Source organism: Bradyrhizobium sp. UFLA05-108, from assembly GCF_059803455.1.
Window position 1 is genome coordinate 1 of the sequence record NZ_JBANAZ010000072.1, and the last position, 47423, is coordinate 47423.

The 47423-nt window shown below is 64.7% G+C and carries 45 protein-coding genes; 27 read left to right on the forward strand and 18 right to left on the reverse strand.

Annotated features, from left to right (window positions below):
• Window positions 1-302: 302 nt before the first annotated feature.
• Entirely contained in the window at window positions 303-3143 is a 2841-nt protein-coding gene (gene secA, locus SO140_RS36735; RefSeq protein WP_449382639.1) for a preprotein translocase subunit SecA, read from the reverse strand.
• Window positions 3144-3497: 354 nt separating this feature from the next.
• Between secA and SO140_RS36740 the strand changes: the two genes are divergently transcribed.
• From SO140_RS36740 to SO140_RS36750, 3 genes are all read left to right on the forward strand, one after another.
• Entirely contained in the window at window positions 3498-4421 is a 924-nt protein-coding gene (locus tag SO140_RS36740; protein WP_449382640.1) for a peptidylprolyl isomerase, read from the forward strand.
• Window positions 4422-4521: 100 nt separating this feature from the next.
• On the forward strand, window positions 4522-5763 hold the full coding sequence (argJ, locus tag SO140_RS36745; protein WP_449382641.1) for a bifunctional glutamate N-acetyltransferase/amino-acid acetyltransferase ArgJ: 1242 nt from the start codon (window positions 4522-4524) through the stop codon (window positions 5761-5763).
• Between the two features lie 8 nt (window positions 5764-5771).
• A complete protein-coding gene (locus SO140_RS36750; protein ID WP_449382642.1) occupies window positions 5772-6182 on the forward strand; it encodes a (deoxy)nucleoside triphosphate pyrophosphohydrolase in 411 nt (136 codons plus the stop codon).
• A 126-nt stretch (window positions 6183-6308) separates the two neighbouring features.
• Here the strand turns inward: SO140_RS36750 and SO140_RS36755 are convergent, their stop codons facing one another.
• Complete coding sequence (locus SO140_RS36755; RefSeq protein ID WP_449382677.1) at window positions 6309-7157, reverse strand: methyltransferase domain-containing protein; 849 nt, start codon at window positions 7155-7157, stop codon at window positions 6309-6311.
• Window positions 7158-7379: 222 nt separating this feature from the next.
• On the opposite strand from SO140_RS36755, the gene SO140_RS36760 reads away from it, so the two are divergent.
• From SO140_RS36760 to SO140_RS36780, 5 genes are read left to right on the forward strand one after another with little or no spacing between them, the layout of a single operon-like run.
• On the forward strand, window positions 7380-8189 hold the full coding sequence (locus SO140_RS36760) for a ComF family protein (RefSeq protein ID WP_449382643.1): 810 nt from the start codon (window positions 7380-7382) through the stop codon (window positions 8187-8189).
• Window positions 8190-8224: 35 nt separating this feature from the next.
• The gene (gene grxC / locus SO140_RS36765) at window positions 8225-8500 is read left to right on the forward strand and encodes a glutaredoxin 3 (RefSeq protein WP_449382644.1); all 276 of its coding nucleotides are present in this window, start codon (window positions 8225-8227) and stop codon (window positions 8498-8500) included.
• Window positions 8497-9393, forward strand: a complete 897-nt coding sequence (locus SO140_RS36770) for a carbon-nitrogen hydrolase family protein (protein WP_449382645.1) — start codon at window positions 8497-8499, stop codon at window positions 9391-9393. Before grxC ends, SO140_RS36770 begins: the two co-directional genes overlap by 4 nt.
• Window positions 9390-9869 carry a DUF1178 family protein gene (locus tag SO140_RS36775; RefSeq protein WP_449382646.1) on the forward strand — a complete coding sequence of 160 codons (480 nt, stop codon included), beginning with the start codon at window positions 9390-9392 and terminating at the stop codon, window positions 9867-9869. The genes SO140_RS36770 and SO140_RS36775 overlap by 4 nt, the downstream gene beginning before the upstream one ends.
• 11 nt (window positions 9870-9880) lie before the next feature.
• Window positions 9881-10213 (forward strand): hypothetical protein, encoded by a 333-nt coding sequence (locus SO140_RS36780; protein ID WP_449382647.1) that lies wholly within the window; start codon window positions 9881-9883, stop codon window positions 10211-10213.
• Between the two features lie 6 nt (window positions 10214-10219).
• On the opposite strand, the gene SO140_RS36785 is transcribed toward SO140_RS36780, so the two are convergent.
• The 3 genes from SO140_RS36785 to SO140_RS36795 all read right to left on the reverse strand — a co-directional run bounded on the left by SO140_RS36785 (window position 10220) and on the right by SO140_RS36795 (window position 12657).
• Window positions 10220-11119 carry an EamA family transporter gene (locus SO140_RS36785; protein WP_449382648.1) on the reverse strand — a complete coding sequence of 300 codons (900 nt, stop codon included), beginning with the start codon at window positions 11117-11119 and terminating at the stop codon, window positions 10220-10222.
• 282 nt (window positions 11120-11401) lie between these two features.
• Entirely contained in the window at window positions 11402-12175 is a 774-nt protein-coding gene (gene ubiG, locus SO140_RS36790) for a bifunctional 2-polyprenyl-6-hydroxyphenol methylase/3-demethylubiquinol 3-O-methyltransferase UbiG (RefSeq protein ID WP_449382649.1), read from the reverse strand.
• Between the two features lie 14 nt (window positions 12176-12189).
• Window positions 12190-12657, reverse strand: coding sequence for a PH domain-containing protein (locus tag SO140_RS36795; protein WP_449382650.1), 468 nt, complete (start codon window positions 12655-12657; stop codon window positions 12190-12192).
• Between the two features lie 148 nt (window positions 12658-12805).
• Between SO140_RS36795 and SO140_RS36800 the strand changes: the two genes are divergently transcribed.
• From SO140_RS36800 to prfA, 3 genes are all read left to right on the forward strand, one after another.
• Window positions 12806-14062 (forward strand): aspartate kinase, encoded by a 1257-nt coding sequence (locus tag SO140_RS36800; RefSeq protein ID WP_449382651.1) that lies wholly within the window; start codon window positions 12806-12808, stop codon window positions 14060-14062.
• A 286-nt stretch (window positions 14063-14348) separates the two neighbouring features.
• Window positions 14349-16616, forward strand: coding sequence for a phosphoenolpyruvate--protein phosphotransferase (gene ptsP, locus SO140_RS36805; RefSeq protein WP_449382652.1), 2268 nt, complete (start codon window positions 14349-14351; stop codon window positions 16614-16616).
• 56 nt (window positions 16617-16672) lie between these two features.
• Window positions 16673-17758: a peptide chain release factor 1 gene (gene prfA, locus SO140_RS36810; RefSeq protein WP_498543810.1), complete on the forward strand. Its 1086-nt coding sequence runs from the start codon at window positions 16673-16675 to the stop codon at window positions 17756-17758.
• Between the two features lie 96 nt (window positions 17759-17854).
• On the opposite strand, the gene SO140_RS36815 is transcribed toward prfA, so the two are convergent.
• Window positions 17855-18313, reverse strand: coding sequence for a MarR family winged helix-turn-helix transcriptional regulator (locus tag SO140_RS36815; protein ID WP_449382654.1), 459 nt, complete (start codon window positions 18311-18313; stop codon window positions 17855-17857).
• 117 nt (window positions 18314-18430) lie between these two features.
• Window positions 18431-18943, reverse strand: a complete 513-nt coding sequence (locus SO140_RS36820; protein ID WP_449382655.1) for a hypothetical protein — start codon at window positions 18941-18943, stop codon at window positions 18431-18433.
• Between the two features lie 333 nt (window positions 18944-19276).
• Between SO140_RS36820 and SO140_RS36825 the strand changes: the two genes are divergently transcribed.
• The 4 genes from SO140_RS36825 to SO140_RS36840 all read left to right on the forward strand — a co-directional run bounded on the left by SO140_RS36825 (window position 19277) and on the right by SO140_RS36840 (window position 24185).
• Window positions 19277-20623 (forward strand): substrate-binding protein, encoded by a 1347-nt coding sequence (locus tag SO140_RS36825; protein WP_449382656.1) that lies wholly within the window; start codon window positions 19277-19279, stop codon window positions 20621-20623.
• 105 nt (window positions 20624-20728) lie between these two features.
• A complete protein-coding gene (locus SO140_RS36830) occupies window positions 20729-21604 on the forward strand; it encodes a branched-chain amino acid ABC transporter permease (RefSeq protein WP_449382657.1) in 876 nt (291 codons plus the stop codon).
• An 11-nt stretch (window positions 21605-21615) separates the two neighbouring features.
• On the forward strand, window positions 21616-23490 hold the full coding sequence (locus SO140_RS36835; protein ID WP_449382658.1) for a branched-chain amino acid ABC transporter ATP-binding protein/permease: 1875 nt from the start codon (window positions 21616-21618) through the stop codon (window positions 23488-23490).
• Window positions 23487-24185 carry an ABC transporter ATP-binding protein gene (locus SO140_RS36840; protein ID WP_449382659.1) on the forward strand — a complete coding sequence of 233 codons (699 nt, stop codon included), beginning with the start codon at window positions 23487-23489 and terminating at the stop codon, window positions 24183-24185. Before SO140_RS36835 ends, SO140_RS36840 begins: the two co-directional genes overlap by 4 nt.
• A 14-nt stretch (window positions 24186-24199) precedes the next feature.
• On the opposite strand, the gene SO140_RS36845 is transcribed toward SO140_RS36840, so the two are convergent.
• Window positions 24200-24625 carry an HIT domain-containing protein gene (locus tag SO140_RS36845; RefSeq protein ID WP_449382660.1) on the reverse strand — a complete coding sequence of 142 codons (426 nt, stop codon included), beginning with the start codon at window positions 24623-24625 and terminating at the stop codon, window positions 24200-24202.
• A 99-nt stretch (window positions 24626-24724) separates the two neighbouring features.
• Between SO140_RS36845 and prmC the strand changes: the two genes are divergently transcribed.
• Together prmC and SO140_RS36855 are read left to right on the forward strand one after the other, a co-directional pair.
• Window positions 24725-25609: a peptide chain release factor N(5)-glutamine methyltransferase gene (gene prmC, locus SO140_RS36850; RefSeq protein ID WP_449382661.1), complete on the forward strand. Its 885-nt coding sequence runs from the start codon at window positions 24725-24727 to the stop codon at window positions 25607-25609.
• Window positions 25610-26092: 483 nt separating this feature from the next.
• Window positions 26093-26854 (forward strand): DUF4167 domain-containing protein, encoded by a 762-nt coding sequence (locus SO140_RS36855; protein WP_449382662.1) that lies wholly within the window; start codon window positions 26093-26095, stop codon window positions 26852-26854.
• Window positions 26855-26921: 67 nt separating this feature from the next.
• Here the strand turns inward: SO140_RS36855 and SO140_RS36860 are convergent, their stop codons facing one another.
• The gene (locus SO140_RS36860) at window positions 26922-27665 is read right to left on the reverse strand and encodes a class I SAM-dependent methyltransferase (RefSeq protein WP_449382663.1); all 744 of its coding nucleotides are present in this window, start codon (window positions 27663-27665) and stop codon (window positions 26922-26924) included.
• Window positions 27666-27773: 108 nt separating this feature from the next.
• On the opposite strand from SO140_RS36860, the gene gloB reads away from it, so the two are divergent.
• The 3 genes from gloB (at window position 27774) to SO140_RS36875 (ending at window position 29734) form a co-directional block, all read left to right on the forward strand.
• Entirely contained in the window at window positions 27774-28541 is a 768-nt protein-coding gene (gene gloB / locus SO140_RS36865; RefSeq protein ID WP_449382664.1) for a hydroxyacylglutathione hydrolase, read from the forward strand.
• Window positions 28542-28551: 10 nt separating this feature from the next.
• Complete coding sequence (locus tag SO140_RS36870) at window positions 28552-28974, forward strand: cupin domain-containing protein (protein WP_449382665.1); 423 nt, start codon at window positions 28552-28554, stop codon at window positions 28972-28974.
• Window positions 28975-29047: 73 nt separating this feature from the next.
• Window positions 29048-29734 carry a flavin reductase family protein gene (locus SO140_RS36875; RefSeq protein ID WP_449382666.1) on the forward strand — a complete coding sequence of 229 codons (687 nt, stop codon included), beginning with the start codon at window positions 29048-29050 and terminating at the stop codon, window positions 29732-29734.
• Here the strand turns inward: SO140_RS36875 and yddG are convergent.
• From yddG to SO140_RS36890, 3 genes are all read right to left on the reverse strand, one after another.
• Entirely contained in the window at window positions 29721-30602 is an 882-nt protein-coding gene (gene yddG, locus SO140_RS36880; RefSeq protein ID WP_449382667.1) for an aromatic amino acid exporter YddG, read from the reverse strand. The genes SO140_RS36875 and yddG overlap by 14 nt on opposite strands.
• A 131-nt stretch (window positions 30603-30733) precedes the next feature.
• Window positions 30734-31459: an acetoacetyl-CoA reductase gene (gene phbB / locus SO140_RS36885; protein WP_027524036.1), complete on the reverse strand. Its 726-nt coding sequence runs from the start codon at window positions 31457-31459 to the stop codon at window positions 30734-30736.
• A 215-nt stretch (window positions 31460-31674) separates the two neighbouring features.
• Complete coding sequence (locus SO140_RS36890) at window positions 31675-32853, reverse strand: acetyl-CoA C-acetyltransferase (protein ID WP_449382668.1); 1179 nt, start codon at window positions 32851-32853, stop codon at window positions 31675-31677.
• 316 nt (window positions 32854-33169) lie between these two features.
• On the opposite strand from SO140_RS36890, the gene phaR reads away from it, so the two are divergent.
• A complete protein-coding gene (gene phaR, locus SO140_RS36895) occupies window positions 33170-33760 on the forward strand; it encodes a polyhydroxyalkanoate synthesis repressor PhaR (RefSeq protein WP_027524034.1) in 591 nt (196 codons plus the stop codon).
• Between the two features lie 495 nt (window positions 33761-34255).
• A complete protein-coding gene (locus SO140_RS36900; RefSeq protein ID WP_449382669.1) occupies window positions 34256-37123 on the forward strand; it encodes a PAS-domain containing protein in 2868 nt (955 codons plus the stop codon).
• Window positions 37124-37263: 140 nt separating this feature from the next.
• Here SO140_RS36900 and SO140_RS36905 read toward each other — a convergent pair whose 3' ends face one another.
• Window positions 37264-38958 carry an EAL domain-containing protein gene (locus SO140_RS36905; RefSeq protein WP_449382670.1) on the reverse strand — a complete coding sequence of 565 codons (1695 nt, stop codon included), beginning with the start codon at window positions 38956-38958 and terminating at the stop codon, window positions 37264-37266.
• A gap of 232 nt (window positions 38959-39190) precedes the next feature.
• Here SO140_RS36905 and SO140_RS36910 point away from each other — a divergent pair, with 232 nt between their 5' ends.
• The gene (locus tag SO140_RS36910) at window positions 39191-39454 is read left to right on the forward strand and encodes a hypothetical protein (protein WP_449382678.1); all 264 of its coding nucleotides are present in this window, start codon (window positions 39191-39193) and stop codon (window positions 39452-39454) included.
• Between the two features lie 198 nt (window positions 39455-39652).
• On the opposite strand, the gene SO140_RS36915 is transcribed toward SO140_RS36910, so the two are convergent.
• The 3 genes from SO140_RS36915 to mtgA all read right to left on the reverse strand — a co-directional run bounded on the left by SO140_RS36915 (window position 39653) and on the right by mtgA (window position 41465).
• The gene (locus tag SO140_RS36915) at window positions 39653-40300 is read right to left on the reverse strand and encodes a hypothetical protein (protein ID WP_449382671.1); all 648 of its coding nucleotides are present in this window, start codon (window positions 40298-40300) and stop codon (window positions 39653-39655) included.
• 141 nt (window positions 40301-40441) lie between these two features.
• The gene (gene rpmF, locus SO140_RS36920) at window positions 40442-40624 is read right to left on the reverse strand and encodes a 50S ribosomal protein L32 (protein ID WP_024509484.1); all 183 of its coding nucleotides are present in this window, start codon (window positions 40622-40624) and stop codon (window positions 40442-40444) included.
• Between the two features lie 163 nt (window positions 40625-40787).
• Window positions 40788-41465 (reverse strand): monofunctional biosynthetic peptidoglycan transglycosylase, encoded by a 678-nt coding sequence (gene mtgA / locus SO140_RS36925; protein ID WP_449382679.1) that lies wholly within the window; start codon window positions 41463-41465, stop codon window positions 40788-40790.
• A 161-nt stretch (window positions 41466-41626) separates the two neighbouring features.
• Here mtgA and SO140_RS36930 point away from each other — a divergent pair, with 161 nt between their 5' ends.
• Together SO140_RS36930 and SO140_RS36935 are read left to right on the forward strand one after the other, a co-directional pair.
• Window positions 41627-42550, forward strand: coding sequence for a polyprenyl synthetase family protein (locus SO140_RS36930; protein ID WP_449382672.1), 924 nt, complete (start codon window positions 41627-41629; stop codon window positions 42548-42550).
• 7 nt (window positions 42551-42557) lie between these two features.
• Complete coding sequence (locus SO140_RS36935; protein WP_449382673.1) at window positions 42558-43247, forward strand: DUF1345 domain-containing protein; 690 nt, start codon at window positions 42558-42560, stop codon at window positions 43245-43247.
• Window positions 43248-43267: 20 nt separating this feature from the next.
• Here SO140_RS36935 and SO140_RS36940 read toward each other — a convergent pair whose 3' ends face one another.
• On the reverse strand, window positions 43268-45049 hold the full coding sequence (locus tag SO140_RS36940) for a caspase family protein (protein WP_449382674.1): 1782 nt from the start codon (window positions 45047-45049) through the stop codon (window positions 43268-43270).
• A 198-nt stretch (window positions 45050-45247) separates the two neighbouring features.
• A complete protein-coding gene (locus tag SO140_RS36945) occupies window positions 45248-45673 on the reverse strand; it encodes a GFA family protein (RefSeq protein WP_449382675.1) in 426 nt (141 codons plus the stop codon).
• Window positions 45674-45822: 149 nt separating this feature from the next.
• On the opposite strand from SO140_RS36945, the gene SO140_RS36950 reads away from it, so the two are divergent.
• Together SO140_RS36950 and bla are read left to right on the forward strand one after the other, a co-directional pair.
• Window positions 45823-46197 (forward strand): nuclear transport factor 2 family protein, encoded by a 375-nt coding sequence (locus tag SO140_RS36950; protein WP_449382676.1) that lies wholly within the window; start codon window positions 45823-45825, stop codon window positions 46195-46197.
• A gap of 609 nt (window positions 46198-46806) precedes the next feature.
• A partial coding sequence (gene bla / locus SO140_RS36955) for a class A beta-lactamase (RefSeq protein WP_498543811.1) occupies window positions 46807-47423 on the forward strand: 617 nt, incomplete at its 3' end.

Sequence of the window (47423 nt, forward strand, 5' to 3'; positions counted from 1 at the left end):
CTTCGAACAAGGAGATGATCTGAAATGATCTAACAACCACTCATCCTTGACCAAGCCCATACAAGTATTCCAGAGGCGGTAGTGATTCTATCGAGAGGTCGCGGCGTACTGGATTCCCCGCCTTCGCGGGGAATGACAGCGGAGATTGATGCGCGATGGACGCTCCCAAGCGCTCGTCATTGCGAGCGCAGCGAAGCAACCCAGAATCCCTCTGCGGAAAGACTCAGGATTGCTTCGCTGTGCTCGCAATGACGGTGGAGTGTGAAGCGAGAGCGTCGCGCCTCACTCACTCCGTCATCACATCAAGCATACCTTCCGTGACAGTGCTTGAACTTCTTCCCACTGCCGCAGGGGCAATCTTCGTTGCGGCCGACCTTGCCCCAGCTTGCCGGGTTCTTCGGATCGCGCTGCACGGCGTTGGCCTGCGGGGCCAGCGTCACGTTGGCGAAGGCCATCTCGTCCTCGCCGGTATCAGGATTGAGCTTGTGCGCTTCCATTGTGGGCAGGATAGGCGCTTCCTGCTCCGGCGGAATGATCTCGACGCGCATGAGCTGCGCGGTGACGGCCTCGCGCAGATGCGCACTCATCTCCTGGAAGAGATTGAAGGCCTCGGTCTTGTACTCCTGCAACGGATCGCGCTGGCCGTAACCGCGCAGGCCAATGACCTGGCGCAGATGGTCGAGCATAATCAGGTGCTCGCGCCAGAGATGATCGAGCGTCTGCAGCAGAATCGTCTTCTCGACGTAACGCATCACGTCGGGACCCCACTGCGCGACCTTGGCCGCCATGTGCTCGTCGGCACGGGTCTCGATGCGGGTGAGCAATTCCTCGTCGGCGATGCCCTCTTCCTTGGCCCAGTCGTCGACCGGCAAATCGAGATCGAGCACGCGCTTCAACTCTTCCTTGAGACCCGCGACGTCCCACTGCTCGGCATAGGCATGCTCGGGCACGTGCTTGGCGACGAGGTCCTCGATGAAGGCGTGGCGCATGTCGGCGATGGTCTCGGCGACGTTCTCGTCCTTCATCAGGTCGACGCGCTGGTCGAAGATCACCTTGCGCTGGTCGTTCTGGACGTTGTCGAACTTGAGGAGGTTCTTGCGGATGTCGAAGTTGCGCGCCTCGACCTTCTGCTGTGCCTTCTCGAGCGCCTTGTTGATCCAGGGATGGATGATGGCCTCGCCCTCTTTCAGACCGAGCCGCTGCAGCATGCTGTCGAGGCGATCCGAGCCGAAGATGCGCATCAGATCGTCTTCCAGCGACAGGAAGAATTTTGAGCGACCGGGGTCACCCTGACGGCCGGAACGACCGCGGAGCTGGTTGTCGATGCGGCGGGACTCGTGACGCTCGGAGCCGATGATGTAGAGGCCGCCGGGCTTGTTCACGGTCTTGGCGGGCTTTGAACCCTTGGCCGGCTCGATCTCGACGGTCTCCTCGGCCTTCAGCACGATGTCGCGGAAATGTTCGATGTCGGCCTTGATCTGCTCGATTTTTTTCGCCTTCTCGGCCTCGTCCTCGATCCCTGCGGTCTCCTGCTGGATGCGCATGTCCAGGGAGCCGCCGAGCTTGATGTCGGTACCGCGCCCCGCCATGTTGGTCGCGATCGTGATCGCGCCGGGCACGCCGGCTTCCGCAACGATATAGGCTTCCTGCTCGTGGAAGCGCGCGTTCAAGACCGCGAACAGTTTTGCGGGCTTGCCGGCGCGGGCGGCGGCGTAGAGCTTCTCCAGCGCGCTTTCCTTGCCGAAATCGATCTGCTTGTAGCCGTTCTGCTTCAAGAATTCGGCGAGCACTTCCGACTTCTCGATCGATGCCGTGCCGACCAGCACGGGCTGGAGGCGCGCATTGGCGCGCTCGATCTCGGCGAGGATGGCGACGTATTTTTCCTTCTGCGTGCGGTAGACCTCGTCGTCCTCATCCAGACGCGCGACCGGCAGGTTGGTCGGGATCTCCACGACCTCGAGCTTGTAGATGTCGAACAATTCGTCGGCTTCGGTTGCCGCCGTGCCGGTCATGCCCGCCAGCTTCTCGTACATGCGGAAGTAGTTCTGGAAGGTGATCGAGGCGAGCGTCTGGTTCTCGGGCTGAACCGCGACGTGCTCCTTGGCTTCGAGCGCCTGGTGCAGGCCTTCCGAATAGCGCCGGCCCGGCATCATGCGTCCGGTGAATTCGTCGATGATCACGACTTCGCCGTCGCGAACGATGTAGTCCTTGTCGCGGGTGAACAGCGTATGGGCGCGCAGCGCCTGGTTGACGTGGTGCACGACCGAGACGTTCTCGACGTCGTAGAGCGACTCGCCCTTGAGCTGGCCGGCGTCGCGCAGCAGTGTCTCCAGCTTCTCCATGCCGCCTTCGGTCAAGGTCACCGTGCGCTGCTTCTCGTCGACCTCGTAGTCCGTGACCTTCTCCAGCTTCGGCATGAAGGTGTCGATGGTGTTGTAGAAGTCCGAACGGTCGTCGAGCGGGCCGGAGATGATCAGCGGGGTGCGGGCTTCATCGATGAGAATGGAGTCCACTTCGTCGACGATCGCGTAGTAGTGCGGCCGCTGGACCATGTCCTCGAGCCGGTACTTCATGTTGTCGCGCAGGTAGTCGAAACCGTATTCGTTGTTGGTGCCGTAGGTGATGTCGCAGGCATAGGCCGCCTTGCGCTCGGCATCGTCGAGCCCGTGCACGATCACGCCGGTGGTCATGCCGAGGAAGCCGTAGATCTGGCCCATCCAGCCGGAGTCGCGGCGGGCGAGGTAGTCGTTGACGGTGACGACGTGGACGCCCTTGCCGGCGAGCGCGTTGAGATAGACCGCAAGCGTTGCGACCAGCGTCTTGCCTTCGCCGGTCTTCATCTCGGCGATGTCGCCCTCATGCAGCACCATGCCGCCGATGAGCTGGACGTCGAAATGGCGCTGGCCGAGCGTGCGCTTGGCCGCCTCGCGCACCGTGGCGAAGGCAGGCACCAGCAGGTCGTCCAGCGTCTTGCCCGATGCGAGCAGCTGCTTGAATTCGGCGGTGCGGGCCTTGAGGGCTTCGTCGGAGAGTTTTGAAAGTTCCGGCTCGAGCGCGTTGATCGCGTTGACTCGGGATTGGTATCCCTTCACCCGCCGGTCGTTGGCGGAGCCGAAAAACTTGCGGGCGAGCGCGCCGATCATACCGAATTCCTTGCCAAATTCCTGTGTTCGCGATTACCGCGTTGCAGCCAAGAGGTTGTCACCAACTTGCCTATCAACTCACCGTGACGCCTCGCGGCCAAGGCCCCGTTGCGGGGTCATCCGCCATATGGGTGGGAATTGAGCAAATCTGGGTTCAACGGCCAAAAACGCAGCAAAATAAACGCTATCGCCATGGACGCGACCGGCCACAGATATGGCCCACCCTGAGCCTTGTCAACGGCGGCCGGCTTTCCGCTAATTCATCATTTTGACAGGTTTTTCGCGTTGCCAAGGCATCCCGATTGGGCGAGTGTCCGCCCCGCCCAAATACCCCCTTCAGGATAAGGATTTTCCATGACCACCTCGTTCCCGGTAACGAAAACCGGCCTGCGCTTCGGCCTTGCCACCGCCCTTGCGGGCTGCCTCGCACTGGCGCTGATCGCAGGTCCCGGCCGGGCCGCCGACGACCCGGTCCTGGCCAAGGTCAATGGCGCGGAGATCAAGAAGAGCGACGTTGCGCTCGCCGAGGAGGAACTGGGGCCCTCGCTGGCACAGATGGACCCGGCGACCAAGGACGAGAACGTGCTGGCCTTCCTGATCGACATGAAGATCGTCGCCAAGGCCGCCGAGGACAAGAAGATCGCCGATAACGAGGAGTTCAAGAAGCGCCTGGGTTTCGCCCGCAACCGGCTTCTGATGGACAGCCTGCTCGCCCAGGAAGGCAAGACCGCGACCACCCCCGATGCCATGAAGAAGGTCTATGAGGAAGCCTCCAAGCAGATCACCGGCGAGCAGGAGGTGCACGCCCGCCACATCCTGGTCGAGACCGAGGACGAGGCCAAGGCGGTGAAGGCCGAGCTCGACAAGGGCGCCGATTTCGCCGAGCTCGCCAAGAAGAAGTCCAAGGATCCGGGCTCCGCCGACGGCGGCGACCTCGGCTTCTTCACCAAGGAGCAGATGGTGCCGGAATTCTCGGCGGTCGCCTTCGCGCTGGAGCCGGGCAAGATCTCCGACCCCGTGAAGTCGCAGTTCGGCTGGCACATCATCAAGGTCGAGGAAAAGCGCAGCCGCAAGGCGCCGGATTTCGACCAGGTCAAAGCCCAGATCGAGAACTACGTCACCCGCAAGGCCCAGGCCGACTATGTCGCGAAGCTGCGCGCTGAAGCCAAGGTCGAGCGGCTGGACCAGCCTGCTGCGGACGCGGCAAAGCCGGCTGACAAGCCGGCCGACGCGGCGAAGCCCTCCGACAGCAAGATGGCGCCGCCAGCGAAGAAGTAAGAATTCGCTGTCACTTCGCTGACGCCTAGAGTATTTAAGTATCGTGATGCCCGGCCTCGTGCCGGGCATCTGCGTATCTGAACCCATCAAGGCCCAAGCGATGTCCTCCACTGTCTCTCCACTTGCCCCCAAGCACGTTCCCGACATGCCCGTCATTGCGGGCGTCCGTCTCGCGACGGCGGAAGCCGGCATCCGCTACAAGAACCGCACCGACGTGCTGCTCGCGCTTCTGGACAAGGGCACCGCGGTCGCCGGCGTCTTCACCAAGTCGAAATGCCCGTCCGCGCCGGTGGAATGGTGCCGCGCGAAACTGAAGGGCGGCAAGGCGCGCGCGCTGGTGGTCAATTCCGGCAACGCCAATGCCTTCACCGGCAAGACCGGCCGGGCATCCACCGCGCTGACCGCGAAGATCGCGGCCAAGGCCGTCGGCTGCAGCGAAAGCGAGATTTTCCTCGCTTCGACCGGCGTGATCGGCGAGCCGCTGGATGCGACCAAGTTCGATGGCGTGCTGGGACGTCTCGCCGCGACCGCCGAAGCCGGCGACTATCTCGCGGCCGCGAACGCGATCATGACCACCGACACCTTCCCGAAGGTCGCAACCAGGACCGTGAAGCTCGGCAAGGCCAAGGTCACCATCAACGGCATGGCCAAGGGCGCCGGCATGATCGCGCCCGACATGGCGACCATGCTGTCGTTCATCTTCACGGATGCGCCGATCGCGCCGGCCGCGCTGCAAGCGCTGCTCAAGAGCGGCGTCGAGGACACCTTTAATGCGGTGACGATCGACGGCGACACCTCGACCTCTGACACTCTGCTCGCCTTTGCCACCGGCGCTGCCGCCGAGCACGGCGCGCCAAAAATCAGCCGCGCCAGCGACCCGCGCCTGAAGGCCTTCGTCAAGGCGTTCAACGAGGTGTTGGCCAATCTCGCCGAGCAGGTGGCGCGCGACGGTGAAGGCGCACGCAAGCTGGTCGAGATCACCGTGGAAGGCGCCAAGACCAAGGCGTCGGCGCGCAAGATCGCGATGTCGATTGCAAACTCGCCGCTGGTGAAGACCGCGATCGCAGGTGAAGACGCCAATTGGGGCCGCGTGGTGATGGCTGTGGGCAAGGCCGGCGAGCCCGCCGATCGCGACAAGCTGTCGATCTCCTTCAACGGCATCCGCGTCGCCAAGAGCGGCGCGCGCGATCCGTCCTATGACGAGGCACAGGTGTCGGAGGCGATGAAGGCGCCGGAGATCGCGATCAAGGTCTCGCTCGGCCTCGGCAAGGGCCGCGACCGCGTGATGACCTGCGACCTCACCAAGGAATATGTCGCGATCAACGGCGACTATCGATCGTAAGTTCAGGCATGGCCGAACTCAAGCTGACATTGGTAGTGGCCTGCGCGCTCGTTGACGCCGACAAGCGCGTCCTGATCGCGCAGCGCCCCGAGGGCAAGGCGCTTGCCGGCCTCTGGGAGTTTCCCGGCGGCAAGCTCGAGCCCGGCGAACGGCCGGAGCAGAGCCTCATCCGCGAGCTTCACGAGGAGCTCGGCATCACCGTCAGCGAGCCGTGCCTGGCGCCTCTCACCTTCGCAAGCTACGCCTACGAGGCGTTCCATTTGTTGATGCCGCTCTACATCTGCCGCCGCTGGGAGGGGATGGTGACGGCACGTGAAGGCCAGACCCTGGCCTGGGTCCGTGCCAACAAGCTGCGCGACTATCCGATGCCGCCAGCGGACATCCCGCTGATCCCGCATTTGATCGATCTGCTGATGTGAATTGGGACCTCATCCTGAGGAGCGGCGGTTGCGCCGCGTCTCGAAGGATGGGCCGCATGGCGAGAGCGGGGCCTGCATGGTTCGAGACGGCGCTTGCGCGCCTCCTCACCATGAGGACCATGAGGGTCACGTCTTCCCTGCCTTCTTCACCGCCTCGGCAAGGCTGGTCTTGGCCGATCCGGGCTTGAGCGGCTGCTGTTGGCTGGCATGCGGCGCCCAGCCGGAGAGCCAGATGATCTCGAATGTCGTGCGGATGCGGCCGTCGGGATCGGCAAAGCGCTCGGCATAGATTTGCGCCATCCGCAGCATGGTCGCACGCCGCGTCAGCGTGCGCCGCCGCTCGACCAGCACGTTGGCTGCGCCCATGCGCCTGAGATCCTGCATCAGCGCGAAGGCATTCGCATAGCGCACGACGATGCGATCGACGTCGGTGACCGGCAGCGCAAAACCCGCCCGCTGCAACAGCGCGCCGATGTCGCGCAGATCGGCGAACGGCGCAACGCGCGGCGACACGCCGCCCTCGCATTCGGCTTCGGCCGCGGCAAAGGCCTGGCGCAACTCGGTCAGTGAATCGCCGCCGATCATCGCGGCGAGCAGGAGACCGTCGGGCTTCAACGCACGCCGGATTTGCGCGAGCACGCCCGGCAAATCGTTGACAAATTGCAGCGCCAGCGCGGACGCCACCAGATCGAGGCTTTCCATCGCCAGCGGCAGCTTCTCCTCGCCCGTAGCATCGAGCTCGATCCGCTGTACATTGCCGAAGCGCGCGCGCAACGCCGACAGGCCCTCACCGGGGGTCCACAGATCGGCAACGGCGCCAAATTCGCGCATCACCGCAGCCAGCCGGTCGGCCATGTCCTCGTCGACACGGTCGAGCAGGAAGCTGGCAAGCCCCTGCACGCTCGCACGTCGCTGCCGCGCATGCAGCAGCGCGCGGTCGAACAGGGCGGGCGGGATTTGCGGGTTTTGCGCCATGCCGCTGGTTACGCCGATCGCGACGGTTCTGGCAATCTCCTCTCTCGTGTCCCGGACGCGGTGCGGCACGCAGTGACGCTCCGTAGAGCCGGGACCCACGTTTACGTGGACGATTCCTGGGCCCCGGCTCAGCAGCGCACCGCTACGCGCTGCGCCGCGTCCGGGGCACGAGACATAAAACCGCGGCTTGAGCCCTCGCAAACGTAGCGCTAGCCTTCATTCATGGAAGCCGAAACCGCCCCGTCCCGTTCCATCTCCGCCCATTGGCGTGGGGCGCTTTCGGCCGGCCATCGCCTATTGTCGCGCGCGGCAAGGCTCGCGCTCGACATTGCGCTGCCGACGCTGTGCGTGTCCTGCCGCGAGCCGGTCGATGGCGAGGGCGTCTGTGCGGCCTGCTGGGCGAAACTCTCGTTCATCGCCCCACCCTACTGCCCGCGGCTCGGAATCCCCTTCGTCTACGATCCCGGCCCTGAGATGCTGTCGATGGAGGCGATTGCGAGCCCGCCCGCCTATCATCGGGCGCGCGCCGCGGTACGCTATGATGATGTCGCGCGCACGCTCGTGCATTCGCTGAAGTATCAGGACCGTACCGATCTTGCGCCGGCCATGGGCCGCTGGATGGCGCGCGCGGGGCGCGAGCTGCTTGGCGAGGCCGACATGCTGGTCCCGGTGCCCCTGCATTGGCGGCGGGCTTGGCGCCGCCGCTACAACCAGGCGGGCGCGCTGGCCCGCGTGATCGAGCGCCAGACCGGGGTCAAGGTAAAAGGCGACGTCCTGCGCCGGGTCCGCGCCACCGAGCAGCAGATCGGCCTGTCGCGCGCCCAGCGCGCCACCAATGTGCAGGGCGCATTCCAGGTATCTGCCGACCACCAGGCCGAGGTGCAGGGCCGCCGCATCATCCTGATCGATGACGTCCTCACCTCGGGTGCGACACTGGATGCCTGCGCGCGGGCCTTGCTGCGCGCCAAAGCGGCGCAGGTCGACGCACTGGTCTTTGCCCGGGTTGTGGAGACCGGGTCACGTCCCATATAATTCAATCAATTCATGAATTGAGAGCGCCAGGCGAGATGAGCACTGCTGTCGAGATCTATACGAGGCCGGGCTGCGGCTATTGTTCCGCGGCCAGATCGCTGTTGACCCGCAAGAAAGCCGCCTTCACCGAGTTCGACATCGCCAAGAATCCGTCATGGCGCCAGGAGATGTATGCCCGCGCCGGCGAGGGCTCGACGTTCCCGCAGATCTGGATCGGCGAGAAGCATGTCGGCGGTTGCGACGAGCTCTATTCGCTCGATCGCGAAGGCAAGCTCGATGCACTGCTCGAAAGCGTCAAGGCGGTCTCATGAACCAGAATCAAGCTCAAGCGCAGGATCGTACCTTCACTGCCGCCATGGTGCAGATGCGCACCGGCCTTCTGCCTGAACCGAGCTTCGAGCAGGCGAGCAAGCTGATTCGAAAAGCGGCCGCAAACGGCGCGAATTACGTGCAGACGCCCGAAGTCAGCAACATGATGCAGCTGAACCGCAAGGCGCTGTTCGAGCACCTCGCCAGCGAAGAGGACGACAAATCGCTGAAGGCCTATCGCGCGCTCGCCGCCGAATTGAAGATCTTCTTGCATGTCGGCTCGCTGGCGCTCCGCTACTCGCCGGAGAAGGCGGTCAACCGCTCCTTCCTGATCGGACCCGACGGCAATCTGCTGGCGAGCTACGACAAGATCCACATGTTCGACATCGAGCTGCCGGATGGCGAGAGCTATCGCGAATCCGCCAACTACCAGCCGGGCGAGACGGCTGTGATCTCCGACCTGCCCTGGGGCCGCGTCGGGCTCACGATCTGCTACGACGTGCGCTTCCCCGCGCTCTATCGCGCGCTGGCGGAGGCCGGCGCTTCGTTCATCACCGTGCCCTCCGCCTTCACCCGCAAGACCGGCGAAGCGCATTGGCACGTGCTACTGCGCTCGCGCGCAATCGAGACCGGGTGCTTCGTGTTTGCTGCCGCGCAAGCCGGAACGCACGAGAACAAGCGCGAAACCTATGGTCACTCGCTGATCATCGATCCCTGGGGCGAGATCCTTGCCGAGGGCGATGTCGAGCCCGGCATCATCATGGCCAAGATCGACCCGGCCAAGGTCGAGACCGCGCGCAGGGCGATTCCCTCACTGCAACATGGCCGCCGCTTCGGCGTCGCCGATCCGAAGGCTGGCCCTGATCATCTGCATCTGGTGCGGGGATCGGCATGATCCGCTATGCACTCCGCTGCGAGCGGGACCACGAGTTCGAAAGCTGGTTCCAGAGCTCGTCGGCTTACGACCAGCAGGTCAAGCGCAAGCTCGTGACCTGCCCGATCTGCGGCTCGGCCAAGGTCGACAAGGCGATCATGGCGCCGCGCATCGTCGGCAAGAAGGGCCGCGAGCGCGCTCCCGAGCCAACCCCGGCACCCACGCCAACGACCGAGGTCACACAGCAGCAGCCGGCCTCGCTGATGCTGGCCCAGGAGCGCGAACTGCGCACCAAGCTGAAGGAATTGCGCGACCACATCGTGAAGCATGCCGACAATGTCGGCGAACGCTTCCCGAACGAAGCCCGCGCCATGCATTACGGCGACAAGGAGCACCGCCCGATCTACGGCGAAGCCTCGCCCGATGAAGCCAAGGCGCTGATCGACGAAGGCATCGAGGTGTCGCCGCTGCCGGTGCTGCCGGAAGACCGGAACTGACGCGAGCGCTCATGAGCCGCGAAACGATACTCTCGTCGCTCATCCATTTCGATGCGTCCATCCCGGACCTGAAGTCCGGACTCGGTTCGTTGACGTGGGATAGTGATCCGGTGGTCACGCTGGCGCGACGCGATATCGTCGCAGTCCTTGAGCGGTTTTCAACCGGAGAGATCGATGCCCTCGCCGTCGAGGATTGGGCCAATCTCGTCGAATGCCGCGAGGATATCGGGTTCGAATCGGGATATGAGGACGTGATCCATGCGGCGATCCACGATCTGGCGAACCCGGTGTTGAGCGGTGAGTTGCGCGTTCTGGCACCCGGCATCCTTGCCGGGCTTCGCTAACTCTTCCTACGCCCCCACCAGCACCGCAACGCCGATCACGATCAGCACGATGCCGAAAATCTCGCGCGGCGAGACCGGCTGCTTGAACGAGTAGTAGGCGACGCCCTGCGCGAACAGCACCTCGATCAGCGCGAGCGTGCGGACATTGGCGGCGGCGGTCAGCGCGAAGGACAGGAACCAGAATTGCGAGGCGAAGGCGCCCATGAAGCCGGCGAGCAGCGACGGCTTCCATAATCCAAGGATCGCCTGCAAGATTTTTGGTGCGCGCCACAGCAGGTAGACCGTCAGGATCAGCGTCTGCACGAACAGGCCCAGCACCAGCGTGAACGACGAGGCCGTCACGAAGGAGACGCCGGGCACCGTGATGATTGCGCCGCGGAAGCCGACGGCTGACAGCGCAAACGCGGCCGCGGCGACGAGGCCGATGATGGTCGGCTTCAATTCGGCAAAGCTCTTCTCGCCGCCGGGACGCAGCGCGGTGATGACGACGCCGACGGTCGCGATCACGATCGCCAGCACCTTGAGCCAGGTCAGGTGATCACCGAGGAAGACGAAGCCGAAGATCGCGGTCTGGATCGCTTCGGTCTTCAGATAAGCCGTAGTCACCACGAAGGAGCGGTCGTTCATGGCGAGCAGCATCAATCCGGTGGCGACGATCTGGCTGAGCGCCCCTAACAGCAGCCACGGCCAGAACACGGTCGGCGGCGCGCTCAGATGATCGCCGGAGACGACCAGCACCAGGCCCAAGAACAGCACCGAGAACGGGAAGCCGAACAGGAAGCGGATGTTGGTCGCGCCCCAGGTACCGAGCGGCTTGGTCAACGACCGCTGCATCGCATTGCGCGCGACCTGGCCGAGCGCGGCGATGACGGTGAAGGGAATCCAGAGGCTGGTGACGGTGAGCATGGGCGGGAAATGGCGGGACAGAGAGGCGCTAGCGTGAAGGTAACAGACTCGCTGGTCAACCACGCCGATGTCATGGGTGCGATGCTCCTACCACAAACTCCACTGTCGTCCTGGACAAGCGGAGCGCAGATCCAGGACCCATTACCCCAGGGAGTGGTTTTGCGAAGACTCGTGGTTACAAGCCTCGCGCCACAACCGCTCCCTGGGGTAATGGGTCCTGGCTTTCGCCAGGACGACACCTCTGTTGTTGCAACAGCCGGGCTGCTACACGCAACGCCCGCCTCACACCATCCCTTCCGCCACGACCATGTAGTTCACGTCCATGTCGGAGGAGAGGCTCCATCTGTCGGCGAAGGGCGAGTAGACGACGCCGGTCTGCTCGGTGATGACGAGGCGGTTGTCGAGCAGATATTTGGCGAGCTCGTCGGGGGTGACGAACTTGTTCCACTCATGGGTGCCGCGCGGCAGCCAGCGCAGCACGTATTCGGCGCCGACGATGGCGAGCGCAAAGCTCTTCCAGTTGCGGTTCAAGGTCGAGACCACCATCAGCCCATTCGGCTTCAGCATGGCGGCGCAGCGGCTCAGGAAGATGCCGACGTCGGTGACGTGCTCCACCACCTCCATCGCCAGCACGATGTCGAAGCGCTCGCGCGGGTCGACCTCCTCCACCGTAGTGCAGCGGTAGTCGATCGACAGATGCCCCTTGTCGGCATGGAGCTTTGCGGCCGCGATGTTGCTTGCCGAGGGATCGATGCCGATGACCTGCGCCCCGAGCCGCGAGAGCGGCTCGCAGAGCAGGCCTGCACCGCAGCCGATGTCGAGCACGCGCAGGCCTCCGAGGCAGTTGAGGCTGCGCACGTTGCGCTCGAACTTGCGACAGGCGGAGTCGCGGATATAGCCGAGCCGCAGCGGATTGATCTTGTGCAGCGGGGCCATCTTGCCGCTGGGGTCCCACCACTCGGCGGAAAGCTTTGAGAACTTGGCGACCTCGCCGGCGTCGACGGTCGAGGCCGGGCTGACAATCGTGGTGGCGGAACTGTTCTGCTGCATGCTCATGACAACGCGCCGTCCTACCGCACGGTGATCGAATTGCGGAAGGCAAGTGGGGACGCGATGGTCTCGATCTTCTCGATCCCCTCGCCCACGCCGCGGATCGTCACATCGCCGTAGTTGAAGATGCGACCCAGAATGCTCTGGTCGACATCGACACTTTCAACCTTGTCGAGGCTCATTTCAAAGGTCTTCCGGGTGATGAACCCGGTCTTATGCACAACTCTGAAATTGGTGACGTCGGTCTCGGTGGTAAAGCGGTGGAACCAGCCCTTCAGTGTCCAATAGAGGCCGCCCAGCGCCACCAGGCCGGAAGCTGTGAGCCACAGCAGCACGAGTCCCTCCGTGACCGTCTGCCGCGACATCAGAAGCAGGATCAGGGCCACGATCCAGGCCAGAATCGCCGGAAAATAGAAGATCCAGTGCGCATTGGTCGAATACAGCACCTTCTCGCCGGGCTGCAGGATCTCGTCGATATAACGCGCCATAACCTCGATTAACCCATTCCCGGCCCAGACGGGTCCATCAGGAACCGGCTTGCCCCCGGCCCCGCCGCTCTGTATACGCGCGGTCGGTAGCTACCCCGTCCAGCGCGGGCCACCATACTGATCCTCAAGAGGGAATGCACGCGTCGTCATGAGCCGCCTCGTGATGAAATTCGGCGGCACGTCCGTCGCCAATATCGAACGTATCCGCAACGTCGCACGACATGTGAAGCGTGAGGTCGATGCCGGGCACGAAGTTGCCGTGGTGGTCTCCGCGATGTCCGGCAAGACCAACGAGCTGGTCGCCTGGTGCACCGAAGCTTCCCCCATGCACGATGCGCGCGAATACGACGCCGTGGTCGCCTCCGGCGAGCAGGTGACGTCGGGCCTGCTGGCCATCACGCTCCAGAGCCTCGGCATCCAGGCGCGCTCCTGGCAGGGCTGGCAGATCCCGATCAAGACCAGCGACGCTCATGCCTCGGCCCGCATCGAGGACATCGACGGCACCGAGATCATCAACCGTTTCAAGGAGCGCAAGGAGGTCGCGGTCATCGCCGGCTTCCAGGGCATCAATCCCGAGACCGGCCGAATCACCACGCTCGGCCGCGGCGGCTCCGACACCTCGGCGGTCGCGATCGCCGCCGCCGTCAAGGCGGATCGCTGCGACATCTATACCGACGTCGATGGCGTCTACACCACCGACCCGCGCATCGTGCCGAAGGCACGCCGGCTCGACAAGATCGCGTTCGAGGACATGCTGGAACTGGCCTCCCAGGGCGCCAAGGTGCTCCAGGTCCGTTCGGTGGAACTCGGCATGGTCCACAACATGCCGATCTTCGTCCGCTCGAGCTTCGACAAGCCCGAGGACATCGACCCGCATGCCAACCAGCCGCCCGGTACGCTGATCTGCAGCGAGGAGGAGATCATGGAAAACCACGTCGTCACCGGCATCGCCTTCTCCAAGGACGAGGCCCAGATCTCGGTGCGCCAGATCGAGGACAAGCCGGGTGTCGCCGCCTCGATCTTCGGGCCGCTCGCGGACGCCAACATCAACGTCGACATGATCGTTCAGAACGTCTCCGAGGACGGCAAGACCACCGACCTCACCTTCACGGTGCCGGCGACCGACTACGCGCGCGCCAGGGACACGATCACCGCCGCCAAGGCCAAGATCGGCTATGCGCGGCTCGACAGCGCCACCGACGTCGCCAAAATCTCCGTGATCGGCAGCGGCATGCGCAGCCATGCCGGCGTCGCCGCCCAGGCGTTCTCGGCCCTCGCGGCGCGGAATATCAACATCCGCGCCATCACAACCTCCGAGATCAAATTCTCGGTTTTGATCGACACCGCCTATACCGAGCTTGCGGTGCGGACCCTGCACACGCTCTACGGTCTCGATCAGGTTTAGACGAATTTTCTGTTAGCGGCCGCAGCAAACGCGAAGGTGTACACACCTTCGCGTTTGGCAGGCGTTTTGCTTGGCAAAACAAGCCTCAATTCGCTATACGGCGAGCAGGGTGGGCTGCCGCAGACTGTGCCCCAGTTCAGGCGGTGCCGATTCGGCACAAGCGCTAAATCCAAGAGGATTTGGACTCGTGCCGCCGCCGGACGAGCAAATTTGTTGTTTTTCTGGAGTTTTGGGCCAGCCGCCGGCTACCCCGCCGGGCCAGGCAGATGAAGGAGATTGACGGCACATGCGGAGCGCGTCGGGAGGTCCCCGCGTCTTGTTGAGACGGCTCCGCGAAACCATGGCGGAGCAGGTCTCGGCCCAGGAGCGGCTGGACAAGATCGTGGTGCTGATCGCCGCCAACATGGTGGCCGAAGTGTGCTCGGTCTATGTGCTGCGCGTCGACAACACCCTCGAGCTCTACGCCACCGAAGGCCTCAACCGCGAGGCCGTGCACCATACCGTGCTGAGCGCCCATGAGGGCCTGGTCGGCCTCGTCGCCAGCGAGGCGACCCCCCTCAACCTCAGCGACGCCCAGAGCCACCCGGCCTTCTCGTTCCGCCCGGAAACCGGCGAAGAGATCTACCACTCCTTCCTCGGCGTGCCGATCCTGCGCGCCGGCAATACGCTCGGCGTGCTGGTGGTGCAGAACCGCGCCAAGCGCAATTATGTCGAGGAGGAGCTGGAGGCGCTCCAGACCACCGCCATGGTGTTGGCGGAGCTGATCGCCTCGGGCGAATTGTCCGCGCTCGCCCAGCCCGGCCTCGAGCCGGCCGCACGCCATTCCGCGCAAAAGGTGGGCGCGATCCTGTCGGAGGGCATAGCGCTCGGACACGTCGTGCTGCACGAGCCGCGCGTCGTCATCAAGGACTACATCGCCGAGGACCTGCCGAAGGAAATCAAGCGGCTCGACACCGCGCTCGCCAAGCTGCGCTCCGACCTCGACCGCATGCTCGAGCGCGGCGACGTCGCCGAGGGCGGCGAGCACCGCGACGTCCTGGAAGCCTACCGCATGTTCGCCAACGACCAGGGCTGGTCGCACAAGCTGCACGAGGCGGTCGCGACCGGCCTTACCGCGGAAGCCGCGGTCGAGCGCGTGCAGTCGGACACCCGCGCGCGCATGCTGCGCTCCACCGATCCCTATTTGCGCGACCGCCTGCACGATCTCGAAGATCTCGGCTACCGCCTGATGCGCCAGCTCGTCGGCCAGGACCACGCGCCGTCCCGCGAGCAACTGCCTGACAACGCCATCGTCATCGCCCGCGCGATGGGACCGGCGGCGCTGCTCGACTACGACCGCAAGCGGCTGCGCGGCATCGTGCTGGAGGAAGGCACCGCCAACTCGCACGTCTCGATCGTGGCGCGCGCGCTCGGCATCCCCGCGGTCGGCGAGGTGCCGAACGCGCCGGGTATCGCCGATCCCGGCGACGCCATCATCGTCGACGGCACCTCGGGCTCGATCTACGTACGGCCTTCGCAGGAGATCGAGGCGGCCTATGCGGAGCGCGTGCGCTTCCGCGCGCGCCGCCAGGCGCAGTACCTGGCGCTGCGCGACCGTCCTTGCGTGACCAAGGATGGCGAGGCGGTGGAGCTGATGATCAACGCGGGTCTTGCGATCGACCTGCCGCATATCGACGACACCGGCAGCGCCGGTATCGGCCTGTTCCGCACCGAGCTGCAATTCATGGTCGGCCAGAGCCTGCCGCGCACCAGCGACCAGCTCGCGCTCTACCGCACCGTGCTCGATGCCGCGGGCACCAAGCCCGTCACCTTCCGCACCCTCGACATCGGCGGCGACAAGGCGCTGCCCTATATGGAGGCGGTGATCGAGGAAAATCCCGCGCTCGGCTGGCGCGCGATCCGGCTTGGCCTCGATCGCCCCGGCCTGCTGCGCGGCCAGATCCGCGCGCTCTTGCGCGCAGGCGGCGGCCGCGCGATCCGCGTGATGTTCCCGATGATCTCGGAGGTCGGCGAATTCGATTCGGCAAAGGCGCTGGTCGAGCGCGAGCTGACATATTTGCGCCAGCACGGCCATACGCTGCCGGAGCGCATCGACATCGGCACCATGGTCGAGGTGCCTGCGCTGCTCTACCAGCTCGACGAGCTTCTGAAGAAGGTCGACTTCATCTCGGTCGGCTCCAACGACTTGTTCCAGTTCCTGTTCGCGGTCGATCGCGGCAACGCCAAGGTTTCGGAGCGCTTCGACACCATGTCGGCACCGATCCTGCGCGTGCTGCGCGAGATCGTGCGCAAGTCCAAAGCTGCGGAGAAGTCAGTCTCGCTGTGCGGCGAGATGGCATCCAAGCCGATCGGCGCGCTGGCGCTGATCGCGATGGGCTACCGCTCGCTGTCACTGTCGGCGACCGCGCTCGGGCCGGTGAAGGCGATGGTCCTCGAGCTCGATGCCAAGAAGGCCGGCGCGATGCTCGATCCGCTCCTGGACGCGCCGACCGGCACCGTCTCGATCCGGCAGAAGCTGACGCAATTTGCCGAGGCCGAAGGGCTGTCGTTGTAGCGGGCCGGTCCGAAAGCCGTCCCGCCTCGCCCCTTTTTGCACCTGAGACTTGATCGATGTCGTCACTCCCCGAAGCCAAACTGGACGTCCTCCTTGCGCATCATGCCTCTCTCGAGGCCGAAACGCTCGGCCAGCTCTCCTCCGAGCGCTATGTGCAGGTCACGCGCGAGCTCGCCGAGATCAGCCCGCTGATCGACGCGGTGAAGACCTATCGGTCTGCGGTAAAGGAGCTCGCCGACACCGAGGCGCTGATCGCCGATCCCGCGACCGATGCCGAGATGCGCGGCATGGCGGAGACCGAGCGCGACGAGCTCTCGCTCAGAATCGAAGATCTCGTGCAGAAGATCCGCGTGGCGCTGTTGCCCAAGGACGCCATGGACGAGCGCAACGTGATGCTGGAAATCCGCGCCGGCACCGGCGGCGACGAGGCCTCGCTGTTCGCCGGCGACCTGTTCCGGATGTATGAGCGTTTTGCCGGCCTGCAGGGCTGGAAGGTCGAGGTCATCTCGGCGAGCGAGGGCACCGTCGGCGGCTACAAGGAAATCATCGCCGAGGTGCAGGGCCGCGGCGCATTCTCCAAGCTGAAGTTCGAATCCGGCGTGCACCGCGTGCAGCGCGTGCCCGACACCGAGACGCAAGGCCGCATCCACACCTCGGCGGCCACGGTCGCCGTGCTGCCGGAGGTCGAGGATGTCGACGTCGACGTCAAGAACGAGGATCTGCGCATCGAGACCATGCGCGCGCAGGGCGCCGGCGGCCAGCACGTCAACAAGACGGAATCGGCGATCCGCATCACCCATATTCCGACCGGCATCGTCGTGATGATGCAGGACAGCCGTTCGCAGCACAAGAATCGCGCCTCGGCGATGAACATCCTGCGCTCGCGCATCTACGATGCCGAGCGCCAGCGCGTCGAGGCGGCACGCTCGGCCGACCGCAAGGAAAAGGTCGGCTCCGGCGACCGCAGCGAGCGCATCCGCACCTACAATTTTCCGCAAGGACGCGTCACCGACCACCGCATCAATCTGACACTCTACAAGCTGCCGCAGGTGATCGCGGGCGAAGCGCTGGGCGAGCTGATCGATGCGCTGACCACGGAGCACCAGGCCGCCCAGCTCGCGGCGCAGGGTGCCGCTGCCTAGAGTGCGAGGCTCACCTCTCCTCGGCGGGGGAGAGGTAAATCCGCGGCTCGCTCCGATCCAACCAAACTCATCCTGCTCTGGAGCAGACGCCACCAGTCAGCGCGCCTTGGTGCGGAACGATCGCAGGATCTTGCTCAAGGCCGGACTTGCCGCGCGCAGCTCTTCGAGATGGATTTTTGAGAGCGCCCGCAGCTTCTGTTCGCCCTTGGCCGTCAGCTTGAGGCGGACCTTCCTGGCATCCTGCGGATCGGCCACCCGGCTGATCAGCTTCAGCTTCGTCATCCGGTCCATCAGCTCGACCGCGGTGTGATGCCGGATCAGCAGGAACCGCGCGACGTCGCTGATGGTCGCGGCGTCCGGTCCGGTAAAGCCCTTGATCGCGAGCAGCGCCTGGTGCTGTTGGGGCGTCAGCCCGGCGCGCTGGGCGGCAGCCTCGCTGAAGGCCAGGAAGGTTCGCACCTGGTAGCGGAATTGCGCCAGCGCCTGATAGTCGGCCTCGCGCATCGCCGCACTCGCGCGCCGCGCCGACGTTGTCGTCTTCTTCGGTTGGACCATGCCGTGCCGTCCGCCTCGATCTCACCACCCGCCGACAGGAGCGGATGCGTCAAGGCTAGCAAGCGGCCGGGTGCGGACCAACCGGGCTGCACCGCGGATGCACAGCTATCCGCCGGCCTATTCGAAGTTGGAGAAGTTGGAGAGCAGTATCTTTACCAGGATGATCTGGAACGCGATCGGGATACGCACGCTTCGGCGCCTGATCGACCGCTGCAACGCGCCGGCAATCTCGGTGCTGGTGAGAGCGCCGGAGGCGGCGTTGGCGATCAGCCGCGTCCACATCTCCGACAGTGATCCGCCGGGGTGGATCGTCGGCTTGATCGTGACGCCGCAGCCCTGCGCCCAGGCGATGATCTCGCGTGTCGTGTGCGGACCGCAATTGCGCGCGGTCGCAAGACGCTCGGCGGTCAGCGCGAGCAGAAGCTCGCGTGACGGCGACCAGTTGCCCTTCGGCGGCTGCTCGCCCGTCAGCTCGACCGCAAGCTCCTTGAGCACGTTCTGGGCACGGACGCTCAGCGTCTTCATCGGACCAGGCGCCGGGTTCGACTGACCGGCCGGCGAGCTGCGCCAGCCGTCCGGTCGGTTGCGCGCCTCCGGGTTGCGCAGCGCGTCGAGCGCCTGCGGCATCATTCGCTGGCCCTCGCCGTCGGCCGCAGTCCGGCCCGACTCCCGCGGCCAGGATCGCCGCTTCCTGGCCCTCGCCGTTCTCGTTTGCCGCGTCATCTCGCCTGCCGAACCCAGAAGCACGTACTCATAAAGACTAATATATATCGTTATACGATATGTTTTTGCGAGACAATTTTCGTCGTCCTACGAAAGGCGAAATTGACAGCGGGCCATCACAAGCAATGCTTGCGGCAAGAGCTACACGGGGATGTGACACGACGCGCTCGGCCGGTCGGACCGGATGAGCGCGGCAAACGGTCACGCCCCAAACAAACCATGCTCGGGAGGAACTTGATCATGACGGACAGCTTCATCAGCCGCGGCCTGCATTCCAGACTCTCGCGCCGACGCTTGCTGCAAGGCAGCGCCGGCATCATCGGCGGCTCGCTGCTGCCGGCGATGCCCGCACTCGCCGAGGACAAGCCGGCGCTCGGCACCTATCCGGCGGGCGCCTCGGGTTCCTCTGTCTTCATCGGCATCTCCGTGCCGCGCACCGGCACCTATGCGGTGCAGGGCGAGGACGAATTGAAGGGCTACCAGCTCGCGATCGAGCACATCAATAGCGGGCATGATCTGATCAAGAAGATCTCGCCCAAGACCAGCAAGGGCGTGCTGGGCAAGGAGCTGAAATTCGGCGTCGCGGATTCCGCAGCGAAGCCGAACGAAGCGGTGCAAGCGCAACAGCGCTTCATCAGCGAGAACAAGGCGATCATGATCACCGGCGGCACGTCGAGCGCGGTTGCGGTCGCACTGAACAAGCTCGCCCAGCGCGAGAAGGTGATCTTCGTGTGCGGCATCTCCGGCTCGAACGACACCACCGGCAAGGATTGCGTCCGCTACGGCTTCCGCCAGGATTTCTTCGGCCAGACGGCGGCCGCCGCGATCGGCCCGGTGATGGTCAAAGCCTTCGGCAAGAACAAGAAGGCGGCCTACCTCACGCCCGACTACACCTACGGGCACACCGTGACCAAGTCGATGCAGGATTTCCTGGCAAGCGCGGGATGGACGACCGCCACGAACCAGGTCGCGCCGCTCGGCGCGCCAGACTATTCCTCATATCTGCTCAACGTCGCGAACTCCGGCGCCGACGTGCTCATCAACGTCAACTGGGGGCACGATGCCGTGCTCTCGACCCAGCAAGCCAAGCAGTTCGGCGTGCTCGACAGGATGAAGCTCGTGATTCCCTACCAGGTGCCGTTCATTGCGCGCGAGACTGGCGGCCTGATGCAGGGCGTCTACGCCGCGACCGACTATTGGTGGACGATCGAGGACAAGTTCCCGCTTGCCAAGATGTTCAACGACGCCTTCGCGGCGAAGTACGGCTACAAGCCGGAATGGGGCGCGGAGAATGCGTATATCAGCTTCGCGCACTGGGCCCGCATGTGCGAGGAGGCTGGCAGCTTCTATCCGCCTGATGTCATCAAGGCCTATGAGAAGGGCGAGACCATCCCCTCCTTCGTCGGTGACGTCCACTACCGCGCCGAAGACCATCAGTGCGTCCGTCCTGTCATCATCGTCAAGGGCAAGATGGAAAAGGACATGAAGAACAAGGAGGACTACTACGACGTCGTCGAGATCGTCCCCGGCGACGGGCTGATGCAGAAGCCGGACGCGTTCGGCTGCCATCTCGGCGAATACTCGTGAGCCTGGGTTGACCCCTGTGACGCCGCAGGCAGTTGCCACGCCTGCGGCGTCAGCCTTTTGCGGATCGGCGCGTCGGTCCGCATGACACGGAATCAAGACGCATTCATGATCAGTTGGCCCAATCTCATCTCCCAGCTCTTCAACGGGCTCGCGCTCGGCGCGCTGCTCGCGCTGATCAGCTCAGGCCTCACCATCATCTACGGCACGCTCGGCGTGTTGAACCTCGCGCATGGCGCGATGTTCATGATCGGCGGCTACGCCGGCTTCGTCGCCTTTGAGTACACCCACTCGTTCGTCATCGCCGTCATCGCCGGTTCGCTGTTCGTGATGCTGCTCGGGGTCGCGATGGAACGGGTGATCATCCGGCATTTCTACCAGCGACCGCATGAAGACCAGCTTCTCGTCACCTTTGGCCTCGGCATCTGCTTCGTCGAGATCGTGCGGCTGATCTTTTCCAGCCAGTCGCAGATCGTCCCGCCCCCACCGTTGTTCCAGGGCATCACCAATCTCGGCTTCATGTTCTATCCGACCTATCGCCTCGCCGTGGTCGGCATCGTCGCGATCGCGCTCGGCGCGCTGTTCCTGGTGCTCTACCGGACCCGGCTCGGCATGATCGTGCGCGCCGGCATCGAGGATTCCGTGATGGTGGATTCGCTCGGCATCGACGTCTACCGCGTCTTCATGGTCGTGTTCGGCATCGGCGCGATGGCCGCCGGATTTGCCGGCATCATCAACGCGCCGGTGGTGTCGCTGACACCGGGCGTCGGCGACGACATTTTGGTCGAGACCTTCGTGGTGGTGGTGATCGGCGGCGTCGGCTCGTTTCCGGGCGCTATTCTGGGCGGCCTGATCGCCGGCGAGATCATCAGCGTCACCTCCATGTTCAACCCCGGCTATGCCTATGTGATGCTGTTTGCTGCGATGACGCTCGTGCTCGTGGTGCGACCGCATGGCTTGCTCGGCGTGCAGGGGCGCGAATGAGTAATGCTCTGATGCCCAAGCAAGCGAAGTCCCGGCAGCTTCCCTATCTGATCGAGATCCTGACGGCGGTCGGCCTGATCGTCGCGCCGGTCGTGCTGCCCCATCTTGGCTTTGCGCCGAACACGGTGAACCGGATCCTGGTCTGGGGCCTGTTCGGCCTCGGCTTCGACATCCTGTTCGGCTTCACCGGGCTGCTGTCGTTCGGCCAGTCCGCCTTCTACGGCACCGGCGGCTTCGTCGCCGCCTGGCTTCTGACACGCGCCGGCTTCGGCAACGTGCTGGGCGCGCTGATCATCGGCATGATCGCCGCGGCTGCGACCGGCTACCTGATCGGATTGATTGCGCTACGCCGCACCGGCATCTACTTCGCCATGATCACGGTGGCGATCGCGGAAGTGTTCTTCTTCGTCGAGTTCAATCCGCTGGCCGACTTCACCGGCGGCGAGAACGGCCTGCCGGGCGTGCCGACACCTAGCTTCGATCTCGGCTTCGTCACGCTGCACTTCACCAATGGCTGGTCGCTCTATCAGTTCATCGCCCTCTGCTACTTCATCGGCATCGTGATCGCGCTCAGGATCGTGCGCTCGCCGGTCGGCGCGATCTTCAGCGCGATCCGCGACAATCCGCTGCGTGCCACCGCGGTCGGCCACAACATCCACGGCTACAAGCTGACCGCCTTCGTGATTGCCGCAGCCTATGCCGGCTTTGCCGGCGGGCTGCTCGGCGTGCTGCAAGCCTTCATGCCGCCTGACGCCTTTACGTTCGACACCTCCGGCCAGCTCGTGATGCAGACCGCGATCGGCGGCCGCGGCACGCTGTTCGGACCGCTGGTCGGCGCCGCCGTCTGGCTGTTCCTCCAGGATTTCCTGCAGGCCGCGATGGGGTTAGGTGCCGCCTGGAAGCTCGTGCTGGGCGTCGTCTTCGTGGCTTTGGTCTGTTTCCTGCGCGGCGGTATCGTCGGTGGCCTCATCGATCTCTACGGCCTCGTCACGGGCGAGCGGGCCACGGCTCCGGCGGAGGAAGCGCCCGTCGAAGCAGACTGGCGGGCCGCGGAGGCCGAAATGGCGGAACGAGCGCCGCTCGTTGCTGCACCGGCAGGCGCCAGATACGACCACCGCCAGGGTCCAATCCTTCAAGCCACGGGCCTGACCAAACGCTATGGCGGCCTCGTCGCCAACAGCGACATCGACTTCAGCGTCAATCACGGCGAGCTGCGCGGCATCATCGGTCCTAACGGCGCCGGCAAGTCGACCTTCTTCAAGATGCTGACCTGCGAGATCGCGCCGACCTCGGGCCGCATCGTGTTCGAGGGCCGTGACATCACGGGACAGCGCATCACCGACGTCTGCCAGCTCGGGCTGACCAAGAGCTATCAGGTCAACCAGCTCTTCGCTGGCCTGACGGCGCGGCAGAACCTGACCATCGCGGCGCTTGCCAAGCTCCGCGGAAGATTCCGGCTCGACCTGTTCCGCAAGGTTTCGAGCGTGAGGGGGCTGACCGAGCAGGTGGAGCATACGCTTCAGCTGGTCAATCTGGCCGCGCGGGCCGACACTCCGGTCGCCGAGCTCGCCTATGGCGAGAAGCGACGGCTGGAGATCGGGCTGGCGCTCGCCACCTCGCCCCGCCTGCTGCTGCTCGACGAGCCACTCGCGGGCATGAGCCCGCGCGAGAGGGTCGAGACCGTCCGTCTGCTCAAGGCGATCGCGCGCGACCGCACCATGATCATCATCGACCACGACATGGATTCGCTGTTCGAGCTGGTCGAGCGGGTCACCGTGCTGCAGGAGGGCCGCGTGCTGCTCGAGGGCACGCCGGAGGAAATCAGGACCAACGCCGCCGTGCAGGAGGCCTATCTCGGCGGCGTGCATGGAGAGATCGCTGCATGAGCCTGATCGAGGTCAACGGCCTGAACAGCTATTACGGAGACTCCCACATCCTGTTCGACGTCGCCATGCGCGTCGAGCGGCACGAGGTGGTCGCGCTGCTCGGCCGCAACGGCGCCGGCAAGAGCACCACGTTGAAGAGCCTGATGGGCGTGGTGAGGCCGCGCAGCGGCACCGTGATCTTCGACGGCACCGACATCGCCGGACGCCGCAGCCACAGGATCGCGCGGGCCGGCATGCAGCTCGTCCACGAGGAACGCCGCATCTTCGGCAGCCTCAGCGTCGAGGAGAATATCATCATTGCCGGCTTCACCGCGGAAAAGCGCTGGCCGCTCGATCGCATCTACGAGATGTTTCCGCGGCTGAAGGAGCGGCGCGGCAATCGCGGCAACGAGCTCTCTGGCGGCGAGCAGCAGATGCTGGCGATCGCACGCGCGCTGGTGCGCGATCCCAAGATCATCCTGCTGGACGAACCGTTCGAAGGACTCGCTCCCGTGATCGTCCGCGATCTCGTCAAGGCATGCGGCGATCTCGCCGCGGCCGGTCAGACCATCGTGCTGGTCGAGCAGAATCTTGCGGCGACGCTGGCGCTCGCCAAACGCATCTACATCATCAACAACGGTCATATCGTGCACGAGGGCCCGGCGCAGGAGCTGAAGGCGCAGCCGCAGCTCCTGCAACGCTGGCTCGGCGTCTGATCCGCCGCGCCGGATCAAGCGCCGAGCGCGGCGATCAGCCGCCTGGCGTGCTCGGCGAGCACCGCGGCATCCTCCTGTCGCGTCTGCGGCGGCAGCAATTCGACGCCTGCCCTGACCGGCATGACGTGCACGTGCAGATGCATGACCACCTGCCCGCTCGCGGGCTCGCTGAATTGCTGGATGATGATGCCCTCGGCGCCGAACGCCTTCATCGCCGCAATCGCGATCCGCTTGGCCGCACGTGCCACCTCGGCGAGATCGTCCTCGGCGATGTCCAGGATGCCGCGCGCGGGCGCCTTGGGGATCACCAGGGTATGGCCGGGCGAGCGCGGCATGATGTCGAGAAAGGCCAGCACATGGTCGTTCTCGTAGACCTTGAGGCAGGGGATTTCGTCGCGCAAAATCTTTGCGAAGACATTCTGAACGTCATAGGTCGTCATGGCTGTCACCGTGCATTTTCGCCGATCAAACGCGACCGCTTCCGTTGACGCAAGCATGGCCATCGTCCTATCCACGTGGCGAGGCAGGATGGTCCAGCGGTGACAGATTTCGTTCCCGGAAGCAGCATCGAGAGTACGCGGCGCATCCTGGCGGCGCGGCTGAGATCGGCCGCCATCGGCGAGGCCGAGATCGAGGCGCGTCTGCTCGTCGGAGCTGTGCTGGACCTCGATCTGACCGGGCTGATCACGCAGGCAGACCGGCCGCTCACGGCGACCGAGGCCTCGCAGCTCGAACGATACGCGCAGCGGCGCCTCGTCGGTGAACCGGTCGCGCGCATTCTCGGGGCCAAGGAATTTTGGGGCCTCACCTTTCAGCTCTCGGACGCAACGCTGGTGCCACGGCCGGACACCGAGACCGTCGTCGAGCTGGCGCTGGAGATTTTTCGCGAAGGTCCGGTATCCGGAAGGCCGCCACGGATCGCCGATATCGGCGTGGGCTCGGGCGCGATCCTGCTTGCGCTGCTGCATGAGATTCCGGATGCGTTCGGTGTCGGCACCGATGTCAGCCTGACCGCGCTCGGCACCGCAAAGAGTAACGCCGCAGCACTTGGCCTCGCCGACCGTTCCGCCTTCGTCGCCTGCTACTACGCGGCTGCGCTCGCGGGTCCCTTCGACCTGATCGTGTCGAACCCGCCCTACGTTCCCTCGGGCGACATCGCCAATTTGAGCGTCGAGGTCCGCGACTTTGATCCGCGCCTCGCGCTCGACGGCGGCAATGACGGCTTCGACGCCTACCGCGCCCTGATACCGCAGGCCGCTCAGCTTCTGGCCCCGGGCGGAGCGCTGGTGGTGGAGGCCGGACAAGGTCAGGCTCGCGGCATTGAAACCTTGATGGCAGCTGCGGCGTTAGGAGTGGAGAGGCCACCCAAGGCTGATCTGGCGGGCATCTTAAGGGCCGTGTCGGCCCGAAAAATGCCCCCATAAAAGCCCGATTGGACTACAAAAACCTCTTGGAATATCCCGTGGGAACGACTACGTTCCGGTCAAACATCGGTGCCGGCCCCGTAGACCTACGGGCGAAAGCCGGGCTCTCAAGGCGAGAGCTGCACTGGATTGAAGGTTCCAAGCCGCAGGTCCTGTTAAGCGCGATGGCCCGTGGAGCTGCGCTGCTTTCCGACCGCAAAGTGAACGAAAGCCTGATATTGCGCTTGAAGATTTACGCAAGAAACCAGGGCTTGTTTCGGCAGGCAGAATGAATGGGTTCGCCGGCGATGGGCGTCGGCGGGTGGGAACGCGTCTTTGTTGAACGCGATGGTCAACGACATCGGCAGGAACCTTGGTCGGGACGTGGGCAGGGATTCGAGCCGCGCGCGGCGCGCGTGCCAAACCTGCGCCGCAGCAATTTAGGTCACTCTCAACAGCAGTAACGCGTACGAACTTTTCAAGGGCTGGAATTAAAGGCAGGACATGAGAAACGGTCAGAACAAGCAGCGGATGCGCAACCGGAATAACAACAACAATAACCGGCGCGGCCAGAACCCGATGACCCGGGTTTACGAGTCCAACGGACCCGACATCAAGATCCGCGGTACCGCCTCGCACATCGCCGAGAAATATCTCCAGCTCGCGCGCGACGCGCGCTCCTCTGGAGACCCCGTGGCAGCCGAGAACTACTATCAGCACGCCGAACATTATTTCCGCCTGATTGCCGCAGCTCAGGAGCAATTCCGCCAGAACCAGCAGCAGCCGCGCGGCGGTGAAGAGGTCGTCGTCAGCGACGACAGCGATGACGATGGCGAGACCTTCTCCAATTTCGGCCAGGAGCCCGGCTTCGTCCCGCAGCCCCAGCAGCAGCAGCAGCCCTATACCCGCGAGCGCGACCATCAGCGTGATCACCAGCGTGGCGAGGGCCAGCCTTATCAGCGCGACCAGCAGCAGCCGCGCGAGCATCGCGAGCGCGACCACCGTCCGCAGCCGCAATATCAGCCCCAGCCGCAACCGCAGAACCAGCCGCAGCCGGTGATTGCGGATGCCGGCAGCGTCGATCGCCTGCCCTCCTTCATCACCGGCGCACAACCGCAGGTCAATGGCGGCCAGGGCGGCGGCTTCGAAGGCGGCGGCGGTGGCGGTGAGCGCTATCCGCGGCGGCGCCGCCGGCCGCATGGCCCGCGCCCCGAACGCGAGGCAGCACCGGCCGCCTCGAGCGACGATCTCGCTCCCGGCGAATAAAGCCGCAAAAGCCCGCTTCGATTTATCCGACATGAAGAACGCCCCGGCTCGCCGGGGCGTTCTGCCGTCAGCTCCGCGTCACCGTCGTCGAGGACGGCACCAGCACGGGCTTGAGCGAGGGGATCAGCCGCGCGCGTTCCCGCTTCGCCGGGATCACGCGATAGACCTGCTTGGTCGCTTCCACGATGTGCACGCCGGCGAACGGCAACGACAGCGAGGCGCCCGCGCGCTCCCACATCAGCGCCGACTTCAACAGCCAGCCGCCGGCATAGGGCGGCATGAACAACGCCTCGCCCCAGGCGGTCGGGGTGAACCAGGTCTGGCGCAACAGGTCGGTGATCTGTGCGCGCGAATACGGCCGACCATGGCCGAACGGCGTGTTCTCGGTGCGCGTCCACACCCCGCGCCGGTTCGGGATAATCGCAATGACGCGGCCCGATGGCGCCAGCACCCGCCACACCTCGCGCAGCAGCGCCGCCGGGTCGTCGCAGATCTCGAGCGCATGGACGAGCAGGATGCGGTCGACCGCGGCATCCTGCAACGGCAGCGAGAACTCATCGACCAGAGAGGCCAGCGCGGGCCGCCCCGTCGGCCATTTCAAGACGCCCTGGGCCGCCGGCATGAAGGCGATGCAGCGCTCGGCGTCCTCGCGGAACAGGCCGAGATAGGGGGTGGGATAGCCGATACCGAGGACTCGCTGCCCCTCCGCCTTCGGCCAGCGTTCCCTGATCGCGCGATTGATCAATTGCCGCGCCACGATCCCGAGGCGGCGCGAATAGAAGTCACGCAGATCAATGACATCGATGCTCATGAGCGCAATGTAACATGTGCCCGGCGGCCTGGGCGCGCGGAATATTGCATTGCCTGCGCAACGTTAACGCCATATCTGTTTGCCGGGGCTGAGCGCGATGGAGATATCATGGCCGCCGAAATTCGTACTTTCACCTGTTTAAACGACAATTTCGGTTATCTGATCCACGATACGGAAACCAAGGCAACCGCCTCGATCGACGCGCCGGAAGCCGGGCCGATCCTGAAGGCGCTGGAGCGCGAGGGTTGGACGCTCACCGACATCCTGATCACCCATCACCATGGCGACCATGTCGGCGGCGTCGCTGAGCTGAAGCAGAAATATAATTGCCGCGTCGTCGCGCCGCATGACAAGACGACGAAAATCGCCAATGTCGATTTGCGTGTCGTCAATGCCGACGTCATCAAGGTCGGCAGCCTGCTTGCGCGCGTGCTGGAAACGCCCGGTCATACACTCGACCATATTTCCTACGTGTTCGACGCGGAGAAGACGGTGTTCGCCGCCGACACGCTGTTCTCGATCGGCTGCGGGCGCGTGTTCGAGGGCAACTACCCGATGATGTGGGATTCGCTCCTGAAGCTGCGGGCGCTGCCCGACGACTTCAAGCTCTATTGCGGCCACGAATACACCGCCTCCAACGTCAAGTTCGCACTCACTATCGAGCCCGACAATCCGGCACTCCAGGCCCGCGCGGCGGAAGTTGCAAAACTCCGCGCCGAGAACAAGCCCACCATCCCCTCACTGCTTGGTGATGAGAAGCGAGCAAATGTGTTCCTGCGCGCCGATGACCCCGCGGTTGCAGCCAAGCTACACATGAAGGGCGCTGATGGCGCCATCGTGTTCGGCGAGTTGCGCGAACGCAAGAACAAGTCCTGACGGGGGAGTAATGTCGACCGCTGCCGAGATCATCGCGCGCCTTGAACTGCGACCCCATCCCGAAGGCGGACACTACCGCGAGACGTTTCGCGATCAGAGCACTGACACCAACGGGCGGTCGCGCTCAACCCTGATCTATTTCCTGCTCGCACGCGGCGAGCGCTCGCACTGGCATCGAATCGATGCGGTCGAGACCTGGCACTACTATGCCGGAAGCCCGTTGACGCTGCGCATCGCACATGAAGGCTGCACGCAGCACGAGGTGCGTCTCGGCACGGACCTCTTGGGCGGCGAGCGGCCGCAGGCGATCGTGCCGGCGCAGGCCTGGCAGATGGCCGAGACATCGGGCGAATGGACTCTGGTCGGCTGCACAGTGGCGCCCGCGTTCGAGTTCGCAAAGTTCGAGCTCGCGCCGAAGGGCTGGGAGCCATAGAGGCGATCGGGAATCGGGTGGGAACTGCCGGTCGCGCGCCCTATCACGCCGCTCCTCACAACAGGAGCGACCGATGCACGGCACTTTCGACACTTCGCACATTCACATCGAGCCGGCCATTCTCTATTTCGGAACGCCGGTCGTCCTGATCGGCACGACCAATCCGGACGGGTCCTACAATCTCGCGCCGATGTCCTCGGCCTGGTGGGTGGGCTGGCGCTGCATGCTCGGGCTCGCGCGGGAATCGCAGACCACCACCAACATGCTTCGCACCGGGGAGTGCGTGCTCAATCTGCCGTCCGCCGATCTCGTCGGCGCCGTCGATCGTCTGGCGCGGACCACCGGCTCCGATCCGGTGCCGCCGGCCAAGGCCTGGCGCGGCTACCGCTGCGTGCGCGACAAGTTCGGTGTCAGCGGATTGACCGCGTTGGCGGCGGAGACAGTCGGCGCACCGCGCGCCGCGGAATGTCCGGTGCAGATGGAGGCGAAGCTCGCGCACGTCCACGACATGGCGCAGGACGACGAGATCTTTCGCGGCCATTTGACCGCCATCGAGGTGCGCATCACGCGCGTGCATGCGTATCCTTCCATCATGATGGAGGGCGAGAATAACCGCATCGATCCCGACAAATGGCGGCCGCTGATCATGAGCTTCCAGCAGTTTTATGGCCTGACGTCTGAGCGATTGCAGCGCTCCGAGCTCGGACAGATTCCGGAAGCGATGTACCGGCCGCAGGGCTGGCGGCCTAGCGCGGCCTGATCGGCTTCCACAACAGCAGGTCCTTCGCCGCGATCAGGCCGCCACCGGCGATCAGGACCGCGGCGATGGCGATGCTGGCGCTGGCCTTCGCAAAGCCGGCCGCGATGAGGAACGCGGTCGAGAGCAGCGGCGTCGCGTAGGACGCGGCGCCGAGCACGCGGATGTCGCCGCGCTTCATGCCGATGTCCCAGGCGTAGAACGCGGCGCCGACTGGACCGATTCCGAGCGCAAACACCGAGAGCCATTGCAGTGTGGTCTCGGGCCACAGCGTGGTTTCGAGCGCAGCATGCATCAGTGCGGCAAGCAGCGCAGTGGCAAGGCAGAAGCCGGCGACCGCATCGGTCGGCACGGCTTTCAGTCGGCGCGAGAGCACCGAATAGCTGGCCCAGACGAACGCCGCGATGAAGGCGGCGATCAGCCCCGGCAACTGGCCTTGCGCAAAGCCAGACGAGTTACCGGCGAACAGCAGCACGGTGCCGACGAGGCCGAGCACGGCACCGACGACGTGATGCACGGCGAGACGCTCGCCCGGCAGGAACGACGAGAACAGCACGATCAGCAGCGGCCAGAGATAATTGAGCAGACCCGCTTCGGCCGGCGGCGCGAATCGCAGCGCGAGAAAATAGAGCGCGTGATAGCCGAACAGGCCGCCAACGCCGACGGCCCACACGACGGGCGGCTGGCGTAGGCTCGCTGCCACTCCACTGCGGCCGATCCAGGTCAGGAGACCGACGACACCGGCGATCGCGAACGTCATCGCTGCGAGCTGGAACGCGGGGATCTTGCCGGTCGCGACCGTCATCACCGCGAGCAGGGACCACATCAGGATTGCGGTCAATCCGATCAGCGTCGCGGAGCGGGGAGTCATCAGAGAGGATACCTCGTCATTCCGGGATGGCGCGACAGCGCCAGACCCGGAATGACAGTGCATGGGTGGATGCCCGGGACAAGCCCGGGCATCACGATGTCACCGATATGATGGGGCGTGATGCTTACGCATCACACCATGTACTGGCCGCCATTGACCGACAGTGTCGAGCCGGTGATGGCGCCGGCCTCATCGGCTGCGAGGAACACCACCGCGCGGGCGATCTCCTCGGGCTCGCCAAGACGGCCGATCGGGATCAGCGGCAGGATTGCCTTCTCCAGCACGTCCTTCGGCACCGCCTGCACCATCTCGGTGTTGATGTAGCCCGGGCAGATCGCATTCACGGTGACGCCGCCCTTGGCGTTCTCCAGCGCGAGCGCCTTGGTGAAGCCGATCTCGCCGGCCTTTGCGGCGGAATAGTTCACCTGGCCGAACTGGCCCTTCTGGCCGTTGATCGAGGAGATGTTGATGATGCGGCCGAACTTGCGCGCGCGCATGCCCTCGATCACCTGGCGCGACATGTTGAACAGCGAGCCGAGATTGGTGCCGATCACGGCGTTCCATTGCTCGACGCTCATCTTGTGGAACGCGCCGTCCTTGGTGATGCCGGCATTGTTGACGAGCACGTCGACCGGGCCGACCTCGGCTTCGACCTTCTTCACGCCCTCGGCGCAGCCGTCGAAGGAACTGACGTCCCATTTGTAGACGTTGATCCCGGTCTCGGCCTTGAACTTCTCCGCCGCCGCGTCATTGCCGGCATAGCTCGCCGCGACCTTGTAGCCGGCCGCCTTCAGCGCCTTGCTGATCGCAGCACCGATGCCGCGCGTACCACCCGTGACCAATGCAACACGTGCCATATTGTATTCCTTCCCTCGACGTTTCCTTGGGCGCTTCTAGAGATTTGAGTGATCGTTTTTACTGACGGATTATGCGGGTGGATTGACGGACATCAAGAACAAAACGCCCGGCGGTGAGCCGGGCGCATGTCTTTAGTCGAGGCTTACGCGGTTGCGAAGAATATTTGAGTTGCAACCGCCGCCTTTTTAGTCGCGTGCAACGCACGCGTTACATTTTAATCGCGAGCAATGCACATCGCGATGCCCATGCCGCCGCCGATGCACAGCGTGGCGAGGCCCTTCTTCGAATCGCGCTTCTGCATCTCGTGCAGCAGCGTCACCAGCACGCGTGCGCCGGAGGCACCGATCGGGTGACCGATCGCGATCGCGCCGCCGTTGACGTTGACCTTCGAGGTATCCCAGCCGAGGTCCTTGTTGACGGCGCAGGCCTGCGCCGCGAAGGCTTCGTTGGCCTCGATCAGATCGAGATCGCCGACGTTCCAGCCGGCCTTCTTCAGCGCCAAACGCGAGGCCGGGATCGGGCCGGTGCCCATGATCTTCGGATCGACGCCGGCATGCGCCCAGGAGACGATCCGGGCGATCGGCTTCTTGCCTTCCTTGGCCGCCTGCTTCGCGGTCATCAGCACGACGGCAGCGGCGCCGTCATTGATGCCGGATGCGTTGCCGGCCGTCACCGTGCCGTCCTTCTCGAAGGCCGGCCGCAGCTTGCCCATCGCATCGAGGGTTGCGCCATGGCGCGGATATTCGTCGGTATCGACCACCACGTCGCCCTTGCGGGTCTTGATGGTGACCGGAACGATTTCGTCCTTGAACTTGCCGGCCTTCTGCGCAGCCTCCGCCTTGTTCTGCGAAGCGACCGCGAACTCGTCCTGCTGGGCGCGGGTGATCTGAAATTGCTTGGCCACGTTCTCGGCGGTGTTGCCCATGTGGTAGCCGTTGAAGGCATCCCACAGGCCGTCCTTGATCATGGTGTCAACGAATTCGAGGGCACCCATCTTGACGCCACCGCGCAGGTGCTGGGCGTGCTGGGCCATGCTCATGGACTCCTGCCCACCGGCGACCACGATGTCGGAATCGCCGTTGACCAGCGCCTGATAGCCGAGCGCGACCGAGCGCAGACCCGAACCGCAGAGTTGGTTGACGCCCCAGGCCGGGCTATCCACGGGGATGCCGGCCGCGATCGAGGCCTGGCGGGCCGGGTTCTGGCCCTGTCCAGCGGTCAGAATCTGGCCCATGATGACCTCGGAGACCCTGCCGGGCTCGATGCCACCGCGCTCCAGCGCTGCCTTGATGGCAATGGCGCCGAGGTCGTGGGCGGGAAGGGTCGCGAAGGCTCCGTTGAAGCTTCCGACCGCGGTGCGGGCGGCGCTGACGATGACGACATCGTCTGACATGGGCATCTCCTGGGGCTTGAGGTTCTTTGAAATGGGGGCAGGCAGGCGATCAGAAAAGGCTCGCCAGTCTCACCCAGCATCCTGTTAATGTCGTTGCGGCATGTCAATCGGCCGAGGGGCAGATTCATACCGCAGCGCACTCAGAATAGCGCATCTGTCGATTTCGCAAGCAAGTTTTTGCTCTGCAATTAACCGTGGCGCACAAAACGGTAGCGTGAGCCCTTTGAAAATGCTTATTTTGTTGCGTTGCGTACTCTTCCCGCCCTGCGGCATAGCCCGCCGGGTTCCCGTTCTCAGCGTTTGCAAGTGAGAGCCCATGGCGAAATCAGACCAACCCACCACAATCAAAAAATACGCTAACCGCCGGCTCTATAACACCGGAACGAGCACCTATGTGACGCTGGAAGACCTCGCGGCCATGGTGAAGGAAGGCGAGGATTTCTTGGTTTATGACGCCAAGACCGGCGACGACATCACCCGCTCGGTACTCGCCCAGATCATCTTCGAGCAGGAGAACAAGGCCGGCCAGAACCTCCTGCCCACCACCTTCCTGCGCCAGCTGATCCGCTTCTACGGCGACAGCATGCAGATGGTGGTGCCGAAATATCTGGAGCAGTCGCTCGCGACGCTGACCCAGGAGCAGGAGAAATTCCGCAAGCAACTCGCCAACACCCTGTCCGGCACACCCTTTGCGCCGCTGGAGGAGCAGGTCCGCCGCAACATGGAGCTGTTCCAGCAGACCTTCTCGATGTTCAAGCCGTTCGCGACCCCACAGCGCTCCGCCACGCCGGAGCCTGAGCCCGAAGCCAACGGCGAGGCGCCGAAGAGCGACAACATCGACGAGCTGCGTCAGCAGATGAAGGACATGCAGGAGCGCCTCGAGCGGATGTCGAAAAAGGAGGAGTAGGCTCCTCTGTCGCGCGTGTCCCGGGCGCAACGAGCACGCTGTCCACCGCTGCACTGACACCGCCCCGAGGTCGTCCTGGCGAAAGCCATACTCCCGGCCAGTGCGCGAGCCACGCCTCCCTTTCCACCGCCGTCATTCCCCGCGAAGGCGGGGAATCCAGTACGCCGCGGCTTATCGTTTCATAACGAACGTCTCGGAGTACTGGATCGCCCGATCAAGTCGGACGATGACACCGAGAGTAGGGCACGCGCGTGCCTCGATCTCGTCATCAAGAGTGCAGGCAATCGCGCCGCTCATCCCACTCACATCCCAGATCGCGGATACATCTTCTCGCCGGACACAGTCATTTTCCCAACGATCAGTTGCAGAATCCGCATCCGCGGTCACGGTCCGTAAACTAAAGCGTTTAAGACAATCTTCCCGGATGGCCGCTTAAGCTCCGCCTCGCCGATTACGCCCGTTCATTGTCCCGCGACTGACGAAGCGCCCTTGCCGATGACGACGCCCAGCAAGACAGAGCCGCGCGCGAGCGTCCAGCATGGGCCTGAAGCCTTGCTCGCGCTCAGCCAGCTTGCGCTCGATCGCATGGAGCAGGGTGTCTGCGTCTACGATTCCGACAACCGGATCGTGCTGTTCAACCGCCGCTATGTCGACCTCTTCGACATGTCGCCCGAGGTAGTGCGCCCCGGGACGAGCTATCGCGAGGTGCTGGCTCACAGTGCTTCGCGCGGCAACTTTCCAACGAGCGAGATCGACAAGCTCTATCGGGAGCGCGTCGCGCAGATCGCGAACGGCAAGCGCTTCCGGACGGAGCAGCGGCTCTCCAGTGGCCTTGTCCTGGCGCTCGATCTGAAGCCGCTCCCCGAGGGCGGCTGGATGACGATCTGCGACGACGTCACCCGCCTCGACCGGCTCGAGGCAGAGCTGCGCATGCAGACCGAGCGCAGCCAGCATGCGCTCACCAACATGTCGCACGGTCTCATCATGTACGACGCGCAAGGCAGCGTGGTCGTCTGCAACGAGCAGTTTCTTCGCCTCTACAACCTCGACCCCGACATCGTGAAGCCCGGCGTGTCGCACAGCGCCGTGATCGCGCACTGGGCCTCGCGCGGCAATCTGCCCGGCATGTCCGCGGAGAAATTCCACGACAGGCGGATGAACGATGTGCGCGCCAAGAACTCGGATGCCGTGCTCGTGATGCGCTACGACGGTCGAATGGTGCAGGCGATATCGCGCTTCCTGCCCGACGGCGGCTGGGTGACGGTGCACGAAGACGTCACCGAGCGGCTGCGGTACGAGGAGGCGTTGAAGCAGCAGAATTTCATGCTCGACGCGGCTCTTGAGAACATGGCGCACGGGCTCGCCTTCTACGACGGCGACATGCGGCTCAAGGTCTGCAACAACCGCTACCGCGAGATCTACCGGCTGTCGCTCGAGGAGACCAGGCCGGGCACGCATCTCGCCGAACTGATCGAGCGGTCGATGGCGAATGGTGCCTTCGCATCCGAGTACAGTCCGCAGCAGATCCTGGAAGCCGCCCGCGCACGCATCGCGAGCCGCGACGACTCGTCGATGCGGCGGAGCATGGCCAACGACACCGTCGTCTCGGTGCGCTACTGCGCGCTACCCGAGGGCGGCTTCGTCGCAACCTACGAGGACATCACCGAGCGCGAACGCGCGGTCGAGGAGCTCAGCGAGCAGTACCGCCGGTTCGACGCGGCGCTGAACAACATGAGTCAGGGGCTGTGCATGCTCGACAGCCATCTGCGGGTCATCGTCTGCAATACCCGTTACATCGAGATGTTCGGCCTGTCGCCCGAGATCGTGAAGCCCGGCGTCTCCATGCGCGAGATCATGGAGCATAGCTGCGCGCTCGGCATCAATCCGAACACGACGGCAGCCGCACTCTATGCCGACTATATCGAGCGGCTGCGCGAGGGCGCCCATACGCTGCACCGCCATTTGAGCGACGGTCGCATCATCAAGCTCAACCACTCCCGGATGTCGCGTGGCGGCTGGGTTGTTACCTACGAGGACGTCACCGAGCGCCACAAGACGCAGGCCCGCGTCGCGCATATGGCGCGGCACGATTCGCTGACCGACTTGCCCAACCGCGTGCTGTTCCGCGAGAAGATGGGCGAGGGCCTGAGCGAGGTGGCGACCGCCGGCGGCGCGATGGCCGTGCTGTGCCTCGACCTCGACAATTTCAAGACCGTCAACGATCGGCTGGGACACGCCGCCGGCGACCGGCTGCTGCGCTGGGTCGCGGCGCAGCTGAAGGAGCAGGCGGGCGAGCACGCCACCGTGGCGCGACTCGGCGGTGACGAATTCGCGCTGATCCAGCGCGGGCCGCAGCCGGAAGCGGCCGAAAAGCTGGCGCGCCGCCTGATCGAGATCATCGGCCGCCCCCCGCCCCTCGAAAACCAGTCTATCCATGTCGGCGTCAGCATCGGCATCGCAGTCGCGCCCGATCACGGGCTCGACGCGGACGAGCTGATGAAATGCGCCGACCTCGCACTCTATGGCGCGAAGGCCAAGGGGCGCGGCGCCTGTCAGATCTTCGAGCCCGCGATGGAGGAAGAGGCCCGCGCGCGGCACGCGCTGGAGGCGGACTTGCGCGGTGCGCTCGAGGGGCACGAATTTCATCTGACGTTCCAGCCGCAGGTTCGCCTCGACACGTCCGAATTGACCGGCTTCGAGGCGCTGCTGCGCTGGAGACATCCTTCGCGCGGCATGGTCTCGCCGGCGGAGTTCATTCCGATCGCGGAGGAGACCGGGCTGATCGTTCCCATCGGCGAATGGGTCTTGCGCACGGCGTGCGCGACGGCGGCAAGCTGGCCGGACATGAGCATCGCGGTGAACCTGTCACCGGTGCAATTCCGCGCGCGCGGTCTCGTCGCCATGATCACGAGCGCACTCGCCGAGGCCGGCCTTGCGCCGCACCGGCTCGAGCTCGAGGTCACCGAGACGGCGCTGCTCGACGACAGCGAGGCCACGATCGAGATCCTGCATCAGCTCCGTTCGCTCGGCGTGCGCGTCAGCCTCGATGATTTCGGCGTCGGCTATTCCTCGCTCAGCTATTTGCGCAAGTTTCCATTCGACCGCATCAAGATCGACCGCTCCTTCGTCGGCACGCTCGGCGAATGTCCGGAAAGCGTCGCCATCGTCCGCACCATCGCCAGCCTCGGCTCGGTGCTCGGCGTCGAGACCACGGCGGAAGGCGTCGAGACCTCCGACCAGCTCGACTTCGTCCGCGAATGCGGCTGCACCGCCGTGCAGGGATTTTATTTCGGCAAGCCATGCCCGGCCGCGGAAGTCGGGCGCGTGATCGAAAGGCTGAGTGCGATACGGCAAGTGGCGTGAGGCGTCCGTCTGGACTGCTTCGCTAACCCGCACCAAAAATCGTAGGGTGGGCAAAGGCGCGCTTGCGCCGTGCCCACCATCCCTCCACCATTGCGACAGAAGTGGTGGGGGCACGCTTCGCTTTGCCCACCCTACGATTCCTACCCCGCCGCGGGCACCACGCTGTCTTGCGGCGTGCCCCACCGCCGTTCGGCTGAGGCGAGGCCGATCAGGCGGCCCTGGATGTAGTCGCAGCCCCAGTCGCGCAGCATGTTTGCTGCGTCCTCGTCCTGCACCCATTCTGCGACCGTCTTGATGTCGAGGCGGCGGGCGAGGTCGATCAGGGTCTGCACGAAGGCGCGGTCGTCCGCGGAACGGGTCATGTTCTGCACGAAAGCGCCGTCGATCTTGACGATGTCGACGCCGAGCTTGCGCAGATTCCGGAACGAGGTGTAGCCGGCGCCGAAATCATCGATGGCGATGCGGCTGCCGAAATGCTTGAGACGGCCGACGAAGGCGCGAACGTCGTCGATGTCCTGGATCGCCACCGTCTCAGTGATTTCGACGATCAGCCGCTCGGCAACGCCCGGATGGGCCTGCATCAGCGATTCGATCGACGCCCACCAGTCGGGATCCATGGTGGTATCCGGCGAGATATTGAGGCTGAGCCTGACCTCGGGGCAAGCGGCAAGCTCGGCGACGACGAGCTCGAGCACCCGGTGGTCGACAAGGCGGATGAGGCCGAGCCGCTCGGCCACCGGCACGATGTCGGGCGCGAGCAGCGTCCGCCCGTCGCCCTGCTCCATCCGCACCAGACATTCGTAGAATGCGCCGTCGCGCGTCGCGGCCGAGACCACCGGCTCATAGGCGAGCACGATGCGGCGATCGTTCAGCGCGGTGACGATCTCGTCGGTGACGCGGATGTTGACGCGGCGCTGCGCGTCGCGCTCCGCATTCGGACGCCAGGTGCCGAGCGAGCCGGCGCGGCGGCGTTTTGCGGCGTCGAGCGTCTCGTGCGCGCGGTTGATCGCTTCATCGGTATTGCGGGCATAGCGGGGAACGCTGACCGCACCGATCGAGGCGGTGACCGAGACCGGGCCCGATTTGGTCGGCACCACTTCGTCGCGGATACCGGCGAGGAAGCGTTCGGCGGCGACGTTCATGTCGTCCACGGTGCAGTTCTTCAGGATCAGGCCGAACTTGTTGCCCGAGAAGCGCCCGAGCACATCGCCGCCGCGAAGCCGCGCGCGAATGCGTTTTGCCACGTCGAGGATCACGGCGTCCGCAACGTCGAAGCCGAAGGCGTCGTTGACACGGGCGAGATGATCAATGCCGACCAGCATGAAGGCCGATGCCGAGCGGAAACGCGTAGACTCTTCGATCGCCTCCGCGAGCGCCGCGATCAGATGGGTGCGGTTGAGCTCGCCGGTCAGGGGATCGAGCCGGGCGAGCTTTGCAAGCTCCTCGTCGCGGGCGTGGCGCTCATTGTTGATGCGGACGGCGCCGATCGCACGGACCGGCCGGCCATCGGGACCTGCGAACCAACGGCCGGTCTCCTCGATCCAGACCACGGGATCGGAGGCGCTCATGCGCACGCCATATTCGGCCCGGTATGGCGTGCCGTCGGAGCCGTGCACGGCCGGCAACTGGGCCAGCGCGGCCATGCGCAGCGATTGCGACGGCTCGATCAGGCGGGCGAATTCCGCGCCGGTCGCCAGCCGCTCGGCCGGGATGCCGGGGAAGACGGAACCGACCTGCTCGCCCCACTGAATTGCATCGCTCGCGATATCCCAGATGAAGACGGCCTCGCCGAGGGAGGCCAGGATGTCGGAGGCTTGCGGCAGGGCAGCGGTCAAGGGTGCCTCGTTTCGGGACAGCGGAGACGGTCTCGCAACCTGAGGATAGTGCGAGATTCGGCTTTGACCCTAGGCAAAGTTCATAAACAATTTGGAAACCACGTTTCGAAGCTGCTCCGGAACCGGAACGGCCTGGCCGGCATAGACCTTGCGAGTACCTCACACGCACGGCGACCCGCGTCCCGAAACGCGACAGTCTCGCCGGATTTGAGCCGGATCAACGGTGTTTGCGATGGTGAGTACGGATCGAGCAGGGGAAGCGGAAGGCGGCACTGGGACCGCCCTGGTCCCGCTCACCCCGACGCTTGAATGGGCCCACAAGGTGGTGGTGCTGCCGCGCCCGGACCCGAGCTTCGTCACCCAGCTCATTGCCAATGCCGAGCACGTGCCGCAGACAAGCCGGCTGCGCCGGGCGAGCCCTGCCGACGCGAACATGGCCTATGGACTTAAGCACCCCCTGGGCACCGTAAGCGCCAGGACGCGCCAGGTGGCGTGAGAAGCGTCGGTTAGTTTCTCGATCGAAGCCCCGGACTCGCTGCACCTCTCCTGCTTGCGGGGGAGGTCGGCGCGAAGCGCCGGGTGGGGGCTCTCGCCCCATCGGGAATGTTCATTGCGGAAACACCCCCACCCCAGCCCTCCCCGCAAGCGGGAGAGGCGCGTACCGACCAAGCGGTTACAGAGGACCCAATCTCAGTCAGCGCTGCGGCGTATCGGGCGAGGCCGGCGTGCCGTTGCTCGGCTGGAGATGCGGCGAAGCGATTTCCGGCGAAGGCGCGGCTTGCGGAGTTTTTGGCGCGGGGTGATCCATCAGCACGGATTCGGCGACGGACTGCGCGGATGGTGTAGGTGCAGGAGGCGCGACCGGCGCGGGCTGTGGCGCAGGCGTCATGCGCGGCTCGACGACCGGTTCATCCGCCTGCTCCTCGACCTGACGGCGCGCCTTGCGCGGTGCCGGTGCGGCCTCGGTGACATAGGCGCGACGACGCGTGCGCTGGGCGACGCCGCCGATGAAATCGGCCATCGCGAGCAGCACCAGCAGGAAATAGATGGAGTTGCCGAATTTGGGCCACATCACGAATTCGGCCACGGCCGCGCCGAACACGATCAGCGACAGCAGATGGTCCATCAGGAACTTTGCGCCGGGCCGCGCACCCTTCACGACCTCGAGGAGCAGCAGCACAATTCCGAGCGCGAGCAGGAGATCGCCTAGCGTGACCGGCCACAGCTCGCCCGTGATCATCGGCACCTTGAACAGCACATCCGTGAAGGACACGGTGGGCATCAGGAAAACGATGATGTTGTAGACCGCGAGCGGAATGAGAAGCAGCGGGAAACCGACCATCGCGTGTGCGCCTTCCTGATCGTGACATCCGGGCAGGACAATGCGGCGGCGAAGCGTTTGCTCCGCCGCCGTCACCGTCTTAACTCACTGATTGGCCGAATCCAGGCAGGCGAAACGCCCCCGCCTGTCGATACGCCGGCCTCAGGACTCTTTCTTCTTCAGGACCTGCCGGCCCTTGTACATGCCGGTCTTGAGGTCGAGATGGTGCGGACGGCGGAGTTCGCCGGAATCCTTGTCCTCGACATAGGTCGGCTTCTTCAGCGCGTCAGCCGAGCGGCGCATGCCACGGCGCGACGGCGAGGTTTTTCTTCTCGGAACGGCCATTATCAATATCCTCTAGGGATTGGTGTTCGGGGCATCGTCCAGCCTTCCGGACGGCTCAGCACCCGCAAACGGGGCGAGCTGAATGCCGATCAAGGCCGGGCTTATAGAGGAAGGCTGTTCGTAAAGCTAGGGTTTTGGGCCGGAAAAAGCGCCCGAAATGGGCTCAAAATCCGCGATTTTCCCGCCAACATGTCGAAACGGCCTGCGCCCGCGCCATATAGGTCACCGCCAGTCGCCGCACCCCCGGTCCCGGGGTGCGGGCACTGCGCTTGACCGGGTTCGGCAGAATCGAGGCCAGAAGTCCTGCCTCGCGGGGCGAGAGGCTGGCGGCGGACTTGCCGAAGGCATAGGTGCTGCCTGCTTCGACGCCGAACTGCCCCTGCGGCCCGAGCTCGGCGATATTGAGGTAAATCTCCAGAATCCGCGGCTTGGGCAGCACGAAATCGATCCACAGCGCCAACGGAAACTCCAGCACTTTCCGGACGGGGTCCCGTCCCTGCCAGAGGAACAGGTTCTTGGCCACCTGCTGGGTGATGGTGGAGGCGCCGCGGAACGGAGTTCCGTCCTCCTGCGCGTCGTCGATCGCCTCGCGCAGCGCGCCCCAGTCGATGCCGTGATGCTTGCAGAAATGGGCATCTTCGGCGGCGACCACCGCGCGCGGCAAATAGGGCGACATCGCCGAAAGATCGATCCATTGCCGCTGCATCGGTGCGCCACGCAGACTGCGCCAGGCCATCAATGTCGAAACCGGGTGGCCGGTGCGGTAGAAGGGCGCGATTACGTAGGGCAGGAGCGCCACGGCGGTCAGCACCAGAGCCAGGGTTTTGACGATGCGAAAAATCGACCTTGTCCTGCGCCAAAATGAAAGTGATGAACGGCCCCAGCGATTAAGCCTGTGATAATTCGGGCCTTTTCCAGCAGTTTTAAGGCGTTCCAAGTGATTGACGGAAGCGCCTGCATAAAGGATTGTCCGGCCGAATTTTAGTTCTGGAGCCTTTCTTGATGACCGGCACGACCCCGTCCGATTTCGCCAACCGCCTGGACAAGACCGCTGACGATACCGAGGCCCTGCTGGCCAAGCTGTTGTCGGACGGCATCCTGCCAGACGAGATCGCGCGCCCCAAGCGGCTGATGGACGCCATGCGCTATTCGAGCCTCGGCGGGGGCAAGCGCTTGCGGCCGTTCCTGGTGGTCGAGAGCGCCGCGGTGTTCGGCGTGCCGCGCGAGGCTGCACTGCTCGTGGGTGCCGCGCTCGAATGCATCCACTGCTATTCGCTGATCCATGACGATCTGCCGTCGATGGACAATTCCGACCTGCGCCGCGGTCGCCCGACGCTGCACAAGCAGACCGACGACGCCACCGCGATCCTCGCCGGCGACGGCCTCTTGACGCTCGCCTTCGACGTCGTGACCCGCGACGAGATCCATCGCGACGCCAATGTCCGGCTCTTGTTGACGCGCGCGCTGGCGCGCTGCGCCGGCATCGGCGGCATGGTCGGCGGGCAGATGCTCGATCTCGCCGGTGAAGGACGCTTCGGCGATCGCGAACCGGTCGACGTCGCGCGGATCCAGCAGATGAAGACCGGCGCGCTGCTGCGCTATGGCTGCATCGCCGGCGCGATCCTCGGCCAGGCCTCACACAAGGAGTATCAAGCGCTCGACGATTACGGCCGCGCGCTCGGCGAAGCGTTCCAGATCGCCGACGATTTGCTCGACGTCGAGGGCGATGCGGCAGCGCTCGGCAAGCCGTCCGGCCAGGACGCGGCGCTCGGCAAGACCACCTTCGTCACCCAGCTCGGCATCGAAGGCGCCAAGCAGCGCGTGCGTGACCTGCTCGCGCGCGCAGACGCCGCCGTCTCGATCTTCGGTGATCGCGCCGCGGTGCTGCAGGCTGCCGCGCGGTTCGTGGCCGAGCGGAAGAACTGATCGAACGATGACGGACGGCGGCAAAGAAGATCCCGTCCTCGTCCGCTTCCGGAAGATGTCGCGGCCGGTGCGCGTGGTTTATGCGCGGCCGAGGACCTTCATCGCGCTAACCGCGGGCATTCTGGTTGCTCTGCTGCTGCCGGGCTCGTTCCGGCCGGTGACGCGGCTGTTGCTTGGCTGGGACGCGCTGATCACGGTCTATCTCATGCTGGTCTACAGCATGATGCTGAACCAGGACCACAGCCACATCCGCCGGGCCGCCGTCATGCAGGACGACGGTCGTTTCGTCATCCTGCTGGTAACGGCGGTCGGCGCATTCGCGAGCATCGCTGCCATCGTCGCCGAGCTCGGCACCCATCGCGGCGTCGGCGAGCTTTCGCTCGCGATTGCCACGATCGGACTTTCGTGGGCGGCGGTGCACACGACCTTCGCGCTGCACTACGCCCATGACTATTACCGCCACACCAAGCCGGGCGGCCTGCAATTTCCGAGCGGCGACAAGGATGACCACGCCGACTACTGGGACTTCGTCTATTTTTCCTTCGTGATCGGCATGACTGCGCAGGTCTCCGACGTCGGCATCACCGACAAGACCATCCGCCGCACCGCGACTGCGCACGGCATCGTCTCGTTCATCTACAACACCGCGCTGCTCGCGCTGACGGTAAACATCGCGGCAAGCGCGATCGCGACGTAGGCTGCGGCAACAAGCTTTCGCTAGTCGCAGATCTCGGGGTTGGGGTCGGCGCCATAGCCGCCGCCGCCGCGATATCCGAGATGACAGCCGCGCTTGACCGGGCGGCAGATGAGGTCGTTGCAATAGATCTGACCGCTGCCTCCGGAAGCGCGGCCTCCGGCTGCCGTCGCGGCGGCGCCGGCCTGCGGACGCGGTTTTGCCGGGCGATCCTGCTGCTGGCCGTCGTCGCGCTTGGCAGTGCTCGCGGGCTGCTTGGCGCGCTTCTTCTCGCATTCATTGTCGTCGTTCAGCACATAGCCGTCGCCGCAGACGATCTTGGTGCACTTGTCGCCATCCGACTTGTAGCCGCGATCGCAGACCAGCGGGCAGACCCGTGACGGCTTGGCCTTGACCGCGTCGAGCGCATCGGTGCTTGCGACCTTCACGTCGAGCTTGGTGCCGGCATAGCGGTTGAACTGCGACAGCGAGCGCTGCGACGCCGTGTTCCAGTTGCCGTCGGCTTGCCCTGAGAAGCAGCCGACGCGGCCGAGTTCGGTCTGCACCGAGCGGGTCAGATCGGCTGGTGCGCTCGGCGTCAGCGCGGCAACGTTGGTGCCGGGCGTATTGTTGGCCTTTGCGGTCGAGACAGCGGGCGTCGCGGCCGCCAGATTGACGCGCTGCTGCTCGGCGGCGGCCGCCTGCTGCTGTGCCTGCTCCTTGACCTTCTGGGCGGTGAGCTGCGCCTGCTCGGCGGCTTTCGCATCGGCCTCGGCCCTGGCCTGGGCATCCTTCTGCGCGCCCGCCGCGGCAAGACGATCGCGCTCGGCTTCCGCCTGCTTCGCCTTTGCGGTTGCCGCCGCGTGCACCTCTTCGGCCGCGATCTTGTCGAGCTGGAGTTTTGCCAGGCTCGAATAGAAGCCGTCCGGATGCTGGACAAGGAACGCATCCCACGCCGCCTTGTTGCCGACCTGGAGCGCGAGCTCGTAATCGCGCCGCACCTCGGCCTGCGCATTGACGGCGGGCTGGGCCGGCGCCACCACCGCGACCTTGGCCGGCACCAGCGGTACGTCGTCGCCGCCGAGCGAGCCATAGACGAATGGCTCCTGCTTGTTGTTGGTGGTCTTCAAGACGTCGTCGCGCACGAAGCCGAAGGCGCGGCGGACGTCGAGCCCCGGCGTCGTCAGATGCTTCGACAACGCCATCGTGAACGGGCTGTTGCCGCCGTCGCCGTCCTGCGCCGTGGAGCCGGCCTTGGCCGAATAGGCAATCAGCGTGTTGGGGCTGGTCGGCTCGACCTGGGCGAGGCCGCGCCCGATGCCGCGCGAGGCGATCGTGCGTTTCATGGACTTGCCGAAGGGATTGTCGCGGCAGGCGTCGAGGATCACCAGACGAAGCTGCTTGGCAGGCTCGATCGCGACCAGGACGCGATCGAGCGACAGCGCTTCGTCATAGACGTCGGTATCGCGCTCGAGCTTGGCGTCGACGGGGATCAGATAGTTCGCGCCGTCGACCTCGATGCCGTGGCCGGCATAATAGACGACAGCGATATCGGCATCGCGCGCGGAATCGGCGAATTCGCGCAGCGCGCGGCGCGTCTCCAGCGCCGGCAGGTCGTGGCGGGCGTCGACCACATCGAAGCCGGCCTCCTTCAGCGTCTTCGCGATGACGGCCCCGTCATTGTCGGGGTTCGCGAGTTGCGGCGCATTCTGATAGGCGGAATTGGAGAGCACCAGCGCGACGCGCTTGGCGGCAAAGGCCGGCCCGGCGCCGAGCAGCAGCGCGAGCGCGAGGAGAAGCGGACAAAATCTGAACAGGCTGCGCATCACCGAACTTCCAGCTCAAGGGAGAATTCGACACCCTCCCGACCTATCTAGCAACATCCGCGCCGCGCGCTTGTGACGGACGTCACAGCTTGTGATGGAGATCACGACGGGCCGTGCGTCAGCTCGCGGGGAAAGACCTTTTTGTTAGTCTCGCCAGAAGGGTAGCGGTTCGCAGGATCGGGAGCGTTTGCGAGTCGCTCAGCCCGCTCCGACATGCCCGCGGTGCTGCGGCAGATTGTCCGTGATCTCGTACCAGGGCGCCTTGGAGCCGACGAACATATGCGCGGTCGGGCGGATCGAGGGATCGTCGATCAGGGTTCCCATGGTGACGTGGACCCATTGGCCCTCGCGCACCACGGAATAGAGCAGCGAGCCGCAGCGGGCGCAATGCGCGTCGTGAGTTGCCGCCTCGTCGCCATAGATCAGCCGCGCGTCCTCGCCCGTGACCACGCGGAACTTGTGCCGCTCGATCCCGGCGAACGGCTTGAAGGCGGAGCCGGTGGTGCGGCGGCAGTTCGAGCAATGACAATTCAGCGCATAGACGAATTCATCCGCGACGTCGTACTGCACGGCGCCGCAGTAACATCTTCCGGCGAGGCGGCGACGGCTTGTCGTGCTTGTCACGATCCTTCTCCAGCGCAGAATACGGCGTGACACTGTAGCGGGTCGGCCAGCCCCTGCCGATCAGCTTTTCGCGACCAAATCGCTGGCGGATTCGCGAAGCCCGCCCTACGTTCTCCCGTCGCGCCAACGTGCCAGGGAAGGAGAGAAGCATGGGGTATGACCGCTCGAGTGTCGAGGCCGTGGTACAAGGCTATTTCGACGCGCTCTACGAAGGCGACGCCGACAAGCTCGGCGCGGTGTTCCACCCCTCCGCCGACCTGCGCTGGGTGGAAAAGGGCGAGCTCAAGATCCTGACGGTGCCGGACTGGCTCGCCTGGATACGCAAGCGGGCCTCTGCAAAGTCGGAAGGCAAGCCGCGCGAGGATTTCATCGTCACCATCGACCGCTCGGACGACAAGACCGCCTTCATCAAGGTCAAATGCCAACTGCCGCCTCGCTACTTCACCGACTATCTCGTGGCGATGAAGCTCGCCGGCGGCTGGCAGATCGTGTCGAAGTCGTATCGGTATGATTTGAAAGACTGAGGGACGGCGGCCACGAAGACGTTGGACGTCGCGCTCGAAAGCGTTCCCCAATTTTCGTCATTGCGAGCGTAGCGAAGCAATCCAGACTCTTTCCGCGGAGACGGTCTGGATTGCCTCGTCGCTGCGCTCCTCGCAATGACGGCTGGGAGAGATCGCGCGCTGCGTTCCCTCTACTCTAGGAGGGGGGCCACACTCGGCTCCAGCGCTCGCTGCACGTGCCGTCCTCTCACGACGGATACACCCCTTCCTGGGCTACCCCCTCCCCTCCCTCCCCCACAAGGGCAGGGCTATCGCATATGACGTCGGCGCTTACGCGCTGAAGTTTCCAAATCGTCATGGCCGGGCTTGTCCCGGCCATCCACGACCTTTCCCGCAGCACGAAGTACGTGGATGCCCGGGACAAGCCCGGGCATGACGAGATTGTGGCAGCGGCATGCCGAACCAACGCGATCCGCAAACGCGATAGCCCGCAAGGGGGAGGGTAGCGGAGTTCGCGGCGCCACTGTGCGTCACAAATTTGTCCGAGCTATCGATGAAACCCGTCGCGGATGCATCGTGATTGCGCTCACGGGCATCTCCGCAATGCCCACACTCGCCTGAAAGATTCCCATGCTGCTCAATCGTCGTTTGCTGGTCGCCTCGCTGTGTGCGCTGGCCACACGTCCCGTCTTTGCCGAGGAGGCGCCGCCGGCGCTTCAAACCTATGAACGCGAGAGCGGCGGCAAGGTTGGCTTCTATGCCGAGAACCTCAGCTCCGGCAAAAAGCTCGCCTGGCGCGCCGACGAGCGGTTTGTCATGTGCTCGACGTTCAAGGCTTCGCTTGCAGCCTGCGTGCTGGCGCGGGTCGATCGCGGCGAGGACCAGCTTGCGGCCATGATCGGCTATCGGCAGGCCGACCTGCTCGACTATGCGCCGGTGGCGAAGGAGAACCTGTCGAAGGGCGCGATGTCGGTCGCCGACATGTGCAAGGCCAGCGTCGAGCTCAGCGACAACACCTGCGCCAACCTCCTGCTGGCGCGGATCGGGGGACCGGCGGCACTCACCGCGTTCTGGCGCTCGCTCGGCGACACCACCTCGCGGCTCGATCACAACGAGCCTGAGCTCAACCGTTCGCCGCCGGGCGACCCGCACGACACGACCACGCCCGCTGCCATGGCCGGCAATTTCCGCCGTCTCGTGCTGGGCGAAGCCCTGTCCGCAGCCTCGCGCGCAGAGCTCACCGACTG

Excerpts from the sequence above, each read along its gene's own strand:
- secA (WP_449382639.1), bottom strand. The coding sequence starts at position 3,143 with ATGATCGGCGCGCTCGCCCGCAAGTTTTTCGGCTCCGCCAACGACCGG.
- SO140_RS36740 (WP_449382640.1), top strand. The coding sequence starts at position 3,498 with ATGACCACCTCGTTCCCGGTAACGAAAACCGGCCTGCGCTTCGGCCTT.
- argJ (WP_449382641.1), top strand. The coding sequence starts at position 4,522 with ATGTCCTCCACTGTCTCTCCACTTGCCCCCAAGCACGTTCCCGACATG.
- SO140_RS36750 (WP_449382642.1), top strand. The coding sequence starts at position 5,772 with ATGGCCGAACTCAAGCTGACATTGGTAGTGGCCTGCGCGCTCGTTGAC.
- SO140_RS36755 (WP_449382677.1), bottom strand. The coding sequence starts at position 7,157 with ATGGCGCAAAACCCGCAAATCCCGCCCGCCCTGTTCGACCGCGCGCTG.
- SO140_RS36760 (WP_449382643.1), top strand. The coding sequence starts at position 7,380 with ATGGAAGCCGAAACCGCCCCGTCCCGTTCCATCTCCGCCCATTGGCGT.
- grxC (WP_449382644.1), top strand. The coding sequence starts at position 8,225 with ATGAGCACTGCTGTCGAGATCTATACGAGGCCGGGCTGCGGCTATTGT.
- SO140_RS36770 (WP_449382645.1), top strand. The coding sequence starts at position 8,497 with ATGAACCAGAATCAAGCTCAAGCGCAGGATCGTACCTTCACTGCCGCC.
- SO140_RS36775 (WP_449382646.1), top strand. The coding sequence starts at position 9,390 with ATGATCCGCTATGCACTCCGCTGCGAGCGGGACCACGAGTTCGAAAGC.
- SO140_RS36780 (WP_449382647.1), top strand. The coding sequence starts at position 9,881 with ATGAGCCGCGAAACGATACTCTCGTCGCTCATCCATTTCGATGCGTCC.
- SO140_RS36785 (WP_449382648.1), bottom strand. The coding sequence starts at position 11,119 with ATGCTCACCGTCACCAGCCTCTGGATTCCCTTCACCGTCATCGCCGCG.
- ubiG (WP_449382649.1), bottom strand. The coding sequence starts at position 12,175 with ATGAGCATGCAGCAGAACAGTTCCGCCACCACGATTGTCAGCCCGGCC.
- SO140_RS36795 (WP_449382650.1), bottom strand. The coding sequence starts at position 12,657 with ATGGCGCGTTATATCGACGAGATCCTGCAGCCCGGCGAGAAGGTGCTG.
- SO140_RS36800 (WP_449382651.1), top strand. The coding sequence starts at position 12,806 with ATGAGCCGCCTCGTGATGAAATTCGGCGGCACGTCCGTCGCCAATATC.
- ptsP (WP_449382652.1), top strand. The coding sequence starts at position 14,349 with ATGCGGAGCGCGTCGGGAGGTCCCCGCGTCTTGTTGAGACGGCTCCGC.
- prfA (WP_498543810.1), top strand. The coding sequence starts at position 16,673 with ATGTCGTCACTCCCCGAAGCCAAACTGGACGTCCTCCTTGCGCATCAT.
- SO140_RS36815 (WP_449382654.1), bottom strand. The coding sequence starts at position 18,313 with ATGGTCCAACCGAAGAAGACGACAACGTCGGCGCGGCGCGCGAGTGCG.
- SO140_RS36820 (WP_449382655.1), bottom strand. The coding sequence starts at position 18,943 with ATGATGCCGCAGGCGCTCGACGCGCTGCGCAACCCGGAGGCGCGCAAC.
- SO140_RS36825 (WP_449382656.1), top strand. The coding sequence starts at position 19,277 with ATGACGGACAGCTTCATCAGCCGCGGCCTGCATTCCAGACTCTCGCGC.
- SO140_RS36830 (WP_449382657.1), top strand. The coding sequence starts at position 20,729 with ATGATCAGTTGGCCCAATCTCATCTCCCAGCTCTTCAACGGGCTCGCG.
- SO140_RS36835 (WP_449382658.1), top strand. The coding sequence starts at position 21,616 with ATGCCCAAGCAAGCGAAGTCCCGGCAGCTTCCCTATCTGATCGAGATC.
- SO140_RS36840 (WP_449382659.1), top strand. The coding sequence starts at position 23,487 with ATGAGCCTGATCGAGGTCAACGGCCTGAACAGCTATTACGGAGACTCC.
- SO140_RS36845 (WP_449382660.1), bottom strand. The coding sequence starts at position 24,625 with ATGACGACCTATGACGTTCAGAATGTCTTCGCAAAGATTTTGCGCGAC.
- SO140_RS36855 (WP_449382662.1), top strand. The coding sequence starts at position 26,093 with ATGAGAAACGGTCAGAACAAGCAGCGGATGCGCAACCGGAATAACAAC.
- SO140_RS36860 (WP_449382663.1), bottom strand. The coding sequence starts at position 27,665 with ATGAGCATCGATGTCATTGATCTGCGTGACTTCTATTCGCGCCGCCTC.
- gloB (WP_449382664.1), top strand. The coding sequence starts at position 27,774 with ATGGCCGCCGAAATTCGTACTTTCACCTGTTTAAACGACAATTTCGGT.
- SO140_RS36870 (WP_449382665.1), top strand. The coding sequence starts at position 28,552 with ATGTCGACCGCTGCCGAGATCATCGCGCGCCTTGAACTGCGACCCCAT.
- SO140_RS36875 (WP_449382666.1), top strand. The coding sequence starts at position 29,048 with ATGCACGGCACTTTCGACACTTCGCACATTCACATCGAGCCGGCCATT.
- yddG (WP_449382667.1), bottom strand. The coding sequence starts at position 30,602 with ATGACTCCCCGCTCCGCGACGCTGATCGGATTGACCGCAATCCTGATG.
- phbB (WP_027524036.1), bottom strand. The coding sequence starts at position 31,459 with ATGGCACGTGTTGCATTGGTCACGGGTGGTACGCGCGGCATCGGTGCT.
- SO140_RS36890 (WP_449382668.1), bottom strand. The coding sequence starts at position 32,853 with ATGTCAGACGATGTCGTCATCGTCAGCGCCGCCCGCACCGCGGTCGGA.
- phaR (WP_027524034.1), top strand. The coding sequence starts at position 33,170 with ATGGCGAAATCAGACCAACCCACCACAATCAAAAAATACGCTAACCGC.
- SO140_RS36900 (WP_449382669.1), top strand. The coding sequence starts at position 34,256 with ATGACGACGCCCAGCAAGACAGAGCCGCGCGCGAGCGTCCAGCATGGG.
- SO140_RS36910 (WP_449382678.1), top strand. The coding sequence starts at position 39,191 with ATGGTGAGTACGGATCGAGCAGGGGAAGCGGAAGGCGGCACTGGGACC.
- SO140_RS36915 (WP_449382671.1), bottom strand. The coding sequence starts at position 40,300 with ATGGTCGGTTTCCCGCTGCTTCTCATTCCGCTCGCGGTCTACAACATC.
- rpmF (WP_024509484.1), bottom strand. The coding sequence starts at position 40,624 with ATGGCCGTTCCGAGAAGAAAAACCTCGCCGTCGCGCCGTGGCATGCGC.
- SO140_RS36930 (WP_449382672.1), top strand. The coding sequence starts at position 41,627 with ATGACCGGCACGACCCCGTCCGATTTCGCCAACCGCCTGGACAAGACC.
- SO140_RS36935 (WP_449382673.1), top strand. The coding sequence starts at position 42,558 with ATGACGGACGGCGGCAAAGAAGATCCCGTCCTCGTCCGCTTCCGGAAG.
- SO140_RS36940 (WP_449382674.1), bottom strand. The coding sequence starts at position 45,049 with ATGCGCAGCCTGTTCAGATTTTGTCCGCTTCTCCTCGCGCTCGCGCTG.
- SO140_RS36950 (WP_449382676.1), top strand. The coding sequence starts at position 45,823 with ATGGGGTATGACCGCTCGAGTGTCGAGGCCGTGGTACAAGGCTATTTC.